Source organism: Nitrosomonas sp. (genome assembly GCF_019635155.1).
GTDB lineage: Bacteria > Pseudomonadota > Gammaproteobacteria > Burkholderiales > Nitrosomonadaceae > Nitrosomonas.
Window position 1 is genome coordinate 115,344 of record NZ_JAHBZY010000003.1, and the last position, 57,671, is coordinate 173,014.

At 44.2% G+C, this 57,671-nt stretch carries 56 protein-coding genes and 1 riboswitch (1 of these 57 only partly in view); of the genes, 36 read left to right on the forward strand and 20 right to left on the reverse strand.

Going from position 1 to position 57,671, the window contains the following annotated elements; all coding sequences use genetic code 11:
* The first annotated feature begins 13 nt into the window (after positions 1-13).
* Positions 14-2,623: a bifunctional diguanylate cyclase/phosphodiesterase gene (locus KF839_RS03425; protein ID WP_292916427.1), complete on the forward strand. Its 2,610-nt coding sequence runs from the start codon at positions 14-16 to the stop codon at positions 2,621-2,623.
* 287 nt (positions 2,624-2,910) lie between these two features.
* On the opposite strand, the gene KF839_RS03430 is transcribed toward KF839_RS03425, so the two are convergent.
* Positions 2,911-3,105: a hypothetical protein gene (locus KF839_RS03430; RefSeq protein WP_292916428.1), complete on the reverse strand. Its 195-nt coding sequence runs from the start codon at positions 3,103-3,105 to the stop codon at positions 2,911-2,913.
* 305 nt (positions 3,106-3,410) lie between these two features.
* Between KF839_RS03430 and KF839_RS03435 the strand changes: the two genes are divergently transcribed.
* Both KF839_RS03435 and KF839_RS03440 read left to right on the forward strand, forming a co-directional pair.
* Positions 3,411-4,501 (forward strand): IS3 family transposase gene (locus KF839_RS03435; RefSeq protein ID WP_292916429.1). Its coding sequence is split into 2 segments (ribosomal slippage): positions 3,411-3,672 and positions 3,672-4,501, totalling 1,092 coding nucleotides; the frame shifts between segments, so codons are not numbered across the junction.
* A 184-nt stretch (positions 4,502-4,685) separates the two neighbouring features.
* On the forward strand, positions 4,686-5,312 hold the full coding sequence (locus KF839_RS03440; RefSeq protein ID WP_292916430.1) for a hypothetical protein: 627 nt from the start codon (positions 4,686-4,688) through the stop codon (positions 5,310-5,312).
* A 64-nt stretch (positions 5,313-5,376) separates the two neighbouring features.
* Here KF839_RS03440 and KF839_RS03445 read toward each other — a convergent pair whose 3' ends face one another.
* The gene (locus tag KF839_RS03445) at positions 5,377-6,903 is read right to left on the reverse strand and encodes a YifB family Mg chelatase-like AAA ATPase (RefSeq protein ID WP_292916431.1); all 1,527 of its coding nucleotides are present in this window, start codon (positions 6,901-6,903) and stop codon (positions 5,377-5,379) included.
* A gap of 109 nt (positions 6,904-7,012) precedes the next feature.
* Positions 7,013-7,279 (reverse strand): accessory factor UbiK family protein, encoded by a 267-nt coding sequence (locus KF839_RS03450; protein WP_292916432.1) that lies wholly within the window; start codon positions 7,277-7,279, stop codon positions 7,013-7,015.
* A gap of 224 nt (positions 7,280-7,503) precedes the next feature.
* On the opposite strand from KF839_RS03450, the gene KF839_RS03455 reads away from it, so the two are divergent.
* Genes KF839_RS03455 through KF839_RS03470 form a run of 4 tightly spaced genes read left to right on the forward strand, consistent with a single transcriptional unit; the run spans position 7,504 to position 10,924 of the window.
* The gene (locus KF839_RS03455; protein WP_292916433.1) at positions 7,504-8,508 is read left to right on the forward strand and encodes an aminoglycoside phosphotransferase family protein; all 1,005 of its coding nucleotides are present in this window, start codon (positions 7,504-7,506) and stop codon (positions 8,506-8,508) included.
* Positions 8,509-8,527: 19 nt separating this feature from the next.
* On the forward strand, positions 8,528-9,220 hold the full coding sequence (murU, locus tag KF839_RS03460; RefSeq protein ID WP_292916508.1) for an N-acetylmuramate alpha-1-phosphate uridylyltransferase MurU: 693 nt from the start codon (positions 8,528-8,530) through the stop codon (positions 9,218-9,220).
* A 28-nt stretch (positions 9,221-9,248) separates the two neighbouring features.
* Positions 9,249-10,556: a Xaa-Pro aminopeptidase gene (pepP, locus tag KF839_RS03465; RefSeq protein WP_292916434.1), complete on the forward strand. Its 1,308-nt coding sequence runs from the start codon at positions 9,249-9,251 to the stop codon at positions 10,554-10,556.
* Complete coding sequence (locus KF839_RS03470; protein WP_292916435.1) at positions 10,553-10,924, forward strand: hypothetical protein; 372 nt, start codon at positions 10,553-10,555, stop codon at positions 10,922-10,924. The genes pepP and KF839_RS03470 overlap by 4 nt, the downstream gene beginning before the upstream one ends.
* Before the next feature lie 16 nt (positions 10,925-10,940).
* On the opposite strand, the gene lgt is transcribed toward KF839_RS03470, so the two are convergent.
* The gene (gene lgt / locus KF839_RS03475) at positions 10,941-11,771 is read right to left on the reverse strand and encodes a prolipoprotein diacylglyceryl transferase (protein ID WP_292916436.1); all 831 of its coding nucleotides are present in this window, start codon (positions 11,769-11,771) and stop codon (positions 10,941-10,943) included.
* 94 nt (positions 11,772-11,865) lie between these two features.
* Here lgt and ilvD point away from each other — a divergent pair, with 94 nt between their 5' ends.
* The 3 genes from ilvD to KF839_RS03490 all read left to right on the forward strand — a co-directional run bounded on the left by ilvD (position 11,866) and on the right by KF839_RS03490 (position 14,602).
* Positions 11,866-13,539 (forward strand): dihydroxy-acid dehydratase, encoded by a 1,674-nt coding sequence (gene ilvD / locus KF839_RS03480; RefSeq protein ID WP_292916437.1) that lies wholly within the window; start codon positions 11,866-11,868, stop codon positions 13,537-13,539.
* Positions 13,540-13,769: 230 nt separating this feature from the next.
* The gene (locus tag KF839_RS03485; protein WP_292916438.1) at positions 13,770-14,081 is read left to right on the forward strand and encodes a c-type cytochrome; all 312 of its coding nucleotides are present in this window, start codon (positions 13,770-13,772) and stop codon (positions 14,079-14,081) included.
* A gap of 104 nt (positions 14,082-14,185) precedes the next feature.
* Positions 14,186-14,602, forward strand: coding sequence for an OsmC family protein (locus KF839_RS03490; RefSeq protein ID WP_292916439.1), 417 nt, complete (start codon positions 14,186-14,188; stop codon positions 14,600-14,602).
* Between the two features lie 109 nt (positions 14,603-14,711).
* On the opposite strand, the gene KF839_RS03495 is transcribed toward KF839_RS03490, so the two are convergent.
* The 8 genes from KF839_RS03495 to KF839_RS03530 form a co-directional block, all read right to left on the reverse strand.
* Positions 14,712-15,074, reverse strand: a complete 363-nt coding sequence (locus tag KF839_RS03495) for a hypothetical protein (RefSeq protein WP_292916440.1) — start codon at positions 15,072-15,074, stop codon at positions 14,712-14,714.
* Positions 15,075-15,260: 186 nt separating this feature from the next.
* On the reverse strand, positions 15,261-16,208 hold the full coding sequence (lipA, locus tag KF839_RS03500; protein ID WP_292916441.1) for a lipoyl synthase: 948 nt from the start codon (positions 16,206-16,208) through the stop codon (positions 15,261-15,263).
* Complete coding sequence (lipB, locus tag KF839_RS03505) at positions 16,205-16,813, reverse strand: lipoyl(octanoyl) transferase LipB (RefSeq protein WP_416362345.1); 609 nt, start codon at positions 16,811-16,813, stop codon at positions 16,205-16,207. The genes lipA and lipB overlap by 4 nt, the downstream gene beginning before the upstream one ends.
* Before the next feature lie 62 nt (positions 16,814-16,875).
* On the reverse strand, positions 16,876-17,142 hold the full coding sequence (locus KF839_RS03510) for an HP0495 family protein (protein ID WP_292916443.1): 267 nt from the start codon (positions 17,140-17,142) through the stop codon (positions 16,876-16,878).
* 31 nt (positions 17,143-17,173) lie between these two features.
* Positions 17,174-18,031: a D-amino acid aminotransferase gene (locus KF839_RS03515; protein WP_292916444.1), complete on the reverse strand. Its 858-nt coding sequence runs from the start codon at positions 18,029-18,031 to the stop codon at positions 17,174-17,176.
* A 36-nt stretch (positions 18,032-18,067) separates the two neighbouring features.
* Positions 18,068-19,192 (reverse strand): D-alanyl-D-alanine carboxypeptidase family protein, encoded by a 1,125-nt coding sequence (locus tag KF839_RS03520; protein ID WP_292916445.1) that lies wholly within the window; start codon positions 19,190-19,192, stop codon positions 18,068-18,070.
* A 92-nt stretch (positions 19,193-19,284) separates the two neighbouring features.
* Positions 19,285-19,830: an NUDIX hydrolase gene (locus KF839_RS03525; protein WP_292916446.1), complete on the reverse strand. Its 546-nt coding sequence runs from the start codon at positions 19,828-19,830 to the stop codon at positions 19,285-19,287.
* Between the two features lie 35 nt (positions 19,831-19,865).
* On the reverse strand, positions 19,866-20,684 hold the full coding sequence (locus KF839_RS03530) for a DUF2914 domain-containing protein (protein WP_292916447.1): 819 nt from the start codon (positions 20,682-20,684) through the stop codon (positions 19,866-19,868).
* A 120-nt stretch (positions 20,685-20,804) separates the two neighbouring features.
* Here KF839_RS03530 and ligA point away from each other — a divergent pair, with 120 nt between their 5' ends.
* Complete coding sequence (gene ligA, locus KF839_RS03535) at positions 20,805-22,874, forward strand: NAD-dependent DNA ligase LigA (protein WP_292916448.1); 2,070 nt, start codon at positions 20,805-20,807, stop codon at positions 22,872-22,874.
* Positions 22,875-22,882: 8 nt separating this feature from the next.
* Here the strand turns inward: ligA and KF839_RS03540 are convergent, their stop codons facing one another.
* The gene (locus KF839_RS03540; RefSeq protein ID WP_292916449.1) at positions 22,883-23,440 is read right to left on the reverse strand and encodes a hypothetical protein; all 558 of its coding nucleotides are present in this window, start codon (positions 23,438-23,440) and stop codon (positions 22,883-22,885) included.
* 141 nt (positions 23,441-23,581) lie between these two features.
* On the opposite strand from KF839_RS03540, the gene KF839_RS03545 reads away from it, so the two are divergent.
* The 9 genes from KF839_RS03545 to KF839_RS03585 all read left to right on the forward strand — a co-directional run bounded on the left by KF839_RS03545 (position 23,582) and on the right by KF839_RS03585 (position 31,733).
* Positions 23,582-24,151, forward strand: coding sequence for a hypoxanthine-guanine phosphoribosyltransferase (locus KF839_RS03545; protein WP_292916450.1), 570 nt, complete (start codon positions 23,582-23,584; stop codon positions 24,149-24,151).
* Positions 24,145-24,891, forward strand: a complete 747-nt coding sequence (locus tag KF839_RS03550) for an S-methyl-5'-thioinosine phosphorylase (RefSeq protein ID WP_292916451.1) — start codon at positions 24,145-24,147, stop codon at positions 24,889-24,891. Before KF839_RS03545 ends, KF839_RS03550 begins: the two co-directional genes overlap by 7 nt.
* On the forward strand, positions 24,881-25,414 hold the full coding sequence (gene def / locus KF839_RS03555; RefSeq protein WP_292916452.1) for a peptide deformylase: 534 nt from the start codon (positions 24,881-24,883) through the stop codon (positions 25,412-25,414). Before KF839_RS03550 ends, def begins: the two co-directional genes overlap by 11 nt.
* Positions 25,415-25,672: 258 nt before the next feature.
* Positions 25,673-25,772: riboswitch (glycine riboswitch) on the forward strand.
* 56 nt (positions 25,773-25,828) lie between these two features.
* A complete protein-coding gene (gene gcvT / locus KF839_RS03560) occupies positions 25,829-26,920 on the forward strand; it encodes a glycine cleavage system aminomethyltransferase GcvT (RefSeq protein ID WP_292916453.1) in 1,092 nt (363 codons plus the stop codon).
* A gap of 33 nt (positions 26,921-26,953) precedes the next feature.
* The gene (gene gcvH, locus KF839_RS03565; RefSeq protein WP_292916454.1) at positions 26,954-27,343 is read left to right on the forward strand and encodes a glycine cleavage system protein GcvH; all 390 of its coding nucleotides are present in this window, start codon (positions 26,954-26,956) and stop codon (positions 27,341-27,343) included.
* Between the two features lie 48 nt (positions 27,344-27,391).
* The gene (gene gcvPA / locus KF839_RS03570) at positions 27,392-28,744 is read left to right on the forward strand and encodes an aminomethyl-transferring glycine dehydrogenase subunit GcvPA (RefSeq protein WP_292916455.1); all 1,353 of its coding nucleotides are present in this window, start codon (positions 27,392-27,394) and stop codon (positions 28,742-28,744) included.
* A gap of 36 nt (positions 28,745-28,780) precedes the next feature.
* Complete coding sequence (gene tpx, locus KF839_RS03575) at positions 28,781-29,278, forward strand: thiol peroxidase (RefSeq protein WP_292916456.1); 498 nt, start codon at positions 28,781-28,783, stop codon at positions 29,276-29,278.
* A gap of 20 nt (positions 29,279-29,298) precedes the next feature.
* Positions 29,299-30,750 (forward strand): aminomethyl-transferring glycine dehydrogenase subunit GcvPB, encoded by a 1,452-nt coding sequence (gene gcvPB / locus KF839_RS03580; RefSeq protein ID WP_292916457.1) that lies wholly within the window; start codon positions 29,299-29,301, stop codon positions 30,748-30,750.
* 47 nt (positions 30,751-30,797) lie between these two features.
* A complete protein-coding gene (locus KF839_RS03585; protein WP_292916458.1) occupies positions 30,798-31,733 on the forward strand; it encodes a carbohydrate kinase family protein in 936 nt (311 codons plus the stop codon).
* A gap of 68 nt (positions 31,734-31,801) precedes the next feature.
* On the opposite strand, the gene KF839_RS03590 is transcribed toward KF839_RS03585, so the two are convergent.
* Positions 31,802-32,665: an endonuclease/exonuclease/phosphatase family protein gene (locus tag KF839_RS03590; RefSeq protein ID WP_292916459.1), complete on the reverse strand. Its 864-nt coding sequence runs from the start codon at positions 32,663-32,665 to the stop codon at positions 31,802-31,804.
* A gap of 358 nt (positions 32,666-33,023) precedes the next feature.
* On the opposite strand from KF839_RS03590, the gene KF839_RS03595 reads away from it, so the two are divergent.
* On the forward strand, positions 33,024-33,569 hold the full coding sequence (locus KF839_RS03595) for a YMGG-like glycine zipper-containing protein (RefSeq protein ID WP_292916460.1): 546 nt from the start codon (positions 33,024-33,026) through the stop codon (positions 33,567-33,569).
* Positions 33,570-33,640: 71 nt separating this feature from the next.
* Here the strand turns inward: KF839_RS03595 and KF839_RS03600 are convergent, their stop codons facing one another.
* From KF839_RS03600 to KF839_RS03610, 3 genes are all read right to left on the reverse strand, one after another.
* On the reverse strand, positions 33,641-34,228 hold the full coding sequence (locus KF839_RS03600) for a hypothetical protein (RefSeq protein WP_292916461.1): 588 nt from the start codon (positions 34,226-34,228) through the stop codon (positions 33,641-33,643).
* A 401-nt stretch (positions 34,229-34,629) separates the two neighbouring features.
* Positions 34,630-34,830 (reverse strand): YjfB family protein, encoded by a 201-nt coding sequence (locus KF839_RS03605; RefSeq protein ID WP_292916462.1) that lies wholly within the window; start codon positions 34,828-34,830, stop codon positions 34,630-34,632.
* A 118-nt stretch (positions 34,831-34,948) separates the two neighbouring features.
* Entirely contained in the window at positions 34,949-35,551 is a 603-nt protein-coding gene (locus tag KF839_RS03610; RefSeq protein WP_292916463.1) for a hypothetical protein, read from the reverse strand.
* 248 nt (positions 35,552-35,799) lie between these two features.
* Here KF839_RS03610 and KF839_RS03615 point away from each other — a divergent pair, with 248 nt between their 5' ends.
* From KF839_RS03615 to xth, 3 genes are all read left to right on the forward strand, one after another.
* On the forward strand, positions 35,800-37,725 hold the full coding sequence (locus KF839_RS03615) for a DNA repair helicase YoaA (protein ID WP_292916464.1): 1,926 nt from the start codon (positions 35,800-35,802) through the stop codon (positions 37,723-37,725).
* A 45-nt stretch (positions 37,726-37,770) separates the two neighbouring features.
* Positions 37,771-39,474, forward strand: a complete 1,704-nt coding sequence (locus tag KF839_RS03620; RefSeq protein ID WP_292916465.1) for a hypothetical protein — start codon at positions 37,771-37,773, stop codon at positions 39,472-39,474.
* A gap of 66 nt (positions 39,475-39,540) precedes the next feature.
* Entirely contained in the window at positions 39,541-40,308 is a 768-nt protein-coding gene (gene xth / locus KF839_RS03625) for an exodeoxyribonuclease III (protein WP_292916466.1), read from the forward strand.
* 12 nt (positions 40,309-40,320) lie between these two features.
* Here xth and KF839_RS03630 read toward each other — a convergent pair whose 3' ends face one another.
* The 3 genes from KF839_RS03630 to glnA form a co-directional block, all read right to left on the reverse strand.
* The gene (locus tag KF839_RS03630) at positions 40,321-40,776 is read right to left on the reverse strand and encodes a DUF4124 domain-containing protein (protein ID WP_292916467.1); all 456 of its coding nucleotides are present in this window, start codon (positions 40,774-40,776) and stop codon (positions 40,321-40,323) included.
* Positions 40,777-40,812: 36 nt separating this feature from the next.
* Positions 40,813-41,256 (reverse strand): DUF4124 domain-containing protein, encoded by a 444-nt coding sequence (locus KF839_RS03635; RefSeq protein ID WP_292916468.1) that lies wholly within the window; start codon positions 41,254-41,256, stop codon positions 40,813-40,815.
* Between the two features lie 183 nt (positions 41,257-41,439).
* Positions 41,440-42,849 (reverse strand): type I glutamate--ammonia ligase, encoded by a 1,410-nt coding sequence (gene glnA, locus KF839_RS03640; protein ID WP_292916469.1) that lies wholly within the window; start codon positions 42,847-42,849, stop codon positions 41,440-41,442.
* A gap of 310 nt (positions 42,850-43,159) precedes the next feature.
* Here glnA and recQ point away from each other — a divergent pair, with 310 nt between their 5' ends.
* The 12 genes from recQ to KF839_RS03700 form a co-directional block, all read left to right on the forward strand.
* Positions 43,160-44,974, forward strand: coding sequence for a DNA helicase RecQ (gene recQ / locus KF839_RS03645; protein ID WP_292916470.1), 1,815 nt, complete (start codon positions 43,160-43,162; stop codon positions 44,972-44,974).
* Between the two features lie 107 nt (positions 44,975-45,081).
* Positions 45,082-45,264, forward strand: a complete 183-nt coding sequence (locus tag KF839_RS03650) for a hypothetical protein (RefSeq protein WP_292916471.1) — start codon at positions 45,082-45,084, stop codon at positions 45,262-45,264.
* A 706-nt stretch (positions 45,265-45,970) separates the two neighbouring features.
* On the forward strand, positions 45,971-46,936 hold the full coding sequence (locus tag KF839_RS03655; RefSeq protein ID WP_292916472.1) for an EpsD family peptidyl-prolyl cis-trans isomerase: 966 nt from the start codon (positions 45,971-45,973) through the stop codon (positions 46,934-46,936).
* Between the two features lie 57 nt (positions 46,937-46,993).
* The gene (epsE, locus tag KF839_RS03660; RefSeq protein WP_292916473.1) at positions 46,994-47,809 is read left to right on the forward strand and encodes a polysaccharide export protein EpsE; all 816 of its coding nucleotides are present in this window, start codon (positions 46,994-46,996) and stop codon (positions 47,807-47,809) included.
* A 110-nt stretch (positions 47,810-47,919) separates the two neighbouring features.
* Positions 47,920-49,284, forward strand: a complete 1,365-nt coding sequence (gene epsF / locus KF839_RS03665) for a chain length determinant protein EpsF (RefSeq protein WP_292916474.1) — start codon at positions 47,920-47,922, stop codon at positions 49,282-49,284.
* Positions 49,285-49,315: 31 nt separating this feature from the next.
* Positions 49,316-50,218, forward strand: coding sequence for a chain length determinant protein tyrosine kinase EpsG (gene epsG, locus KF839_RS03670; protein WP_292916475.1), 903 nt, complete (start codon positions 49,316-49,318; stop codon positions 50,216-50,218).
* Between the two features lie 23 nt (positions 50,219-50,241).
* Positions 50,242-51,138 carry an exosortase B gene (gene xrtB, locus KF839_RS03675; protein WP_292916476.1) on the forward strand — a complete coding sequence of 299 codons (897 nt, stop codon included), beginning with the start codon at positions 50,242-50,244 and terminating at the stop codon, positions 51,136-51,138.
* A 43-nt stretch (positions 51,139-51,181) separates the two neighbouring features.
* Positions 51,182-51,868: an exosortase-associated protein EpsI, B-type gene (gene epsI / locus KF839_RS03680; protein ID WP_292916477.1), complete on the forward strand. Its 687-nt coding sequence runs from the start codon at positions 51,182-51,184 to the stop codon at positions 51,866-51,868.
* On the forward strand, positions 51,861-53,360 hold the full coding sequence (locus tag KF839_RS03685; RefSeq protein WP_292916478.1) for a hypothetical protein: 1,500 nt from the start codon (positions 51,861-51,863) through the stop codon (positions 53,358-53,360). The genes epsI and KF839_RS03685 overlap by 8 nt, the downstream gene beginning before the upstream one ends.
* A gap of 310 nt (positions 53,361-53,670) precedes the next feature.
* Positions 53,671-55,011 carry a Coenzyme F420 hydrogenase/dehydrogenase, beta subunit C-terminal domain gene (locus KF839_RS03690; protein WP_292916479.1) on the forward strand — a complete coding sequence of 447 codons (1,341 nt, stop codon included), beginning with the start codon at positions 53,671-53,673 and terminating at the stop codon, positions 55,009-55,011.
* Between the two features lie 141 nt (positions 55,012-55,152).
* Positions 55,153-56,403: a polysaccharide pyruvyl transferase family protein gene (locus KF839_RS03695; RefSeq protein ID WP_292916480.1), complete on the forward strand. Its 1,251-nt coding sequence runs from the start codon at positions 55,153-55,155 to the stop codon at positions 56,401-56,403.
* Between the two features lie 128 nt (positions 56,404-56,531).
* On the forward strand, positions 56,532-57,671 hold the 5' portion of the coding sequence (locus KF839_RS03700; RefSeq protein ID WP_292916481.1) for a signal recognition particle 14 kDa protein. Its footprint extends 87 nt past the window's final position; the window shows 1,140 of its 1,227 coding nt (coding positions 1-1,140); it begins with the start codon at positions 56,532-56,534; its stop codon lies off the right edge, out of view.

Sequence of the window (57,671 nt, forward strand, 5' to 3'; positions counted from 1 at the left end):
AATTAATTTTGCCTTGAGAAAACTTCTGATAAATGAATGGATGAGTATTGGCTTTATGCTGTTGCTAGCACTCATATATGCTTTATTAGCAAAGATAATAATAGAGAATTTCGCTGTTCATGGGATTTTTTCTCCAATCTGGCCACCAAGTGGATTGGCTGTGGCAGCTCTGCTCGTGGGGGGATATAGACTTTGGCCTGGTATCGCGCTAGGAGTTTTTTTAGCGAACTACTTAGCAGGTAAATCTATAGAATCAAATCTGGTCTTTGTTATTGGTAATACTCTTGAGCCTCTTATCGCTATTGGGTTTCTTAAATACAAGAATATCGATTATCAAAGTATCATTGATCTTAAAAATCCTAGCGATTATTTCTGGCTTGCCTTATCGGCTATCTTGTCAGTCTCAATCGGCACTATGATATGTATCATCGGGCTGTCATTCATTAACGAATTAAGCCCTCGAGTATTAACTTTTAGCTTGCTGCTCTGGTGGATAGCGAACTTACTCGGAATCGCCATATTTACTCCCTTTTTCTTAATTTGGAAGAAATTTCCTGAAGGATGGTTTGAAGGTTATCGTGTGATTGAAACCATTGCTTTTATCGGTTTAACCATTCTGACGGGACAAATTGTATTTCTCGAGTGGTTTCATCATGAATTGGGTGTTATTGCCCGAAGCTACTGGGTAGTGGTTTTTGTAACATGGGGAGCCATCCGGTTTGGTCGCCATGGGATTACATTGGTTATTGCCATTACATTTATACAAGCCATGATAGGGGCTGCGCAGGGAATCGGTTTCTTTGGGAGAGATTTGCAAGACTCTGGATTACTAAACATGCAGCTTTCCTTTCTCGTTGTATCAGTGCTTGGCTTACTATTGACACTGACAATTTATGAATTAAGAAAATCTCAAACTGAAATGAAATTGGCTTCACTTGTCTATCACAAAAGCAGTGAAGCAATGATAGTGACCGATGCGAATAAATGTATTATCAGCGTTAATCCGGCTTTTACAGAAGTAACTGGCTATCAAGCGATTGAGGTTATTGGGAAAACTCCAAAAATTCTGAGTGCGGGTATTCATAATAAAGAGTTTTACCAAACCATGTGGCAATCGATCAATGTGACTGGTAAGTGGCAGGGTGAGATACAAAATCGTCGAAAGAATGGTGAATTATTTACGGAAATATTGAGTATCAATACTCTCTATAACTCGGACGGCACTATCCAGGGGTGGGTCGGGTTATTTAGCGATATTTCCGATAGGAAGAAAAAAGAGGAATTAATTTGGAGGCAAGCTAACTACGATCAATTGACAGGATTGCCCAATCGCCGAATGGTTTATGAGCGATTAAATGAAGAAATAAAGAAATGTCAGCTTGAGAAAAAGCAACTCGCATTAATTCTTATCAACCTTGATCGCTTTCGAGAGATAAACGATACCCTCGGCCATCAATATGGTGATCAGTTGCTTAAAGAAGTTTCTAGAAGATTGACAGCGTTTTCACATGAAAAAGGTATGCTTGGACGGCTGGGCAGCGATGAATTTGCTTTCATACTTAGTGGTCTGAATGAAACTAGTCCAGTAGGTTATAGCGTTAATTCAATTTTAGAGCAATTGGCGATCCCTTATCACTTGGAGAATGAAATTACCTATCTGACAGCCAGCATAGGGATTGCACTTTCTCCAGTGGATGCGGGTGATGTAACCACTTTACTTAAGTGTGCCAATCATGCGATGCAAACAGCTAAACGTGAAGGAAGAAATTGCTTTTGTCACTTTACGCACAGCATGCAGGAAATTGCCAATGCACGGTTGCGGCTCGCAAATGATTTGCGATATGCCGTGAAGAACGAAGAATTAATAGTTCATTATCAACCAATCGTAGATTTATCGACAGGCAATATTCGAAAAGCAGAAGCCCTTGCACGTTGGCAGCATCCGAAAAAGGGGATTATTAGTCCTGATAAATTTATACCTATTGCCGAAGAAACAGGTCTGATCGTAGAGATTGGGGATTGGGTATTTCGGCAAGCGGCTGCTCAAGTACAGCATTGTCGTGCAAATTACAATTTGAGCTTCCAGATTAGTGTTAATAAATCTCCTTTTCAGTTTAAAGTTGACTCCAATAAATATCGCCCTTGGTTTGAACATCTTAAGAAACTTGGCTTACCGGGCGAGAGTATAGTCATTGAAATTACTGAGAACTCTATGATGGAAGCAAATAATAATATATATAACTATTTGTTGATGCTTCGTGATAATGGCATGCAAGTTGCGCTTGATGATTTTGGAACGGGATATTCATCTCTAGCGTATCTCAAAAAATTTGATATTGATTACATCAAAATAGACAAATCTTTTGTGCAGAACCTTAGCTCTGATTCGGATGACTTAACATTATGTGAAGCAATGATTGTAATGGCTCATAAGCTTAATTTAAAAGTTATTGCAGAAGGGATAGAAACATGGAATCAATTACAGTTATTAAAAGACATAGGGTGTGATTTTGGACAAGGTTATTTATTTTCAAAACCAATTCCTGCCACTGAGCTTAATAAATTATTTGAGGAAAAAATCACTTTCCTTTCTAAAGAGAAAAATTATTCTGGTAATTTGTAACCGGAATATCGTTTACATTGCACGATCTATGACGTATCTTCTTATGTATTGCCTGAACAGCTTTATACGCTTAAACGATTGGTAAAGTACAAAATATCGAATGATGTAACGGCTGGTTGTATCGTCAGGATGTAGAATATTTAAGAAAACCAGGAAGGGGATGTATCTGCGCGATTACTGCAGCATCTTCGTGTAAACAAAATACGAGTTGAAAAAGGACTTGTCTATTAACCTTTCAATAAAAAGGCCAACACTAAATTAGTGTTGGCCTTAGAATTTACTGTAACTTAGCCTAAAGCTCTGCGTGGAAAATATCTTTTATCTTTATAAGTGCTGCTAATTGCAGCAACTACTAGATAGCCTGCAAAAAATAATATTCCTACGTGCATTTCTTCAAACACAACCAAGCCGATTGAAGCTAGAACACTTAGTAAAACAAAACTGAATAAAATTGCTGAATTGCTAACATGTTTCTTACTCATTTTTATACTCCAGAAAAAATTATTAATAAAAACATCTGAACTAATTGGAATTCAAACTTGATGAGAAGTTTACACTATATTCACAAATATTTCACATTTTATTCACAAATAATTTATACATTAATCGTCAATTGACTCTTTTATACAACAATCTTAAGAGGAATTAATGTTTTTTTAGGAGTAATAGTCAAATCTGGTGTATGCGTAAACTCCCCCTTTAAGTCGACAAAGGTGGTAATCCCCCCAGAAAATAACAGGAGTCAAAAGTAGAATTTTCTAGTACTTTATGGAGAGGAGATTCTGCGATGAAGCAATCGAAATTCAGTGACAGCCAGATCATGGCGATACTCAAACAGGCAGAGGCAGGGGTGCCGGTACCTGAGCTGTGTCGTGAACATGGCATGAGCAATGCGACATTTTACAAATGGCGCAGTAAATATGGTGGTATGGATGCATCGATGATAGCCCGGCTCAAAGAGCTAGAAGAGGAGAATCGGCGGTTGAAAAAGATGTATGCCGAAGAGCGGCTAAAATCCGAGCTACGCAAGGAGGCGCTCGAAAAAAAGTGGTAGCGCCCAGGCAGCGGCGCGTCATGGCTAAACAGCTTGTTAAGCAGGGAAAAGCCAGTATCCGTCTGGCGTGCGATACCTATGGTATCAGCGAGACGTGTTACCGTTATCAAACCAGGCTCGATGCTGATAACCGTATCATTGCCGATTGGCTGCTGCGGTTGACACACAACCAGCGGAACTGGGGGTTTGGTTTATGCTTTCTGTATCTGCGTAATGTGCAGGATTATTCCTGGAACCACAAACGTGTTTATCGTATTTACCGGGAGTTGGAACTGAACATGCGGATCAAGCCGAAAAAGCGGCTCAAACGTGACAAACCGGAAGTGCTGGCGGTACCGTTAGCAATCAATGAAACCTGGTCAATGGACTTTATGCATGACCAACTGGAAGATGGCCGCAGCTTTCGGTTACTCAATATACTGGACGACTGCAATCGTGAAGGATTGGGAATAGAGGTGGATTTCTCCTTACCTGCAGGGCGCGTCATACGCACGCTGGATCGCCTGATTGAATGGCGCGGCAAGCCAAAGCGGATTCGCTGTGACAACGGTCCTGAGTACATCAGCGGTTTACTCTCTGCCTGGGCGGCAAAGAACGGCATACAGCTGGAATTCATACAGCCCGGCAAACCTCAGCAAAACGCCTATATTGAACGTTACAACAGAACCGTACGTTATGACTGGTTAAACCAGCACTGCTTTGAATCAATCGCCGAAGTTCAGGACTATGCAACAAAATGGCTATGGACCTATAATCATGAACGGCCTAACACGGCCATTGGAGGAATAACACCAAAACAAAAGCTCGCTCAGTTAGCGCATTAACCTCTACTTTTAACTTCGGTTAATAATGGGGGGATTACCTCCCAATATTACGAGTTTGTTTTTTTCTATGAAATACTTATCTCAAAACGTCAACAGACCCTAGATAAACCTATTCAAGTTTTTTGTTAGTCGGCCCTTCGATCAAATAAAAAAATCGATTCATAAAAAAATGGAGAAACATTATATGACTCAAAAAATACTCAAGATGCTCTTCTCGTGCATAGCGATAGCTACATTTCTTTCAGCGTGTACAACAACACAGAAAATAACACAATCGGCCAGATCTGCAACTGAGCAATTGTTAATAACCGAATCTGTATTACGTAGCTTACCGAAAGATCGTGATCTTTCTTTTCCAATGCCACGTGCATCAAAAGTCAAATTGGACGTAACCGGTGTTAGTGCAGATAAAGATATTGTTAAAGGCATTGTAGCAGGGTGGTTAGGTATGCATGGCTATATGCCGGTAGAGGAAGGTGCAAGCTATCGTATTAATATTATAGTCAATTCCTTAGGAACCGAGCTTGCAACCACATTTTTTGGAATTCCGCCGATTTCGTCCACCTTTTTTCCACTTTCATTGCCTGAGTTAGCAATCTATAAATCAGAAAGTCAATTAGGTTATTCGAAGTTCCATTTTGATATTTTTGAAACGGCTTCTGGACAATTCTTGGCATCTTCTTCACCGTTTCTAGCCGGGGCTTTTTACAACAAATACACTCTGTTCTTTATGTTTACGTTTGATAAATCAAATTTAGCTTCGCCGCCTGAGATCAAGACAATTACACAAGAACTTGCGAAAGAGCTGTAGTCTGGAATTTAATGAGAAAAAAACTTCTTGAATTCGCTGCATTGAACAGTAATTTTCTTTCAACCTAGCCAGATAGATGCGAGTGTTTGTCCAGTCTACGATACTGAATCGCTTCCGCAATATGCTGGTTAGTGATTTTCTCAGCACTCGCTAAGTCCGCGATAGTGCGCGCGACTTTCAGAATACGGTGATACGCACGCGCGGATAAATTCAAGCGGCTGATCGCTTGTTTCAGCAGATTCTCACTGGCGTTATCAAGTGCGCAGAATCGATCAATTTCCTTAACACTCAAGCGGTTGTTTGTCTTGCCTTGCCGATCAAGCTGAAATTGGTGGGCTTTTTCAACCCGCTGGCGGATGGCGCCGCTTTTCTCACCGGTCGCTTGTTGTTTCATCAATTCCTGCTGTGGCACGGCAGGAACTTCGATTTGCATGTCGATGCGGTCGAGTAACGGGCCGGAGATCCGTCCGCGGTAGCGGGCGATTTGGTCGGGGGTGCAGTGGCATTTGCCGGAGGGGTGGCCCAGGTAGCCGCAAGGGCAGGGATTCATCGCAGCGATCAGTTGGAAACGTGCGGGAAATTCGGCTTGACGGGCGGCGCGGGAGATGGTGATTTTGCCGGATTCCAGTGGCTCGCGCAGCACCTCCAGGACTTTGCGATCGAATTCGGCGAGTTCATCCAAAAACAGCACACCGTGCATGGCGAGTGAAATTTCACCAGGTCGCGGGTGGCTGCCGCCGCCGACGAGCGCGACGCCGGATGCGGTATGGTGCGGGGCGCGGAAAGGACGTTTTTTCCAGTTGCTGATATCGAAGCTGCCGAAAGCGAGCGATTGGATCGCGGCGGATTCCAAAGCTTCGGCTTCGGTCATCGGAGGCAGAATGCCGGGAAAGCGCGTTGCCAGCATCGACTTGCCGGTACCCGGCGGACCGATCATCAGCAGGCTGTGGCCGCCGGCGGCGGCAATTTCCAATGCGCGTTTGGCGTGCGCCTGGCCTTTGACTTCGTCCAGATCGGGGTAACAGGCATCATGCAGGTGTGTGTTATTTTCCGCGATATTTTGGTAGACGGGCAGCGGGTTTCGTCCGCTCAGATGGGCGCAGATTTGCAGTAGTGATTGAGCGGCGTAGATCGTGGCGTTATTAACCAGCGCCGCTTCCGCGGCATTTTGCTGCGGTAGCACGAAGCTGCGTCCGGATTGCGACGCGTTATAGGTCATTGCCAGTGCGCCGTGAATCGGGCGCAGTTCTCCGGTTAGCGCCAGTTCTCCAGCCCACTCGTATTGATCGAGTTTGTCACTGGGGATTTGTCCGGTGGCCGCCAGTATTCCAAGCGCAATCGGCAAATCGAAACGGCCGCTTTCCTTGGGCAGATCGGCGGGTGCCAGATTGACGGTAATGCGTTGCGCGGGGATCTTGAATTGCGCATTCTGCAGCGCCGAGCGAACACGGTCTTTGCTTTCTTTTACTTCGGTATCGGGTAGACCGACAATCGTGAAACTCGGCAGCCCATTGGCGATGTGCGTTTCTACTGTTACCAGCGGTGCGTGAATGCCCGATAGCGCCCGGCTATAAAGAACGGCCAGCGACATGGACGTAACAATTAACCCGGACAGGTGGCAAATTGGGAATCATCGAAGCGCAATTCATCGCAGGCTATACTGTTGAACCCTTCGATGAATCTTTGAACAGGGCCCCGGATTAATCGGTGGATTCGAAGTCGGTTGCGGGCGGATTCAACCGTGCTTCGAGTTCGGCTACTTTCGCTTCGAGAATAATTAATTTTTCCCGCGTGCGTTGCAACACTTCTTGTTGGATATCAAATTCATCGCGAGTCACCAAATCCATTTTTGAAAATGCGCCTGATAACAGCATCTTGACGTTTTTTTCGATGTCCTTGGCAGGGCTGTTCTGCATGATTTCGCTGACTTTGGCATTGATTTCGTCGATGACATTTTTATTTAGCATAATGATTCTCCTTATGGATGGATTGACCAGGCGATCAGCAAGTATTGACGACGTGATAAAATTTGCAGTGCCCCGTCTTTATAAGACTTAATTATCCACTGTTATTGAACAAGGTTCCAGTAGTAGGGCGCGATTGTTATTTTTCATACTCGTTGCAATCGCGGAAAAGATGCATGCCCTTCGCTGCGAACCTTTTAATGATGGTTTATCGCCCGGATACATAAATGGAACGTTTACATTTGCTTGAAAGTTGGATCACGGAACAATTTCCAACGAAGTCTTTTACGCTGCAGCCGGCATCCGCAGATGCCAGTTTCCGCCGGTATTTTCGTGTTTTCTTCGGTGATCGGACATTGATCGTGATGGATGCGCCGCCGCAACACGAGAATTGCGAGCCGTTTTTGCGGGTGGCGAAGATTCTTGCAGACAGTGGTGTGCATGTGCCGGCGATCGTGGCGCGGAATCTGGATCTGGGGTTTTTATTGCTATCGGATCTTGGCAATACGACCTTTTTGCAGGCACTGGCTAATCAGTCGGAGAATGCCGATCAATTATACAATGCAGCCACCGATGCATTGGTCAAAATGCAATTGTCGCAGCACGCTGAAAGCTTGCCGCCATACGATGAAGCTTTATTGCAAAAGGAGCTCGATTTATTTCCGGATTGGTATATCGCCAGGCATTTGCAATTAGAATTGACCGATAGTCAGCAAGTGGCATTGAAGGCCGTTTTTGCCAAAATTCTGCAAAACAATCTCGCGCAACCGAGGGTGCTGGTTCATCGCGATTATCATTCCCGCAATCTCATGGTAACAACGCCGAATCCGGGCATCATTGATTTCCAGGATGCAGTATTCGGTCCGATTACGTATGATTTGGCCTCATTGCTGAAAGATGCGTATATCTGCTGGGATGAGGAGCGGCTATTGGATTGGGCGATTCGCTATTGGGAAAAAGCGCGCCGGGCAGGCTTGCCGGTCAGTACCGATTTTGCCGCATTTTATCGGGACTTTGAATGGATGGGCGTGCAGCGCCATCTGAAAGTACTGGGGATTTTTGCCCGCTTGAATTATCGTGATGGAAAAGCCATGTACTTGAATGACATGCCGCTGGTGATGGAATATTTGCGTAAAACCAGCGAGCGCTATATCGAATTGCATCCATTGCTGAATTTGCTGGATGAAATACATCCGGCCGCGCCGGACCGGAAAATTGGCTACACCTTCTGAGCGGGTTTCGTATAAAGCGATGATCCTCGCCGCTGGGCGCGGGGAGCGCATGCGCCCGTTGACCGACGATGTGCCGAAACCGCTATTAAAGGCGGGCGGCAAAGCATTGATCGAGTATCAACTGATCAATCTGGCGCGCGCGGGGTTTGTTGATATCGTCATTAATCATGCTTATCTCGGCGAAAAGATCGAGCAAACCTTGGGATCTGGCGAGCGGTATGGTGTTAATATCCAATATTCAGCGGAAGCGGTAGTTCTGGAAACCGCCGGCGGAATTGCCAACGCATTGCCTTTACTGGCAGGGCAGGCGGATAGCATGCCGTTTTTGGTTGTCAATGCGGATATCTACTGCGAAATCGATTACACCTTGTTAATACCGATTTTGCATGCGATGCGCCATCAACCCGATCAGCGATTAGCGCACTTGGTGCTGATTGATAATCCGGCGCATCATCGCGAAGGTGATTTTGCATTGCGAGGTGGTTGGGTAACGCTGGCAGAGGCGGCGCGATTGACGTTCAGCGGTATCGGCGTTTATCAGCCGCAATTATTCCGGGGTATCGAACCGGGGCAAGCTGTAAAACTGGCGCCGCTGCTGCGGCGTGCTATTGCGGATGGGAACGTCAGCGGGCAGCATTTTCCCGGGCAATGGATCGATGTGGGCACCCCGGAAAGACTGGAATTTCTTGATAAACAACTGAGTATTCAATAATAAGCTCGATTAAATCTGATAAGTGACTATGATGCACATGCAATCGTTTATCGCGCATCGCAAGCTTTTTGCTGAAAAAATGCAAAACGGTGTTGCGATCATTCCTACGGCTCCGGAACGGGTGCGTAATCGTGATGCGCATTATCCGTATCGATTCGATAGCTATTTTTATTATTTGACCGGTTTTCGTGAACCCGAAGCGGTATTGGTGATTGTCGCGGCAACCGGCCAGGCGCCGGCCAGGCATATTTTGTTTTGCCGTGAGAAGAATGTGGAACGGGAAATTTGGGATGGTCATCGGTTCGGGCCGGAAGCGGCCAAAGAGATTTTTGGTTTTGACGAAGCGCATCCGCTTGCCAAGCTCGACGAATTGCTTCCGGGTTTGTTGTCCGATCAGTCCGCGGTTTACACTGCGCTGGGGCAGGATCAGAACTGGGATCAGCGCGTTGTCGGCTGGTTGAACCGCGTGCGTGATTTAGCGCGAACCGGCGTGGTTGCACCACGGGGGATTTATGATTACCGGCCGATACTGGATGAAATGCGATTGATAAAAAGCACCGGCGAGTTGCAAATCATGCAACATGCCGCGGATATTTCAGCGCAAGCTCATCAGCGCGCGATGCAAGCGGCGTGTCCGGGAATGCGGGAGTACGAGGTAGAAGCTGAGTTGCTGCATACCTTTTATCGGCATGGCGCGCGCGCGCCTGCTTATACGTCGATTGTCGCCGGTGGTGCCAATGCGTGTGTTTTGCATTATGTCCAGAACGATGCCGAGCTCAAGTCGGGTGATTTGTTATTGATCGACGCAGGTTGCGAACTCGATGGTTATGCTTCCGACATTACCCGGACATTTCCGGTCAATGGCAAGTTTACTACGGTACAGCGGGATATTTACCAATTGGTTTTGGCGGCTCAAGCGGCTGCGATTGCCGAAGTGAAACCGGGTAACCGCTGGAATGATCCGCATCAAGCGGCGCTGCGAGTGTTGGCGCAAGGGTTTATTGATCTGGGATTGTGCTTGGGTAGCGTCGACGGAGTGCTGGAATCGGAGGACTACAAAAAGTTTTATATGCACCGAACCGGACATTGGCTAGGTATGGACGTGCACGACGTAGGCGAGTATAAACAACAGGGAGAATGGCGCGCGTTGCAGCCGGGCATGGTGCTGACGGTGGAACCCGGCTGTTATATCCGTCCAGCGGATAATGTTTCCGAGGATTTCTGGAATATTGGTATCCGTATCGAGGACGATGTGGTGGTGACGCCGGACGGGCACGAGCTATTGACTGAGGCGGCACCAAAGACCATAGTTGCCATAGAGGAGCTTATGAGATGAAAGACGAAGAGCGAAAGATAATTATCCATCATATTTCCAACTATCAACAGGATGAATCCGGAGAGTATCGCCGGATACCGGTTTCCCCTTTGAATCGATGGGTTACTTATGCCATCATGATTCCGGTAATTGCTTTAATGGCGGTACTTGGTTTTTTCTTTTTTGCCGCATTCCTTGCGTTGCTGGCCGTCGCAGTAGTGGTTGTAGGCATCCGCTTTTGGTGGTGGCGCAGGAAATTTGAAAATGCAAAGCAATTCCATGCCGAAGAAATGAACCGGCAAAGCGATACCGGGCCAACAGAAACTATCGAAGACGCGCAGATCATCGAAGAAACCGAAGTCAAGCGCAGCGGGAAGAAACGATACTGACCGGATTGCTGCAAAGCTACTTGCGCTGACGCTTCGGTGTTTGTTTTTTATGATTTTGCGGGATGACGGTCTGCCGTCCTGACCATAGCAAGACAGCGATGCCTGCAAGAATCATGGGAATCGACAACCACTGCCCCATTGTGACGCCTAAAGTCAGTACACCCATGAAACCATCTTCCGGTTCGCGGAAAAATTCCGCAATTGAGCGAAAAACACCATAACCAATCATAAACATGCCGGTGACGGCACCGGTCGGACGCGGCTTGGACGAATAGATCCAAATAATGATGAATAATAATAATCCTTCCAGCGCGAATTGATAGAGCTGCGAGGGATGGCGGGGTAGTTCGTCTACATACGGGAAGACCATGCCCCATGGCGCATCGGTAGTGCGCCCCCACAGCTCGCCATTGATGAAATTACCGATACGGCCTGCCGCTAATCCCGGAGGAATCAGCGGGATTACGAAATCGGTGACTGCGAGCCAGGATAAATTATATTTGCGGGCAAGCATCATCATGGCGACGAAGACGCCAAGAAACCCGCCATGGAATGACATGCCACCTTCCCAGATGGCGAATGTCTGTAATGGATGCTCCAAGTAATAACCGAACTGGTAAAACAATACATGCCCCAGACGTCCGCCCAGGACGACACCTAACATGCCGTAAAATAAGGCATCGTCCAGCATTTCATAAGTGAAGGTGACATGCGGATAGTGTTTGATGCGATATCGTCCCAATAAAATGAACAGCGCAAAACCCAGTAAATACATTAATCCATACCAATGAATGGAAAGCGGGCCCAGGGAAATGGCAACCGGATCAATTTGCGGATGAACGAGCATAGTTTCGGCCTTATTTACGGTAAAATATCGCCTATTATAGCAAGCGCAGTTGCATGCGCTTTTCTTATATTTTTCTTCTCATTCAGGAGTAAGCATGCCAGACAATAAACGTAGCCAAACTATCACCCAGGGTGTTCAACATGCCCCCAGCCGTGCGATGTTGCGCGCGGTTGGTTTTGGCGATGACGATTTTAATAAACCGATTGTCGGCGTGGCCAATGGTTATTCAACGATTACACCCTGTAATAAGGGATTGAACGATCTGTCGTTAAAAGCGGAATCGGCACTCAGAAAGGCGGGCGCCATGCCGCAGATGTTCGGTACCATCACGGTATCGGATGGCATTTCGATGGGTACCGAAGGCATGAAGTATTCGCTGGTTTCGCGCGAAGTGATCGCGGATTCGATTGAAACCTGTGTGCAAGGCGGAAGTATGGATGGTGTGATCGCCATCGGCGGTTGCGACAAAAATATGCCGGGTGCGATGATTGCGATTGCTCGCATGAATGTGCCGGCGATTTTTGTTTATGGCGGCACGATCAAGCCAGGGCACTACAAAAACCAGGATCTGACGGTGGTCAGTGTATTTGAAGCGGTAGGGCAGCACAGCGCGCACAAAATAGACGACGAGGAATTGCTGCAGATCGAGCGGCACGCTTGTCCGGGCGCCGGTTCGTGCGGCGGTATGTATACCGCCAATACCATGTCATCCGCGTTTGAAGCGATGGGCATGAGCTTGCCGTATTCTTCCACGATGTCCGCGGAAGACGGCGAGAAGCTGATCAGCGCGGGGCAATCCGCCGAAGCGCTGGTGCACGCGATCAAAAAGCAAATCCTGCCGCGCGACATCATCACGCGTCAATCGATTGAGAATGCCATTGCGGTAATCATGGCGGTGGGCGGTTCGACCAATGCGATTTTGCATTTTCTGGCGATTGCGCATGCTGCGGAAATCGAATGGAACATAGACGATTTTGAACGGATACGCGCCAAAGTGCCGGTATTGTGCGACCTGAAACCATCCGGACGTTACGTGGCCGCCGATTTGCATCAGGCAGGCGGTATTCCGCAAGTGATGAAGATGTTGTTGAATCATGGATTGCTTCACGGTGATTGCATCACCATCAGCGGCCAAACGATCGCGGAAGTTTTGAAAGACATCCCCGATACACCGCGCGCTGGTCAGCAGGTGATTCGCCAATGGGACAATCCGATGTATGCACAAGGTCATCTGGCTATTCTGAAAGGAAATTTATCGACGGAAGGTTGTGTCGCGAAAATTTCCGGCATCAAGAATCCGAAAATAACCGGCCCAGCGCGTGTTTTTGAATCCGAAGAGACCTGCATGGCAGCCATTTTGGCACGTAAAATTCAACCGGGTGATGTCGTGGTGATTCGCTATGAAGGCCCGAAAGGTGGTCCCGGCATGCGTGAAATGCTGTCGCCGACCGCCGCGCTGATCGGTGAGGGGCTGGGTGATTCCGTGGGCTTGATCACCGACGGGCGTTTTTCAGGCGGAACGTATGGCATGGTGGTAGGGCATGTCGCACCTGAGGCGTTTGTGGGAGGCACAATTGCACTAGTGCAGGAGGGTGACACTATAACGATCGATGCCGAACAACGCTTGTTGCAATTAAATGTACCGGATGATGTTTTGGCGCAACGTCGCGCTGCTTGGCAACCGCCGCAACCTCGCTATACGCGCGGGGTGCTGTCCAAGTATGCGAAACTCGTTTCGAGTGCCAGCGCAGGCGCTATAACCGGCTAACTCTACAGTGGATTAAGTTTATATTGCGTATTTGGAACTAAATTATTTTCGATAAAGTCTTAGGAACGCAGTATCATCGGAGTTAGCAGCTTGCTCGGTAAGGTCAGTAAGTGTATCGGTTGTAAACAACAAGTTTTATGTCGATAATTACAAACTTACAGGAATTGCTGCAAGTCTGTAAAGTTCGGGTTAGAATAACAACCCTTTTATAATTTTAACAAGGAAGAGAAATGAGAAAAATTTTAATTGGAACAGTTGCTGCATCTGTCTTCTTATTAGCTGGTGTTGCACAAGCTGATGCTGATCTGGCAAAAAACAATGGTTGTTTGAATTGCCACAATGTGGATACCAAATTGGTCGGCCCTAGCTTGAAAGATATTGCTGGTAAATACGCAGAGCAAGCTGATGCTTCTGCTTATTTGACAGATAAAATCCTTAAAGGAAGCAACGGTGTCTGGGGTCCAATTCCAATGCCGCCAAATGCTAACGTTAGCCCTGAAAACGCTAAAGCATTAGCTGATTTTATTCTGACACTGAAGTAAGCTTTTCAGAATTCAGAAAAGCCGACGCTTAAAACCGTCGGCTTTTTATTTGCACCGCGTTCTTAGTTTATTTCTGTAAATTTCTACAGAATCTTGAGGAAAAGATGAAAACTCAAATTAAATGGAATGGCAACGTTAGCTTTCTTGCCGAATCGGGAAGCGGTCATTCGATACTAATGGATGGCGCACCAGAGGCTGGCGGACAGAATCTTGGGCCGCGCCCGATGGAAATGATGCTGATGGGTTTGGGTGGATGTACGACTTTTGATGTAGTGCTGATCCTGAAAAAGAGCCGGCAAGACATTACTGATTGTGTCGTGGAAATTGAGGCCGAGCGTGCATCGGTTGACCCGAAAGTATTCACCCGTATTCATTTGCATTTCATTATCTCCGGGCACAATTTGAATCCGCAGACAATCGAACGCGCCATTAGCCTATCCTCCGAAAAGTATTGTTCCGCTTCCATCATGTTAAAGCAGACGGTAACAATCACTCATGATTTTGAGATTGTTGATGCTTAGTCTTTTAGTATTGTATTTGTGAGATTTTTACACTGATTCGCTTATGATCAACGAATCAGTGCGTATTCGACCAGGATCAAACAAGACTCAATGATCCAGGCGACTGGAGTTAACGGGTTGTTAACGGATGGCCGTCTTTCTTTTCCGCTTCGACAGCGGTATTGTCAGTTTCGCCGTCACTGGCTAATTTGCTGCCGACATAACTGCCAACAGCACCACCGACCAAGGCCGGCATAGCCGATTGCAGCAGCGAAGGTTTTTGCGCGGAAGCATTCGCGGCAGGTACCGCCGTATTTGCAGCCGGTGCGTGGGCTGGTGCTGATTTGGCAGCAGGAGCGGGCGTTTTGTTGGTTTGTGCTGGCGCCGATTTTGCGCTGAGACCACCTTTGCCAACGCCACCTTTAGCTTTTTTGGCGTATACGTTGGTGGAAAACATGAGCGAGATAATAATCAGTAAAAGTATTTTTTTCATAAATTAACCCTAAAATAATCAATTATTTTTAATTGGAGTGCTTGTTCTGGAATATTAACTTCAGTGGATGCCGAAAGCGAATAAGATCCGAAGCGTTATCATTCTGGAAATATTTTTAAATCCTGTCAATTTAATGCAGTCAGGATGGTGAAAGCCATAGTAAATGCTGGAGCCCTTGTGCCGGCGTTATTTTAATAAACCGGATTCATGCGCTTGTAAATCCGCGTGATAACTGGAACGAACCATCGGACCGCAGGCGGCATGACTGAATCCCATCTCGCTTGCAGCTTGTTCAAGTGTTTTGAATCCCTCCGGAGTGACATAACGCATAACCGGCAGATGGCCGATACTGGGTTGCAGATATTGACCGATCGTCAGCATTTCTACGTGATGCTCGCGCAGATCACGCAGTACCTGCAGAATTTCTTCGTCAGTTTCTCCCAAACCGAGCATTAACCCGGATTTGGTCGGGATGTGCGGAAATAACGCTTTAAAGTCTTTTAGAAGCTTTAGCGAGTGTTTATAATCCGCACCGGGACGGCATTGTTTATACAGCCGTGGTACCGTTTCGAGATTATGATTCAAGACATCGGGTGGATTCACGGTCAGTTTCTCCAACGCGATTTCCAAACGTCCGCGGAAGTCGGGTACCAGAATTTCTATCCGGGTCGATGGAGAATGCGTCCTGATGGCTTGAATGCATTCCGCAAAATGTTGAGCGCCGCCATCCCGCAAATCGTCACGATCGACGCTAGTGATCACCACATATTTCAATCGCATAGCGGCTATCGATTGCGCTAAATGCAGCGGCTCATTGGCATCCGGCGGCTTCGGGCGGCCATGTGCGACATCGCAAAACGGGCAGCGGCGCGTGCATAAATCACCCAGAATCATGAAAGTCGCGGTACCTTTGCCAAAACATTCTCCAATGTTGGGACAAGATGCTTCCTCGCAGACGGTGTGCAGTTTATGCTCACGGAGCAAGCGTTTGACTTCGTAATAATTCTCGCTGTTAGGCGAACGAACGCGAATCCACGAAGGCTTGCGTAATAGCGCATCTCGCGATTGCGGGGTAATTTTGATGGGATTGCGGGCTGTTTTATCAGCGCCTTTTTGACGAGTATCTGCGGTCATGGTGTACGGTCGCTTATTTTCTTGAGAAGGTGTTGTTGTAGATAGTTTGCTAACTTAGAGCCGAGCATTTCCAGTCCGTCGGTAATACCTAAATCTTTGGTTTGCGTTACTTGTAAGCCCTGATAACCACAGGGATTAATGTATGAAAACGGTGTCAGATCCATATCAACGTTGACAGCGATGCCGTGATAGCAATAATTTTTTCTTATCTTTAAGCCTAATGCAGCGATTTTTGCAGTACCGACATATACTCCCGGCGCTTCAATCCGTCCAGCCGCTTTGACTTGATAGTCCTGCAACAGGTCGATTACGGCGTTTTCCATGCTTCTGACCAATTCGCGTACACCGAGTTTCAATCGGCGTAAATCCAGCAGTAAATAGGCAATCAGTTGGCCCGGTCCATGGAATGTGATCTGGCCGCCTCGATCGGTTTGAATGACTGCAATTCCATGATCACGCAATAGGTGTTCCGGTTTTCCGGCAATTCCTTGCGTAAATACCGGCGGATGCTGTAATAACCAGATTTCATCGCATGTTTGCTCGTTTCGATGGGATGTGAAGTCCTTCATGGCTTGCCAGGTGACCCGGTAATCGGATAATCCCATGGTTCTGACGATAAATTGTTGAGGTTTATGCACGAAGGTTGCGGAGTTTGATGGAACAATGATCACAAGACGACCGCGATCAATGGGTGACTTGATAATGCTTGATAAAGCGCATCAAGTTGCGTACGCGAAGTGGCGCGAATAGTACAAGTGATGCTTAGGTAAGTGCCATTTTTGCTGGCTCGAACGGATATGGTTTCAGCATCAAAATCCGGGGCATGGTTGCGAACGATGGCCAATGTCGTTTGAGTAAACTCGGGTTGCGCTTTTCCCATAATTTTTATTGGAAAGTCGCAAGGGTACTCGATTAATGAAGGTTGCTCAGACATTACGAATTGCGAGTCATATTTTGTGAATCACTCAACCGCAAGAATGGCCACGCATGCGCGTGGCTTTATAAGCCTGGTAAAGCGTGTGTAATCGGAAAAAGAACGCGCCGGGTTTTCCATCGCCAACCGGTTGATTATCCAATGTGGTAATCGGCATGATTTCCTTGGTGGAGGATGTTAAAAGAATTTCATCCGCCATACGGACTTCGCTCTCGGAAATTTCCCTTACTTCATGTGGAATATGGTTTGCTGCCGCCAATTCCAAGACGACATCGTAGGTAATTCCCGGCAACATCAGATGGCTTTTGGGCGGTGCTAATAAGACATTATTCTTTACAATGAAAATATTGCTGGCGGCGCCTTCCGTTAAAAAACCATCCCGGATCAGAATAGTTTCAAGCGCATGCACATCGACTGCAAGCTGACGTAATAACACATTGGGTAACAACGAAATCGCTTTAACATCGCAACGCATCCAGCGATTGTCAATGGCGGTGATAGCCGATGCACCACTCGCAAGCAACTCCGCCGGTGGCGGAAGCAGCGGATTGCTCATGATAAAAATGGTCGGTGATACATTCACCGGAAAAGCATGATCCCGTTTTGCCACGCCGCGTGTGATGTGCAAGTAAATATATTGATCTTCACCGCTATTCTTGGCAATGAGCTGTTCCAGTAAATTGCCCCATTCGTCATTGCTTAGCGGATTTTTTAAGCGGATACCATCCAGGCTATGTTGCAGTCGGTCGAGATGTTCTTGGAGTCTGAATGGTTTTCTGGAGTAGGCCGGAATTACTTCATAGATGCCGTCACCGAAAATAAAACCACGATCGAGGACCGGAATATATGCTTCTTCGAGCGGCATGAACTTGCCATTAAGATATATCATGCGAGAGTCTTTATCGATTAGCTATGAGCGATGAAATTAATTAAGCAGCAATTTTACACTATCCCATGCGCGTCCAATGAAATTAGCGGTATCAACATTTTCCAATGAAACCAGGGGATAGGTTTCGACGACCTTGTCGTCGAGCGTAAATTTGACCGTTCCGACTTCCTGTCCCATGCGGATGGGGGCGATTAATGGCTGCTTATACTCCATGGTGGCTTTTAATTTATCGGCCTGCCCTTTGGGCAAGGTGAAGTAAACGTCGCGATCAAATCCGGCTTTCAGTTCATTTTGGGTGCCTTTCCATAAATGGATGGTGGCTAACGAATCGTTCTTTTTGTACAAATGCAAGGTATCGTAAAACTGAAAGCCATAGTTAAGTAAGCGTTGACTCTCGATGCTGCGGGCATTGGCCGAATTGGCGCCTATAATGACCGAGATCAATCGCCGCTTGTCACGTGTGGCGGAGGTGATCAAACAATAACCGGCTGTTTTGGTCCAGCCGGTTTTCATGCCGTCGACATGCGGATCCAGCCATAGTAAACGGTTCCGGTTCGGTTGCGTAATATTGTTATAGGTGTACTCTTTTTGCGAGTAGAGCGGGTAAAATTCCGGAAAATCACGAATGATGGCGGTTGCCAGTAAAGTTAAATCATAAGCGGTTGTGTAATGCTCCGGATCGGGTAGTCCGGTTGAGTTGGTAAAATGCGTATTCTTCATTCCTAGCTGTTGGGCTTCGGTATTCATCAGTTTGATAAAGTTTTCTTCCGACCCGACAACCGCTTCCGCGAGAGCAATACACGCGTCGTTTCCGGATTGTACAATCATGCCGCGTATGAGCTCGTCAACCGTTACAGGCTTATTAGGTTCGATAAACATGCGAGAGCCAATCATGCGCCAAGCGCTCTCCGATACCGGAACAATCTGCTCCAGCGAAATCTGATTCTGCTTTAGAGCCGAGAATACCACGTAAGCCGTCATCAGCTTGGTCAAGGAAGCCGGCTCTATCCGTTCATGTGCATTTTGGCCGGCCAATACCTGTCCTGTCTGAAAATCTGACAGAAGATAGGATCTGGCGGCTATTTTAAGATCTTGCTGTTGCGCGGATACTGATGACGGAATAATGAGGCATACAAGTATCAAAAGGAATAAATGCTTCATAAGAGTCTGAAGTCTACAAAAAGGAACATTATAGCTTGCCATCCGATAATCTAAAACCTTCGATTTTCTGATTGTTGATACAACAATATAACTCAAGAAGAGCTACGGGGTTTGTCAATAATTCCCATATGGAAGCCTACCCCTCCCTGCTTGCGCTCTTCGAAATATTGTTTCAGCGGATCATGGATAACGCGAAAAGCCAGTTCATCCCACGGCACTTCTTCTTCGCTGACGAGTTTAACTTCCAGACTTTCAATGCCTGGCTTGAAATCAAGATCCAAGAGCCGTGCGCGGAATAAAAAATACACCTGACTGATATGCGGTAAGCTGTAAACCGTGTACAGATTACCGATTTCCACTCGGGCATTGGCTTCTTCGAGTGTTTCGCGCGCGGCTGCCTGAGTCAATGTCTCGTTGTTTTCCATAAAACCGGCAGGAAGCGTCCACCAGCCACGACGTGGTTCGATTGCTCGCCGGCATATCAGGATTTTATCTTCCCATTCGGGAATGCATCCGACAACCATTTTTGGATTTTGATAATGAATTGTATTACACGCGGTGCAAACATAGCGTGGTAAGTTGTCACCTTCAGGAATCAATAGTTCGACGGAAGCGCTACAGTTGCTGCAATATTTCATGATAAACCCTCAAATACATTCATTCCATGCATGAATTAATGCGGTAAGACGTTAAACTCTCTGACTGCCAGCCGGTTTTCCCGATCGTCGATCAACTCGACACGCCATGAACCAAGCCGACTGTGATCCAGTTGTTTGCTGGCGTACGTGCGCCAGTTGTTATTCAGTACTTGCAGCTGTAGTTGTGAGTCCAGTTCATTATGGTAGTACCAGTCGATCCGGATTTTTTTCCCTTGCAGATTTTTTAAGTGCATGTAGAAATAAATCGGTTTGGTTTCACCGGTTCCTAAATGAACAACATCAATAGAATCAACAGGCTCTCGTGAGACTACGGCGTTGCTTAACTGAGCTCTGAGAACCGCTGACTGATCGGATGTCTGATGTGGCTTTGGTTGCGTTACGGTTTTTGGAATGGAACGAGTCGTCATGGATGCAGGCGTCGCAACGCGAATTCCCGGTTTTTTTCGTGGAATGACGACCGTCCGATCTGCGATACCGGCGGTTCCGGGATCGACCGGGATTGATTGAATCGTTTGCTCTGCGTTGCTTTCGCCGGACTCAATAATCGGTACTTCCGTTTGCGCATTAAATTCCAGCGGAGTATTTTCCGAGGAGGTAATATTTCCAGTTTCTGCGTTGACCGGGTCGCCTTGGAGCGATTCACCGGTTCCATTGCCGAAAATTAAATAGCCCAGCAAAGAAAGCACAACCGTAAGCAATGCGGCTGCAGCGGCAATTTTTTTCCAATCCAGTACTTGTTCATAAACAACCTCGGGTTCCGGATAAATTTCTTCGATGGCTTGCGGCGGTTGTTGTTGGATCTGAATGCGGATTTTTAAGTTATTGTTGCTCATATTGTGTTGTTCAAGACAAGCGGATGTCGCAGAGTTGGTTTTCGATGGAGTGCGCAGTATAAAGGATTTTGAGCTAAGAACTGAAACTGCATCACATGGGTATTCGCTATACTATTAAATATGAATGAAAATATTGAGGAAATAAAACAACGGTTACAGCAATTGCGTTCCGATATCGAACATCATAATTACCGTTATTATGTGCTCGATCAACCATCTATTCCCGATGCGGAATATGATAAGTTGTTTAGAGAGTTGCAGCAGCTCGAACAGGATTATCCGCAGTTGATTGCCGCCGATTCGCCGACACAGCGCGTTGGCGCCGCACCGCTCAAAACGTTTGCGCAGATTACGCACGTGATTCCGATGTTATCGCTAAGCAATGCATTTGAGGATGACGAAGTCGAAGCTTTCGACCGGCGCGTGCGTGCGGGCTTGGCGCTGGAAGCGGCAGGGGTTGCGTGGATAGATTCCGATCCTTTAACTGTTGAGTATAATGCCGAACCGAAATTTGATGGATTAGCGGTCAGTTTGCGCTATGAAAACGGTGTGTTCAAAACCGGTGCTACGCGCGGCGATGGCTACACAGGCGAAGACATTACGCTGAACCTGAAAACGATCCGGTCGATTCCCTTGAAACTGCCGGTGAATAATCCGCCCGCATTGCTGGAAGTGCGTGGTGAAGTGTTGATGCTGAAAAAGGATTTTCAGCGGTTGAATCAACAACAATCGGCCAAAGGTGAAAAGGAATTCGCCAATCCGCGCAATGCAGCCGCGGGCTCGTTGCGGCAACTCGATCCGAATATCACTGCGAGACGCCGCTTGGCCTTTTTCGCATACGGTATTGGCGATTCTCAAGACACGTGCCTGCCGAAGGCTACGCACAGTGATTTGATGGCTTATTTAAGCTCGCTGCATTTTCCGATTGCAAAAGAAAGCCAGGTGGTGATGGGATTAAAAGGGTTGCTTGAATATTACCAAGTCATTGCTGCAAAGAGAGAAAATCTTCCCTACGATATTGATGGTGTAGTCTACAAAGTTAATGCGATCGCGCAGCAGGAGCAATTGGGCTTCGTATCGCGCGCGCCACGCTTTGCCATCGCGCATAAATTTCCAGCGCAGGAAGCCATGACGAAACTGCTCGATATCGACGTGCAGGTCGGTCGCACCGGCGCATTGACGCCGGTGGCCCGTTTACAACCGGTATTTGTCGGCGGTGTGACGGTGACCAATGCGACTTTGCATAACGCTGACGAAGTTGAACGCAAGGATGTGCGTATCGGTGACACCGTGATCGTGCGCCGTGCCGGCGATGTGATTCCGGAAGTGGTATCGGTGGTGCCGGAAAAACGTTCGCCGGATGCCCTGGTATTTACCATGCCCTCGCATTGCCCGGTCTGTGGTGCAAAAGCGGTGCGTTTGCCGGGTGAAACGGTGTCGCGCTGCACCGGTGGCTTGTTTTGTCCGGCGCAGCGTAAACAAGCGATATTGCATTTTGCATCACGCCGCGCGATGGATATCGACGGTCTTGGAGAAAAACTGGTCGATCAATTGGTCGATCAGACGATCGTGCGGACACCCGCGGATTTGTACCGGTTGGGAATCGCCGCGTTGGCAAACTTAGAGCGCATGGCGGATAAATCGGCGAATAACATTGTAAAAGCGATTGAAAATAGCAAACAAACCACATTGGCGCGATTCATCTACGCGCTCGGTATCCGTAATGTGGGCGAAGCCACTGCCAAAGACCTGGCGGTGCATTTGGGAAGTATGGATCGATTGATGACAGCGGATAGCGAGCGATTGCAGCAAATTCCGGATGTCGGGCCGGTGGTGGCGCAAAGCATCGTGGATTTTTTTGCCGAGACGCATAACTGTGAAGTCGTCGAGCAGTTACGCGCTTGTGGCGTGAATTGGAACGAACATGATGGCAAACCGGTTGCAGCCGCAAATACTGCGCCACTACAGGGTAAAACTTTTGTGCTGACAGGCACGTTGCCGCACATGAGTCGCGAGGAAGTTAAAGAGAAAATCGAGGCGCAAGGTGGCAAAGTCAGCGGCAGCGTTTCTAGTAAAACAGATTATGTCGTTGTGGGCACCGATCCCGGCAGCAAGTACGATAAAGCGGTTAGCCTGGGTGTCGCAATTCTAGACGAGGATGGACTGCTGACACTCCTAGGCGGGTCGTGATTCAGAGCTTACAGTTTATTTTCGACGGATAAACTAAAAGAGCCATCATATTTGCCATTTACTTGATATTCGTAATGGCCGGCGGCTAATCCGTAGACTTCCAGCGGAATAATTTTTTCAAAAAGAACCAACACTGCCGGGCACGCAGCAAGAGTTTCCAGCAGTATTGAGTGTATCGCTATTTCAAAATGGCTATCTACCAAACGCTGATTGATTTGTCCGATCGAATAACAAGAGCTTGGAAGATTGCCGGTGACTTTGGCAAATACTTGAACTGGATATGTATCGGTAACGATAGTTTCCACTTTATCGATATAGATGCCTTTATCTGGCGAAATGATGCTCTCCTGATAATTAAGTAAAACCCAGGTATTATTCGCTGCAATGAATTGTAGTTCCACATTTTGAAAGCGTCCGGCTTGTTCAGCGGTATCGACGCGCGGGATGGTCAATTTGTCATCCTGAAATAGCGGATACTGGGTCGTGGCTGTGCTGTCAGCAACTGCTGAATTAACCAGTAATAAGTATAGAACAGATACTTTCAGAAAAATATTAGACCGAGTCATGTGATGTTCCTTTGGATAAGGATACTTAAGGTAATATATACGGTAAACTACTGATTATATAATATTTATTATGTTTATGCTGCCGATTGAAGTCATGATAGTATTACACGCCTTAATTAGAAGGCAATTGTAAAATCGCCCATGTTAACCTATCAACAAGCTCAACAAATTTTTCAATCGGCTGAACTCATTCGTTCCGAGCAGGTGGTGATGCAAACTTTGCAACGTCTGGCAGCGGATATTACCGCTGAATTATCACAGCGACAACCTTTAGTCTTATGCTTGATGGGCGGCGCAGTGGTTTTTACCGGACAGTTGTTGCCGTGCCTCAAGTTTCCGCTGGATTTTGATTATGTCCATTTGACGCGCTACGGCAATACGTTGCAAGGCGGGGAGATCCAGTGGCGGGTCGCGCCGCGAGAAAGCATGAAGGACCGGGTCGTGTTGGCTGTGGACGATATTCTGGATGAGGGGGTGACGTTGGCGGCTCTGCGCGATTTTGTAATGGAAAATGGCGCCAAAGCGTTTTATAGTGCGGTGCTGGTGGAAAAGGAAATAGGAAAGTCGAAGCCGATCGCGGCCGATTTTGTCGGAATGATGATCCCAAACCGGTATGTGTTCGGTTTTGGCATGGATATTCATGGTGCCTGGCGTAATTTGCCGGCCATTTATGCTTTGAAGGATGACATTGGAAATAGTGAAAAATGTTAGCAATTATCGGCGGTAGCGGCCTTACGCAGTTATCCTGCTTGGAAATTTCGCACCGGCAAATCATCCGTACACCCTATGGCGAGCCTTCCGGCCCCTTGACCTTTGGTAAATTGAATAGCGAAGAAATCGTATTTTTGGCGCGGCACGGACATGGACATACAATTCCGCCGCATGCGATCAACTATCGTGCCAATTTATGGGCTTTGCATTCGCTGAAGCCCGAACATGTCATCGCCGTAGCCTCTGTCGGCGGTATCCGTGCGGATCTGACACCCGGAGAACTGGTGGTGCCCGATCAAATTATCGATTATACCCACGGGCGTAATTTTACTTTTTTCGATGCCAAGGATCAGCCGGTAACGCACGTCGATTTTACTTGGCCGTATTGCCAGCAAACCCGGGAGTTAGTGCTGCAAGCGGCGAAGAATGCCGGTCAAACCGTTGTCAATGGCGGTGTATACGCGGCCATGCAAGGCCCGCGATTGGAAACTGCGGCGGAGATTAACCGGCTGGAGCGCGACGGCGCCGATATCGTCGGTATGACCGGTATGCCGGAGACGGTTCTGGCGCGGGAGATCGGTTTAAATTACGCGACATTGGCAGTGGTTGCTAACTACGCCGCCGGACGCGGAACCAATAAAAATGCGATTCCGCTCAAGGAAATTTATATGGTGCTGGAGCAAGCAATGATTAAAGTCAGAAACATTCTGGAACATTTGGTGAGGTGTCATGGCCATTAAACCGGTACTGAAGATGGGCGAACCGCTGCTGCTGCAAGTCGCCAAACCGATCGAACGATTCGATACGGAGGAATTGCGTGCCTTAATCCATGATATGGAAGATACGATGGAATCATTGAATGGCGCAGGTTTGGCGGCGCCGCAAATCGGTGTAAGCTTGCAAGTCGTCATTTTCGGCTTTAACCATAATCCCCGTTATCCGCGTGCCGAGGAAGTGCCTTTCACCGTGTTGATCAACCCGCAATTAACGCCGCTATCGGACGACAAGGAAGATGACTGGGAAGGTTGTCTTAGCGTTCCCGGCCTGCGTGGCATGGTGCCACGTTACAAGCAATTGCGTTATCAAGGTTTCGATCAGTATGGCAATATTATCGATCGTACCGTCAACGGTTTTCATGCCCGTGTCGTGCAGCACGAATGCGATCATTTGCTAGGCATTTTGTATCCGATGCGAATCAAGGATTTCCGGTTGTTTGGGTTTACCGATGTGTTGTTTCCGGGGCAGGAGGTAGTGGATGATTGAATGAAGTTTTCCTTTAAAATACGATGCTTTAATTCATCAATGACGCTCGTTTACTGCAAGTTGGAGAAGATCTCTTCGGCGGTCAGCAAAATTTATCGCAACACCTTGTGTAAACCCTTGTTCCTCAGGTATAGTTCGCACTTTGCCAAATCAATCCAAGCAGAAGAGCGCGCTATTAAATAGCGCCGCCGAAGGCGTAACCTCCCCGGAATCGCTCAGGCAGGGTCAAGTTCCGCTTGTTCCTTGAGAACTGCTTGCGACAGGCAATCTGGAGAGTGCCGGACAGGTTCCGGCCACCGAAGGGGCACACGGATTCTATTCTGTCAATCTCTCAGGTAAAAAGGACAGAGGGGCGCGAAGTCGTTTACGTTTCCATTACGTTTAAATGACTCTTTATTCTTTGGGAGAAAAACCGTGCTGAAAATGACACCCCTGAATCAAGCTCACCGTGATATGAATGCCAAAATGGTCGATTTCGGCGGTTGGGATATGCCGCTGCATTACGGCTCACAATTAGACGAACATCACAAAGTCCGCCAGGATGCCGGTATGTTTGACGTGTCACACATGCTGCCGGTGGATGTCAAAGGCGATAATGTGCGTGGTTTTTTACGCCAACTGGTTGCCAACAATGTCGATAAACTAACCGTATCCGGCAAAGCATTGTATTCCTGTATGCTGACTCCGCAAGGTGGCATCATCGATGATCTGATCATTTATTTTTTATCGGAAGACTGGTTCCGAATCGTTGTTAACGCCGGTACTGCGGATAAAGATCTTGCCTGGATGCTGAAACAACGCGATGCCTTGGCGCCGAAACTTGAAATTACACCACGGCGCGATCTGGCGATGGTGGCTGTGCAAGGCCCGAATGCCCGCGCCAAAGTTTGGCAGGTAATCCCTGGTTCGCAAGCGGCGACAGAGGAATTAAAACCGTTTCAATCGGCGATCGTTGGGCATTATTTCATCGCCCGCACTGGATACACCGGTGAGGATGGTTTTGAAATCATGCTGCCGGCGGATGAAGCCGCTTCATTTTGGAAAGCGTTGCATGCCGCCGGTGTTGCTCCCGCAGGACTGGGTGCTCGTGATACTTTACGCTTGGAAGCCGGGATGAATTTGTACGGCCAGGACATGGATGAAACCAAAAATCCACTGGAATCAGGTTTAGCCTGGACGGTCGATTTAAAGAGTGAACGCGATTTTATCGGCAAGCAGGCATTATTAGACACCAAGGTTGCGCAGCAACTGATCGGATTGGTATTGGTTGATCGCGGTGTGTTGCGCGGACATCAGGAAGTGATCGGCGAAAAAGCCGGTGTTGAATATAAAGGCGAGATTACCAGCGGTGGTTTTTCGCCGACAATGAATCAATCGATCGCTTTAGCGCGGATTCCGGTACAAATCGAGATCGGTGACGAAGTTAATGTGGTGGTGCGTGATAAGAAGTTGCGCGCCAAAGTGGTAAAATATCCCTTCGTGCGTAACGGCAAAGTTTTAGTATAAACAACCTATATAACTTTAATCTGGAGTGAACTTATGAGTATTCCAAGCAATTTGAAATATAGTAAATCCCATGAATGGGTGAAATCGGAAGCCGATGGAACGGTTACTGTCGGGATTACCCATCACGCGCAGGAATTGCTCGGTGATATGGTGTTTATCGAATTGCCGGATGTCGGCCGTCAATTGAAACAGAAAGAAGAGTGTGCTGTCGCTGAATCCGTGAAGGCAGCGGCTGATGTTTATTCACCAATTTCCGGTGAAGTGACCGCGGTTAATTCGCCGTTAGTTGATGAACCCGGAAAAATTAACGAAGATGCTTATTCCGCCTGGTTATTCAAACTGAAACCCAGCAATCCTGCGGAAATAGACGGTTTGTTGGATGCGGCGGCTTATAACGAGCTGGTCGAAAGCGAAGATCACTGATTCAAGTTGCCCTGGTAAATTATATTTTTAAGTTCATCGAGTTAAATCATGCCGTTTATTCCCCATACCGAAGAAGATATCGCTGAGATGCTAGCCAGCATCGGCGCCAAATCAATCGAAGAGCTGTTCGACGAAATTCCCAAGGAACTCGTCAGCGGCGAATTAACCGGCGTTCCGCCCGGCCTTAGCGAAATGGAAATTTCCCGCTTGATGATGGAACGCGCCAACAAAGACGGTTTCTATCAGAATTTCATCGGCGCCGGTGCGTATGAACACCATATTCCTGCCGCTGTCTGGCAAATCACGACGCGCGGCGAATTTTATTCTTCCTATACACCTTATCAAGCCGAAGCCAGCCAAGGAACGCTGCAGCTGTTGTACGAATACCAGACGATGATGGCGTCTTTGACCGGCATGGATGTTTCCAATGCCAGTATGTACGACGGTGCCACCGCATTGGCGGAAGCGGCTTTGATGGCGGTGCGTTCGCACAAAACTTCACGCAAGATTTTGATTCCGAAAACCGTACATCCGGTTTATCGCCAAGTGGTGCGAGCGATTGTCAGTAATCAGAAAATTGAAGTCGTCGAGCTGCCGTTTGATACCAAAACCGGTCAAGTCGATCCGGCATCGCTTGCTAAATCGGATTATGGCGATTTTGCCGCACTGGTGATTCCGCAACCGAATATCTTCGGTGTATTGGAACAAGTCGATGCATTAACCGACTGGGCACATAGCAAAAATGCATTTGCAATCGGTGTTGTCAATCCGACCGCATTGGCATTGCTGACACCCCCGGGCGAATGGGGTGCTAAAGGAGCTGATATCGCTGTCGGCGAAGGGCAGCCCTTAGGAATTCCGTTATCCAGCGGCGGTCCATACTTCGGTTTTATGGCTTGTAAGAATGATCTGGTCCGTCAAATGCCGGGGCGTATCATTGGCCGAACCACCGATTTGGATAACAAAGAAGGTTTTGTGTTGACATTGCAAGCGCGCGAACAACATATTCGTCGTTCAAAAGCGACTTCCAATATTTGTACCAACCAAGGTTTAATGGTTACTGCGGCGACCATCTATATGTCGCTGATAGGGCCGGAAGGGCTTCGCCGGGTTGCCGCGCAATCGCATGCCAATACTTTGGAATTGGTCGAGCAAATGGAAAAAATAAGCGGCGTGAAAAGGACTTTCAGCGGCGCAACCTTCCATGAAACTGCATTGACGTTGCCAAAACCCACTGCCGAAGTGTTAGCTGGATTGAGACAGAAAGGTATTTTGGGCGGATTTGATCTGCAAACGCATTATCCGGAATTAGGCAATGCACTGCTGGTTTGTGCGACTGAAACGAAAACCGCGGGCGATTTGCAAAACTATGCAAATGCTATGAAACAGGTACTTGGGTAAATTCAGCATACTTACTATCAACAAAAAGGAAAAAACATGGTCACTCTGAAAGGAAAACCTATCAAAATCGAAGGCACTTTTCCCAAAGTCGGGCAACAAGCGCCAGCTTTTTCTCTGGTCAATCGGGATCTGCAAGACGTTACATTGGCAAATTTTTCTGGCAAGAAAAAAGTATTGAATATCGTGCCCAGTTTGGATACCCCGGTATGTGCGCTGTCAACACGTAAATTCAATCAGCAAGCCAGCAATATGGGAAATACCGCGGTGTTGATCATTGCTGCGGACTTGCCGTTTGCAATGACGCGTTTCTGCGATTCCGAAGGACTCGATAAAGTGATTACATTATCAACCATGCGAGGCGCTAACTTCATGAAGGATTATGGTGTTTTTATCGCCGATAGCGCATTTGGCGGAATTACGGCGCGTGCGGTCATTGTTCTGGATGAGAACGATAAAGTGATACATGCCGAACTGGTTCCCGAAATCGCCGACGAACCCAATTATGACGCAGCTATGGCTGCATTAAAGCAATAATTTTCTTTGAACCGTACATCATGCTGATATTCGAACACTCGCGCAAAGGACGTCTCAACTATTCTCAATCGCCGGCAAAAGCGGCAAGCAAATCGGCAATTCCGCAAAACTTATTGCGCAAATCACCGGTATTGCTGCCGGAAGTTTCCGAGATGGATACCGTGCGTCATTACACGCGGTTATCACAAAAGAATTTTTCGATCGATACCGAGTTTTACCCGTTGGGTTCATGCACAATGAAATACAATCCGCGCGCGTGTAACTCGCTGGCAATGCTGCCACAATTTTTGTCACGGCATCCGCTGGCGCCTGAAGAGACCGGTCAGGGTTTTCTGGCGTGCATGTATGAGTTGCAAGAAATTCTGAAATCCGTTACCGGTATGGCAGGTGTCAGTTTGACGCCGATGGCTGGTGCGCAAGGTGAATTGATCGGTGTGATGATGATACGCGCCTATCACGAATCACGCGGTGATTTTGCCCGTACCGAAATTATCGTGCCGGATGCGGCGCACGGCACCAACCCTGCGACAGCGGTGATGTGTGGTTTCAAAGTGGTCGAGATCGCAACCGATAAAGACGGCAATGTCGATCTGGATGCATTGAAAGCAGCCGTTGGCCCGCAGACAGCCGGATTGATGTTGACCAACCCATCGACGCTTGGCGTATTTGAAAAAAATGTCGCGGAAATGAGTCGTGTCGTGCATGCGGCTGGTGGTTTGTTGTATTACGATGGCGCCAATTTGAATGCGGTGTTGGGTAAGGTCAAGCCAGGCGACATGGGCTTTGACGTGATTCATATCAATCTGCATAAAACCTTTTCGACGCCGCATGGCGGCGGTGGTCCCGGCTCCGCACCAGTCGGTGTGGCCGAGCGCTTGTTACCGTTTATGCCGATTCCGTTCGTGGCGAAAGACGGAGATCGTTACCGTTGGGTGACGGAAAAAGACAAGCCGCAAACGATCGGACGCTTATCTGCACATATGGGGAATGCGGGCGTGTTACTGCGTGCTTATATCTATGTCCGATTACTTGGGGTTGATGGTATGCATCGTATTTCTGAATTCGCAACCCTGAATGCGAATTACCTGATGGCGGAATTACGCAAGGCAGGTTTTGAAATCGCCTATCCAAACCGTCGCGCCAGTCATGAATTTATTGTCACTATGAAAGATATCAAGGACAAAACGGGTGTTACCGCGATGAATTTGGCGAAGCGCTTATTGGATAAGGGCTATCATGCGCCAACCACCTATTTTCCTTTGCTGGTACCTGAGTGCTTGCTGATCGAACCGGCAGAAACGGAATCCAAAGAAACATTGGATGCATTTGTGGCGTCAATGAAGGAAATTTTGCAAGAGATCGAATCGCAACCGGATATGGTCAAAGGCGCTCCGCATACCATGTCGGTGCGTAAGCTGGATGATGTCAAAGCAGCGCGGGAACTCGATCTGGCTTGGAGACCCCGTGCGTGATTAGTAAGTAAATAACCGTCAACCATCTTAACTTTGGCATATAAACCATGCGTACCCTGATTTGTGGTTCCATCGCTTACGACAATATTATGGTCTTTCCGGATCATTTTAAGAATCATATATTGCCGGAAAAAATTCACGTCTTGAATGTCGCATTCCTAGTACCTGAAATGCGCCGCGAATTCGGCGGATGCGCTGGAAATATTGCTTACAATTTAAAAATGCTGGGCGGTGAACCGGTTATGATGGCGACGGTTGGTGATGATTATGCGCCTTATAAAGCACGTTTCGATCAATTAAACCTGATCCAGGAACATGTGCAGCATGTTCCTGAGACATTTACCGCACAAGCTTTTATTACCACGGATCTGGCGGATAATCAGATTACTGCGTTTCATCCTGGTGCGATGAATTTTTCGCACCTTAATTCCGTGAAAGATACGCGGAACATCCGTTTAGGCATCATCGCGCCGGATGGCCGTGACGGTATGATGCAACATGCGCGTGAATTTCATGAAGCCGGGATTCCGTTTATTTTCGATCCAGGGCAAGGATTACCGATGTATAACGGTGAAGAGCTTCTCAATTTCATCGATAAAGCTGATTATATTGCAGTGAACGACTATGAGGGCCAAATGCTGCAAGATCGAACCGGGCGTAATCTGGAAAACCTTGCGAGTCAGGCCAAAGCACTGATTATAACTTTGGGCGCGCAAGGTTCGATCATCCATGCCGATGGCAAGCAATATGAAATTCCTTGTGTCAAACCAAAGGCAATCGTTGACCCGACCGGGTGCGGCGATGCTTATCGAGCTGGCTTGTTATATGGTATTGTCAATAACTTCGATTGGCAAACTACCGGGCAACTGGGTTCGTTGATGGGGTCGCTAAAAATCGCTCAACGCGGTGGACAGAACCATCGATTTACCCGCGATGAAATCGATCAATGTTATTTTGAAAGCTTCGGTAATCGAATATTTTAATTCGAAGCCGGAAGCAAGCTGCTGAGACGGATTAATTCATTGCGCCAGCGATTTGTTCGTGAAGCAAATTAATCGGCGTTTCCCTGACTCAATTCCACCCAAACCGGCTGATGATCGGAAGCGGTTGTTTCCGCATTGATGCCATGTTTTTTCAGACGTTTCACTAAGCCATCGGTTATCAAGACAAAATCGAAACATTCCGGCTGATCAACAAAATCAACCGGATGAATGCCGACAGTTGGCGCATGAGTTACCCAAGGATTTAACACAGACCAGGCATCATGAAAACCCGGCGTGCCATCACTGAAGGGTGCAAGAATTTGCGCATGCTCGGGCGCTGTTGCTGAGAAGTTGAAATCGCCGCATAAAATCGCTTCTTTGGGCCTGGGGAATACTTCGAAAGTGCCACCTTGTTCCTCATGCAGTAATTTGCGTTGCGACATCATGCAGGCTTCCTGATGTAAATACCGGATCGCATCGATCTGCATTTCACGCTGCCGCTGCGAGTAATATTCCAAATGCGTAGTTAAGATACGAAGCGAACCGATATCTGTTGTAATTACAGCTTCAACCAATACGCGCTGCATGCTGGGTGTGGATAATTCCGCTTGCCAGGGCAGAAGGTGCCGCCATACTTGACCGACAGGGCAACGGCTGAAAATGACATTGCCGAATTGATTGCGGCCACCTTGTATGTTGGGAACATCGGTTCCAATACCGTAGATTGCTTTATAATCAGGCAGTAATGCTGATAGCATAGCTACTTGATCTTCGTTATGGCTTCCTGGCAGATCGGGGAAACTGACTGCGACTTCCTGCAAGCAGATGATATCAAAGTCATCTAATTGGCGAATTGTTTGGACGATGCGTTTGAGATCGACATTCTCATCCATTCCCCGTCCCCATTGGATATTCCAACTGAGTAATTTCATTATTTTTCCCGATGCGCTGTTCTTAAAATAACTGATAGCATTATTTTGCGGGAATTTTCGGATACTGCAAGATTAATATGGCCACTCAAGTGTTTTTTTGCGATGCTGGAATAACCAATGCAGTTCGAAATGCTTATCTATTGATTTGATAATCCTTACGATTATAGATAACACAACTTGAGTTAAGTTTTCCGAAGTTACCGCATGCAATAGATCTGCTCGTATAACTCTTTGTATTCAGGATTTGTTCAGTTCGAAATCACTAAAATCACTCCTGCGGCCCGGATTCCACGTACTGGCTATGAATCTGGATACGACTCAAAAAAGGTTTTGTAAGTGAGTAAGAGACAAGGGGATTATGAAAACTCAAAGAAACTTAATTGTGATGCTGTTTGTTGGCATGCTGGTTGGCTGTGTTCATTTGCCTTCAGGGCCCAGCGTGATGGCATTACCGGGTAGCGGTAAAAATTTTGATCAATTTCGTTCGGATGAAATGGCATGCAAGCAGTATGCTTATGAGCAAATCGAAGGTTATACGCCACGACAGGCTTCACGTTACAGTGGATTGCAAAGCGCAGTACTTGGTAGTGGCTTAGGCGCCGCAGCGGGTGCGGCTATCGGAGGAGGTCACGGTGCGGCGGTAGGAGCCGGAATTGGCCTGTTATTCGGTAGTTTGCTTGGTTCAAATGCAGCGGAGGCATCAGGCTATGAGAGCCAGGAACGGTACGATAACAACTATATTCAATGCATGTATGCAAAAGGACACAAGATTCCGGTTAACGGCAGGATCATTACTGATTCGTCCTTCAGAAGCTCTGTGAACAAAGGGCCCGCTATGATTTCAGAGAAATTTGCTCCACCACCACCGCCTGCTGGTAATCCACCTCCGCCACCACCAGAATAACGGTAATTCGGTGACTGGATCACATGTAACGTGATTAAGCCACCGATGCCTCTTTTTTTTCAATTTATCTGTTAATGGCGCAATTGCCTACGTTTTAGTAGCTTATCGGTGATGAAAGCGATTAATAAGAAAGTAATAATGTAGGGAGCTATCCTAATGAATGATTCTGTGTAGTTGGTCATTTGTATCCGCAAGGGATACTCGTAGTGAAGTGGAGGAATGCCTTCGCCAGTTACAAACAATGTATATTGTCCTTCGCTCAGATTAAAATGGCCTTTAATGACACCATCGGAATGATTCGTGGAATAAATGCTTGCCACTGTCTCGCTTAAAGCCTTACCGCTGCCTCTGACAATTTTGATACCAATCGGCATATCACGCAGGGCTTGATCGACAAGATCCAGAACCCACAATGTTTCGCCTTCTTGAGGGATTTCAGTGCAATATTCAGCTTCTGGGTCATGTTGTGGTTGATAGGTGCTTAGGTGTATCATACTGCCAGATATATTTCGTATGCAGCTATCTGTTTCTAAAGAAACTTTTCCATGAGCGCCAGCAAACCCAGAGTAAAGCGCTGCGGAAAGAATGATTACTGAAGTCCATGTTTTTATGTGTTGTTCCATTCTGGAATCTCCTGTATTTGTTCGGTTCTTACTCATGATTGTTACTTCCTGAATCCCATAAATTTGCTTGGGGCAGATTATGGGAATCGATACTACCGACAAGTTAGATTAAGGATCTATGCGATTGTTCAGAATTTCTCTGCTATGAACGTGGATATTTTATAAGGGGTAGTATTATCAAATCTTTATGAGGTTTTGCGGTGTTGTGGAAATTAATAAACGGATAAGCTGGATACAGTGATCGGCGCTGTTTCTAAAACAAATTGGATTATGTCACCTGTTCATGAGGGTTCGAATGACCCGCATGGTTCCGCCGTTGGTTAGTGCTGTTACGCGAAGTGAATTTCAGGGGTCTGGTGCGTTCTAGCACGGCAAAAATCATGGCCGACTGATTCTAAAATCTAAAGTATTCCACAACTGCGTAAGTGTGAATTCGTTTATGCGGTGGTATTAATATTTTGTCCCAAATGTGCGGGAAGATTGGAAGTCGGTTTACTGTCAGGAAGAGCCTGAATCAAGGCAAGTGCGCCAGCGGCATTAAGATTGATAGCTTTTTTGAGCACTGCAATTCCTACTGCTTGATTACTGCTTAAATCGGACATTGCTGTCGCTAAACTGGTGATGCCTGTTACGTCCATACTATATCTCCTTTTTCATAATTTATTTAACGGCAGGTAAGGGTTTGTTTTTAGGAATGACTCGAGATATTTCTACCGGATAAAAGATAATCGATGTAGCGCTGCATTTGTAAATTCTCTATTCTTTTCTTAGAAATGTTGAAAAAAGCTTTCTGAAGTAGTCTTTCCAGTCCAAACCAACTTTAAGCGGAACTTTCAAATGGATCGTTGAGTTTTGATCGTCGCTGCCATCCAGATATAGCATATATTGCCCTGGTTCGCTTAACTTAAACGCTTGTGTGATGACGCCGGATGAGTGACGTTGCGCGGGTATCAACAAAATTTCAATTTCTTTTTCCTTTTCGTTTTCCAGAATTTCAACTTTGACTAAGCGTTGACCTAAAATAAAATCACGAGCTGATTCCGGATACAATAAATCAATCGAAATATTCACCGTTGCAGGTTCCGGTACCTTGCCGCATTGGATAGGTACATACGCGGATCGAATGGTATCTTTAGGCGCTTCATTGCCCATAGGAAGGTAGTATCCGGAGTAACCGATGGTTAACGCTTCGGTTTCTATGGTGCAGGCACCGCCACGAAATCCTTTTGGATAGGTCTCAGACATATCGCCTTGGGAACTTGTTTGATAAAAAGCGCTAAATGCGATAAAAATTGCAAAGAATCCAAGCAGAGCTGCGAACTGAGACTTGCGGGACCACAATTGTGACCTGGTTGGCATAAAGAATCCTCTAGAAAAGCTATTAGAAATTTTATCGATCAAAATCAAATTTTTTATGCTTTCACTGAAATTGATCTGATACTATCACAGTCAATTATTGAAGACTTTGAGCTTGTTTACAATGATTGTTACTGCGGAAATTATAAGTTGTTATTTGCCTTATCTGTATTTTAAAGAAGAAAAACTCCTTTGATTGCCTCTCGGCAATTTTCTGCTCCCGTGAACTCAAGGCATTCGGTGCTTTTTACATGCTAGATATTGATTCAATTTTCTCTGCAAATGGTGCGCTAGCCAGTCAAATTTCGGGATTCCGCATGCGTCCCCAGCAGTTGGAAATGGCTCAAGTTATTGCTGAAACAATTGATAATCACCAAGTTCTGGTTGCGGAAGCAGGTACTGGTACCGGAAAGACATTTGCATATTTGGTTCCCGCTTTTCTTGCCGGTGGAAAAGTGATCATCTCAACTGGAACAAAAACATTACAGGATCAGCTATTTAATCGAGATATTCCAATCGTTCGGGCAGCATTGAAAGTGCCGGTGGCTATTGCCTTATTAAAGGGGCGTGCGAATTACATTTGCCTTTATCACCTGGAAAGAAGTTTGCAGGATACTCAGCTCAGTTTCATTAATCGTGATGAAATTCGATATCTGCAGCTGATCGAACGCTATGCAAAAAACAGCAAGTCTGGTGATAAAAGTGAGCTCAGTGAAGTTCCGGAGAATGCGGCGATCTGGCAACAAGTTACCTCTACTCGTGATAGTTGCTTGGGTTCCGAGTGTCCTGATTACAAGAAATGTTTTGTGATGGAGGCGCGGAAGCAAGCACTGGCTGCAGATATCGTAGTGGTTAATCATCACTTGTTTTTTGCGGATGTTATGTTGCGCGATGAAGGGCTGTCCGAGTTGTTACCGGCCTGCAACACAGTGATTTTTGACGAGGCGCACCAGTTGCCGGAAACGGCCAGTTTATTTTTTGGTGAATCCATCAGTACCGGACAATTATTGGATCTTGCGCGTGATGCAAAAGCAGAGACGATTAAAGCCGCGGTGGATTTTGTGCCATTGACGGATGCGATCGCTGAGATGGAGAAAGCTGTTCGTGATTTACGGTTAACAATAACGGCGGATAATACGCGGTTATCGTTTGCGATGGTGATGCAATATGCTGATTTCGATGTGGCATTGAGTCGTTTGTTAGAGAAATTGACCCTATTGACAAGATTGCTTGAGGATCAAGCGGAACGATCGGAAGGATTGGAAAATTGCCGGCAACGTGTTGCCAGTCATCTGTATCTGATTCAACGCTGGCGGGATGAAATTGACATGCAAGGGTATGTGCGCTGGATTGAAGTTTACCATCAGGCTATGCAGTTACACGCAACGCCGCTTTCAATTGCGGAAATTTTTCAGAAACAAATGCTGAGCTCTTTACGTACTTGGGTTTTTACTTCCGCAACTCTGTCGGTGAAGAAGGATTTTGCGCATTTTAATCACGAAATGGGCTTGAATGATGTGCAAACCGCTTATTGGGAGAGTCCTTTTAATTTTGCGGAACAGGCATTGCTGTACGTACCGCCTGGGTTACCGGAGCCGCATCACAAATCCTATACCGAGCAAGTTGTGCAAGCGGCATTGCCGGTATTACGAGCAAGCCGGGGACGCGCCTTTTTTTTGTGTACAAGCTTGCGTGCAATGCAGCGGGCCTATGAATTGCTGCAAGCGAGCGATGATTTTGATTTCCCGATACTGCTGCAAGGACAAGATTCTCGTTCTTATATGTTAGAGCGTTTTCGTGAGTTGAAAAATGCGGTGCTTATTGGCAGCCAATCTTTTTGGGAAGGTGTGGATGTGCGGGGCGAGGCATTGTCGCTGGTTATAATCGACAAGCTGCCTTTTGCTCCACCGGACGACCCGGTATTATCAGCTCGCATTGAGAAAATTAATCGCGAAGGCCGCAATGCTTTTTTGGAATATCAACTGCCACGTGCAGTCATTAATCTTAAGCAAGGAGCCGGCCGGTTGATTAGAGATGAAACTGATCGTGGAGTACTGATGATCTGTGATCCTCGCCTCACGACCAAAGCTTATGGAAAACATATTTGGCAAAGCTTGCCGCCGATGAAAAGAACTCGTGAGTTAAAAGATGTCGAGCGATTCTTTACGGGTGAATAATAAATGAGTCATAAAGATATTGAATTATTAATAGGTTACTAAAAGATGATGCAAAGTTTTATGCAGAAAAAAGTATTCTTTTTGCTAATGGTTTCCACTCTTGCAGGAATGATGGCTTTTATTGCCAATACGTATGCAAAGGATGATATTTCATTGATAGCCAATGACCGAGAATTGCAAAAAGAACTCGCTATCGTCAAATTGAACGACATTATTCGAGACATTAAACAGCAGAGGAAAGAGGTGGACGCCAACTTGCAGTTATTGATGAAGGCAAAAACCGAACAGGAAAAAAATAGAATTCAGAATGAATTAAATGAATTAAACAATGCGATTGTTGAGCAGGAATCCTCTTTTGAAATGATATTGACGGCTGGTTTGGAATTAGAAAAAGACGATACGGAAGAACAGAAGAATTTTAATTGGCAGAAGGATTTACTGGAAATTGTACAGCCGATTTTGAGCGAGTTGCGACAATTAACTGAGAATAAACGTAAACTGGACAATCTCAACAAAAAAATTGTTTTTTATACTTCACAGATTGCGAATATCGAGGAAGCTCTCAAGCATATTTCAAAAATCAATACACAAAGCTTCGAGAAAGAGGCTTTAATTGAATTTGAGCGTATTGACCGTAAATGGCGGGATCGATTAGCTAAGAACAGACATTTACTGGAGATTGTGCAATTGCAGTACGACGAAATGATTAAGTCACAATCTGCGAAGGAGGTTTCTGTTGGTGAACATATTGAGCAATTTGCCACGGGGCGGGGCACGACCCTGTTGATGGCACTCATCGCCTTTATTGCCGTGTATTTCTCAATGATATCGCTATTAAAGCTATTGCATTGGTTGAGTAACAGAAAAAAAGAACAGAGAAGAACCTATTACCAACGTGTGAGTGCATTGTTTTATCATTTTCTTATGGCAGCCTTGGCTGTTGCGGCAGCTTTTTATGTGCTGAGTGTCCGGAATGATCAAGTATTAATTGGTATTACGGTATTACTGCTGCTGAGTATTATTTTGTTATTAAAGAGCTCGATTCCCAGTTATGTAAACGAGTTAAGAATATTGCTCAATACCGGTTCCGTCAGAGAAGGGGAATGTATTATTTATAATGGCATTCCGATGCAGGTTGAGAGTTTGAATTATTACACTAAATTGGTGAATCCTTTGCTGCCTGGTTTGGAATTACGTTTAACACTGGCGGAGCTGGCCAATTATGTTTCCCGTCCGTATTTAACGGATGAACCTTGGTTTCCTTGTCAAGTCGGTGATTATGTGATGCTGTCTGATGGGTCGTATGGAATGGTTAAATGCATCACGCTCGAGAATATTTTATTGTCACTATCCGATGGCACGATGCCTAGGACTTATACTATTCCGGGTTTTCTCGCCGCGAGCCCTAAGAATTTTTCGCAAGGATTTATCGTTGTGAGTGATTTTGGCGTTGATTATAAGCATCAAATGATATGTACCACGGAGATTCCGGATAAAATGGCGATAGGGATCCGCGAGGGGTTAATGCAGGAAGCTTACGGTGGCGCTCTGCAGGGTTTGTCAGTATATTTCTCAGAAGCCAATACATCATCGTTGGATTATAAAATAGTCGCCACATTTGAGGGTATGGCTGCAAAAGAATACTTTGCTATTCGGCGAGCGTTACAACGTTATGCGGTTGAAGTTTGTAATCATCAGCAATGGATCATACCATTCACCCAAGTCGTTGTTCATAATGAGGTAAATTGATTCCTTGCTGATGGTGACATCAATAAGCTGCTGGTTTATTTAGGTTTCTGTGCTCAATAAATACGTATGAAATTAGCTACCTGGAATGTTAATTCGTTAAAAGTGCGATTGCCGCAAGTGATTGATTGGTTAAAGGCAAATCAACCGGACATGTTATGTTTACAGGAAACAAAAGTGACCGATGAGAATTTCCCGCTCAAGGAAATCGCGGAGATTGGCTATGAGTCTCTTTTTGCCGGGCAAAAAACCTATAATGGCGTAGCGATTCTAAGTAAGCGGAAAGGAGTTGAAGTTGTAACAGCTTTTCCCGATTTTGTTGACGAGCAGAAGAGAATCATCGCCGCCACTTTTGGTGATTTGCGGGTTGTGTCTGTGTATGTTCCGAATGGCGACAGTGTCGGCTCCGAAAAATATGATTATAAAATGAGATGGCTTCCTTCCTTGACTAGGTGGTTGCAGCAAGAGCTCAACGGCTACAGCAAGCTAGCATTACTTGGAGATTTTAATATCGCACCCGAGGATCGCGATGTTCACGATCCTAATTTGTGGGAAGGGAAGGTTTTGTGTAGCCAGCCGGAACGAGCGGCTTTTGGTGATTTGCTGAACTTGGGGCTGCTGGATAGTTTCCGTCTTTTTGATCAACCGGAAAAATCGTTTACCTGGTGGGATTATCGGATGATGGCTTTCCGGTTAAATCGTGGATTACGTATTGATCATATTTTATTAAGTACTGATCTTGCTCGTGAATGTGCAGCTTGCATCATTGATAAGTCAATGCGTAAACTGGAGCGCCCTTCCGATCATGTGCCAGTCATGGTCGAGTTATCTTTGTAAAATTTTTACAAATCAACGAGCGCTGCTTTTCTTTGGAAGATCATTCAGTTCTTTTTTTAGAATATCCAGACTACTTTCTCGTCTGTCTATTTCAGTGCGTAACCGTTCCACCCGATCCAGATATCTTTGATAATTCCGTTCGCTCCCTAATCGATCCGGGTTGCCGTCTTTATATTCGTTTTTAATCTCGCTAAGACGTTTTTCTTCTTCGGAAATTTTGCTTTGTAGCTTTTCTTTCTGCTCTTCCAGCTTCATTGATTCCCTGCGCTTTGCGATTCTATCTTCTACTTCACCGGAATCGACAGGGGGAACAACGACAATGGGAGGTAAATTGAGTTGCTTGGCATTGTTGGATGGGATATTTGAATAAGTGACATTGCCTTGATCATCGACATGCTTATAAATCCCGGCGCTGGTTGCGCATGAAAAAAAAATGAGTGTAATTAAGGATAATAATTTTCTTTTCATAGATTCACCGGGTTGAACGCGGAGGATGCTCAGAATCTATAATCTGCCAAGTTCTTTTTTTAGAGCACTGATATTTCTCTGATGAAGAAACAATTTATTTTTTAACTGAACAACTTTCTCTGCATAGTTGCCGGTATCAGTTCCAACGGGGATTTGGTCCAGAGAATTTTGTGTATCGGCAAAAAGCTTTTCTTCTGTAACAAGTTCTTTCTCCAGAATTTTGCGACGCATAGTATCCCGCTCATTCTGCGTAGAGTCTTTAATTCTAGGTAAGCTTGGGGTGGACTGCGATTTTGATTGACTATCACCATTTCTGGAGTAAGAGGCGATCGAAATTCTTTCTGCATTGGGGATGGGACGATTGGTAAATGTAATATTACCGTCTTTATCAACATGTTTATAGATGGTTGATCCGGCAATTACGCTGGGTACAAGAATAAATTGCAGAAGAATCAATAAAATAAATGTGCTGGTTTTCATATTGTGCTAGATGTAAGTTAGTAGCAATTGCAACCATATGATCAGTTTATCAATGATTTCTTAAAGGGAAAGTTAAAAAAGAACTATTTATTCCTCCTTATTACAGTCAATGTTTCACGCAAAGTATGCACCGATTCTGAAATAAGTCTAATGATTATTTAACTATTCAGGCTTTTTGCCGAGTTAAAGGCTATAGTACAGATCAAATTCAATCGGATGCGTTGTTGTTCGCAACAAAATGACTTCATCCATCTTCAACTGAATATAGGCATCAATCATATCATTAGAAAATACACCACCGCGGATCAGGAAATCACGATCTTTGTCCAAATATTCCAGTGCTTCATCCAATGAAGCACAGGCATTAGGAACTTTTGCGGCTTCTTCGGGTGGCAAGTCATACAGATTTTTATCCATTGGGTCACCCGGATGTATTTTATTTTGGATACCGTCCAATCCTGCCATCATTAGAGCAGTAAACGCTAAATAAGGATTAGCGGTCGGATCGGGAAATCTAACTTCAATCCGGCGTCCCTTGGGACTGCTGGTGTGTGGAATCCGAATCGCTGCTGAACGATTGCTGGCCGAATACGCCAGATTAACAGGAGCCTCAAACCCTGCCACCAAACGTTTGTATGAATTGGTGCTGGGATTGCAAATGGCATTCAGTGCTTTGGCGTGTTTCAAGATGCCACCAATGTAATAGAGTGCGATTTCGGATAAACCCGCATAACCATTGCCGGAAAATAAGTTTTTTCCATCTTTCCAGATAGATTGGTGCACGTGCATACCGGAACCATTATCGCCCACGATCGGTTTTGGCATGAAGGTGGCTGTTTTACCATAGGAATGCGCAACATTGTGTACTACATATTTCAAGATTTGGTTCCAATCCGCGCGTTTGACTAGGCTGTTATAGCGTGTTCCAATTTCACATTGACCGGCGGTGGCGACTTCATGGTGATGCACTTCAACACCTACACCCATTTCTTCCAGTGTCAAGCACATTGCAGAACGGATATCTTGGAATGAATCGACTGGAGGGACCGGAAAATAACCGCCTTTAATTGCAGGGCGATGTCCGATATTGCCACTTTCATATTTGAGCGCGGAACTCCATGCGGCTTCTTCGGATTCGATTTTAACAGAACATCCGGACATGTCGGTGTGCCAACGTATCGAATCGAAAATGAAAAATTCAGGTTCCGGACCAAAGTATGCCACATCACCAATACCGGTCGATTTGAGATAAATTTCAGCACGTTTTGCAAGCGAACGGGGATCCCGGTTATAACCTTTGCCATCAGCAGGCTCCACGACATCGCAAGTAAGCAGTAATGTCGGCTCATCCATAAACGGATCCAGGTTGGCAGTATCGGGATCAGGGATTAACAACATATCGGATGCTTGGATGCTTTTCCAGCCGCCGATTGATGAGCCGTCAAAAGGGTGGCCGTCTTCAAATTTGTCGGCATCAAAGGTATGTGCGGGAATGGTGACGTGATGTTCTTTACCATTGGTATCGGTAAATCGTAAATCAACAAATTTAACTTCATTGTCTTGAATCATTTTCAAAACATCAGATACCACCATATTATTTTCTCCAGACTTCTGTTGCAGAATTATTATTAACTTAAGTTACATTTGGATAGAATTATACCAGTACACTCTTATGAGCAATTTAGAACGTTGCTGGTATTTGTCTGTAAATCGGCTGATCGGAATCAATTTCACATATGCCGGGATGTGCATTCTACTGTACTATTGCCCGTTAAGTCTCTACGTTTAATATAATTTTTATCGCAAATTATTTATACGTGACGATTTCCACATTTTTTATCGAGTAGAAAGAAACTTGATGTTTACTATAGAAGAGATTCACGTATTCGTCACAATAACTTAAATGTCTCAAGCGCTTAATTTACTTAGAGAGGTTTTTGGTTATCCAGCTTTCCGAGGACAACAAGCCGAAATCATTTCGCATCTTGCCGAAGGTGGCGATTGCTTGGTTTTGATGCCGACTGGCGGTGGTAAATCGTTGTGTTATCAGATTCCTGCGCTAATGCGCGATGGAGTTGCTATTGTCATATCTCCATTAATCGCCTTGATGCAGAATCAAGTTGCAACGTTGAATGAAATTGGAGTGAGAGCAGCTGTATTGAATTCTTCATTATCTCAGCAGGAAGCTGTATCTGTTGAATACAAGCTCATGACAGGGGCTTATGATTTGCTTTATGTGGCGCCGGAACGTTTGTTAACAGCGCGATTCATAAATTTGATTTCCAACATTCGTATTGCTCTATTTGCAATCGATGAAGCGCATTGTGTTTCACAATGGGGGCATGATTTTCGCCCCGAGTATATGCGGTTGTCGATGTTGCACGAGCGTTTTCCGAAGGTTCCACGTATTGCTTTGACAGCTACAGCGGATAAGGATACTCGCAAAGACATCATTGAGCGATTAGGATTGGGCGCGAGCAGAGTATTTATTTCTAGCTTTGATCGTTCCAATATTCGGTATCAAATTTTGGATAAAACCAATCGCTATTCTCAACTGTTGACTTTTATTCAGACAGAACATCCAGGTGATGCCGGGATTGTGTATTGTCTGTCACGCAAAAAAGTTGAGGAAACTGCGGCTTGGCTGACAAAGCAAGGTTTACCCGCAGTTGCATATCATGCCGGAATGAGCATGTTGGAACGAAATAGGAATCAAAAACAATTTTTGCGTGATGAAGGTATTATCATGGTTGCGACGATCGCTTTTGGAATGGGTATAGATAAACCGAATGTACGTTTTGTAGCGCATCTTGATTTACCTAAAAACATTGAGAGTTATTATCAGGAGACTGGTCGTGCAGGGCGAGATGGGTTGGTTGCGGATGCTTGGATGATATACGGATTGAGTGATGTTATTCAGCAGCAGCGGCTGATTGAAGAATCGGAGGCAAATGCCCTATACAAACAAGTAGCGCTACGGAAGCTGGAAGCTATGCTATCACTGTGTGAGACATCGACATGCCGTCGTGTACAAATGCTAAGTTATTTTGGTGAGACTGAAAATACAGCTGCATGTGGAAATTGTGATATCTGTTTAAATCCACCCAAAATTTGGGACGCAACTGTGGAAGTGCAAAAGGCATTGTCATGTGTCTATCGTGTAAGGCAAAATTTTGGCGCTAAACATTTGATTGATATATTACGTGGCAATTTGACGAATCGTGTCAAGGAATGGCATCACGATAAGCTTAGTACATTTGGGATCGGTAAAAGCCTATCGGTGAAAGTATGGCATTCTGTTTTTCGCCAGATTATTGCGCTGGGTTTTTTAGAAACGGCCAGCGCTGAATATGGCGCTTTACGATTAACTGAGCTAAGCCGAGAGATACTGAAAGGGCAACAAACGGTTTTTCTGCACCAACGGATTGAATCAAATCAATTGCTTGGAAATCCTCCAAGCGATGACTTGGATGATCTGGATACAAACAAACGTGACTTATGGAATCAATTGCGAATTTGGCGTGCAGCAACTGCTAAGGAAAATGGTGTACCCGCGTACGTGATTTTTCATGATGTTACACTCATGGAGTTAGTACGCTTGTGTCCGCAAAATATCAGTGAATTAAGTCGAGTAACAGGTATTGGTGCACGGAAGCTTGAAAAATATGGCGATCATTTGATGACATTTTTTTTAGCTAATTCACAAGCAAATAGATAAGAAATTAGATTTTGTTTTGTTACCCGGTACTTGGAATTCTTCGTTGTTCTGTTGTATACTCTAGGTCCATGAAATAACTATGATAGATTTAGTAAAAGGAAAAGATAATGAAAGTATCGTTTTTTGCTGTGATTTTATTAGTTTTCTTAGCAGCTTGTTCAAATGCTGATATGGGGGATCCCAATCAGGTTGGTGCTGATTGTCCACACGGGGTTGATGGTAATGGCAACTGTGTAAAAGAAGGGCAAGATCCTCGGCCTTATGGCGGTAAAAGTAAACCTGGCCACTAATATCAAGAAGTTCTTATAATTCCTAATAATCTGATAGAACATTAGACCGTCCTTAGTGGCGGTTTTTTTATCCCCAGAAGTTGTCTATTAGTTATTGATCTTTGCAAAATCGATCTGTAGATCTTTTATGCAAATTTAAGCTTTCAGTCAGCTTGTCGATTTTTAAGTTTTCCTCGTAGTCGTTGTATTCTGAAGTCATTCATGGAGAATGAAAGCCGTACGGTGGTTATATGTTTTACACTATATATGTTAAATAGGGTGTAAATCAATGAGTGTTTCATTATTTGTTGTCATAAATTAATTTTATGATACGAACCTAAGTATTGACGGTGATCATTAGGAGAATATCAATAATTTTTAAGTTAATGTTATTTAAATAGAAAATGACATCATAAATTATTTTAAGTAAAATCGTGACAAATTATTTAGAGGGTTTTTTCTTTTAGATTAATGGTAATTTTTAATTCGATTAATTTTTGTAATCTATTTGTGTTTTTCTTTAAGAAGTCATTAATACGTATTTGATTTGTAAAAAACATTACTGTATTTTATCGGATAATAACTCTATCATTAAAGTTTCTTCTTTTATATGTCGTAGCTAACTTGAAATGTGCGGTGTATCTGATTGATATTGCTATATATCTATATATAGTATTATGGGTTTGGTTGATTTGAATAATATTGTTATCAGAAAGGGAAAAGGACTATGGTATTAGCATATTTGCGGATGTTTTTGTTTTTCAGCGTGGCGATTACGGTTACCGTAGTTCTTACTGCTTGTGATAAAGAACCGGCTGAGAAAAAATCCGGTCAAGCGCTTGCTAGTGTAAATGGAAAAGAGATTACAATGTTACAACTTAACGATGAAATTAGGCGAGCCAACGTTCGCCCTGATCAATATGATGCCGCAAGTAAGCAATTATTGGAGTCACTAATTTCTCGGCAGCTAATTGTTGATGAAGCGGTTCGAAATAAACTTGACCGTACGCCGGAAGTTATGCAGGCTAGAGAACGTGTTAATGCTCAAGTAATAACCCAAGCATATTTGCAAGGAGTTATGAGTAAGGTTGCGAAACCTTCAAAAGCTGAGATTGATGAATATTTCCAAAAACACCCGGAGTTTTTTACTCAACGTAAGCAATTTGATTTGGCGGTAGTGCGAATTGCAACAAAGGATTTAAGTGAAGAATTAAGAAAAATACTTGATACGGCAAAAACACTCGATGAAGTTGTTTTGTGGCTTGAAAAAAATAAAATACAGTATATCCGCAATGTGGCATCCCGTAGTACAGCTGATTTACCACCCCAGATGGCGACTGTATTACAGGAAAAAAGCAAAGACACCATCTTTATTGTCAATGAACAAGAAACCAGTTCACTGATTTATGTTAATGCGATTAAAGAAAGCCCGATTACTTTAGCTGCTGCCGCGCCGCAGATTGAAAAGTTTCTAATGAATCAAAAACTTAAAGCAGCAACCGATGCTGAAATTGCTCGCCTTCGAACTGCTGCACAAATCGAGTACCTCAATCTTAAAGATCAGAAACCAAATACGGGAGAACCAGCTACTCAACCACCTGTAGAACTGATGACGGATAGTTTGAATGGGTTGGATACTTCTGCGCCGATTCCAGAAAGAGCAATTGAACGTGGAATTACTGGATTCAAGTGATATTCATATGTTTTAGGATTTGAAGTTGATTGGCTTATGAATTAAGGATTGCAAGAAATGATGAAATATTTAAGTAGATTCAATTTGTTGGTTTTGACTTTCATTTTTCTTTGGATTGCTTGTATAAACTTTGCGGTAGCAAACGACTCAAGAGAGAGTGTGTTGGGACCCGGAGATTTATTAAAGATATTTGTCTACGGTCATCCCGATATGACAACCGAAACGAAAATAAGTGAAACCGGGAATATTACTTTTCCTTTACTTGGCGAGATTCTCATTGATGGATTAACGCCTTCCGCAGCAGAGAAGAAGATCGCAAATTTGCTTGAAAGTAGAGATATTTTACGTAAACCACAAGTAAATATTTTTACCCCATCATTGCAAAGCCAGATGGTTTCTGTTCTAGGTTTTGTTCGAAATCAAGGGCGTTACCCAATTGAGGGAAAACGCAGTTTGACAGAAATTCTTGCGATGGCGGGTGGAATAATTCCAGACGGCGGCGATCTGATTACAGTGATCCGTTCCGATGGAAAACAATTCGTTAAAGAAGTTATTGATGTATCAGAGATGGTGCGTTCTGGAGATTTATCACGTGATACGCACGTGAGGAGTGACGACCTTGTATATGTTGAAAGAGCAAATCGATTTTATATTTATGGTGAGGTTCAACGTGCTGGAACATATAGGCTGGAGCGTAATATGACAGTCATTCAAGCTTTATCGGTTGCTGGTGGGCTTAATCCACGAGGTACTGAGCGTGGTTTGCGAATTCAAAGGCGTGATTCTGAAGGAAATTTGCAAGTTCTATCTGTGAAATCCAGCGATCTAGTTGAACCTGATGATGTAATTTATATCAAAGAAAGCTTGTTTTGATAGTTACTCAATGTTGTTTCGAGTATTTAATCTGACATTACAAACTAAGCATGTTACTCATGTCTGTATTCTTTATTAACGATTCACTGATTGGGGTCAAAATTTAATTTATGGATTTTTCTCGATTCTTTTTTATCGTATTAGCAAGGTATAAACTTATTTTGCTTACTCTTGTTGTTACAATTTCGACAACATTGACCGTGAGTTTATTATTACCCAAAAGTTACAAGTCTTCGGCAACCTTGTTACTTACTTATAAAGGAGTCGACCCGGTTACTGGTGCAGTTATTCCTGCGCATCTAAATGCGGGTTTTATGGCTACCCAGATAGATGTTATCAAGAGCTCCAGCACAGCATTAATGGTGATAGATCAGCTCAGACTGGATCGAAGTGAGGTTGTAAAGAAACAACATGAAGATAGCAATAGTGATTTAAGTTTACGCGATTGGTTGACCAATTTTCTCCTTAAAAACGTTGATGTTGAAACTTCGCGAGATAGCAGCGTTATTGGCATCGGTTATAAGGGGCCGGATCCGATGTTTGCTGCTGCGATGGCTAATGCTTTTGCCAATGCTTATCAAGAAATCAGTATTCGTCTTACAGTTGAGCCTTCACAGAAAGCTGCGACTTACTTCACAGATCAGTTGAATGTATTGCGTGAAAGATTGGAGACAGAGCAAAAAAGACTAACAGAATATCAACAAGAAATGGGGATAATAGATGTAGATTATCGTCTTGATGCCGAAACGAAACGACTTGATGAACTTTCCCGTCAACTTGTTTTTGCTCAAGCGGATTTGATGGGTACAGCATCAGAGAGTGAAAGCTATAGTACTTCAGGAGAAAGCACTAGCATCGCAAGAAATGCAATGATCAACAATTTGAAGCTTAGCTTAGTTCAAGCTGAGGCTAAATTCTCAGAAATTTCTCAAAGGATGGGAAGTAATCATCCCACGTATGCAGCTACAAAAGCTGATGTGGATAAATTGAGAGCAGAGCTCAGTAGACACATGCGTGCGACGAAGAATACAGCTATTAATCAAGAAAGTGAGATCCGTGCAGCACTTGAAGAGCAGAAAGCGAAAGTTTTATCTCTTAATCGTTCAAGAAATGAACTCTTGCTTATAGCCAGAGAGGTTGAAGGCGCACAACAAGCTTATAATACTGCAATGCAAAGATTGAATCAAACTAGCTTGGAAGGTCAAGCAAATCTTTCGACTGTGTCGTTACTTGATACGGCAAAAATCCCAGATCAACCTGATAGTCCGAAGATATTTCTTAATATGGCTTTATCTGTCATTTTGGGAGCTCTTCTTGGTTTGGGAGTGGGGTTACTTGCAGAGATGATTGATCGACGTGTACGTTCAACAGAAGACTTAATTGACATACTCCAAGTGCCTGTTCTCGGAGTGATTAAGAAAGGAATTCCTAAAACAAAACGATTACAGATAGCTTGGCCGCGTTTATCAAGGTAGTGTGCAGTTTGAGCTTAAAATAGGATTAAATATGAGCATTCCTGATTCTTCAGAAACAGAGAAGTATAATAGTATCAACTCCATTGATTCGACTATGACTTCCCTTCGCAAATATAGTATAGGGCATATCTTGCTTGATATGGGTAAGATAACTCCGGCGGAAGCGGAGCGTGTTCTACGTTTGCAGAAGGAAAGTGGTTTGCGTTTTGGTGATGCGGCACTTAAATTAGGATTAATCACAGAAGAAGATATCCAACTGGTACTTGCTCAGCAATTTGATTACCCTTACTTGTTACCGGGACAGGGGAATCATCCTCCGGAGTTGGTAGTTGCATACCAGCCATTTGGAGCGCAGGTAGAAGTTTTCCGCGCTGTGCGAAGCCAATTGATGTTGCGTTGGTTTACTACAGGACATAAGGCGTTAGCAATAGTTAGTTATAATCCTGGTGATGGTGTGAGCCTCTTCACAGCCAATCTGGCAATAGTATTTTCCCAGCTTGGGGAGCGTACATTGTTGATTGATTCCAATTTGCGCTATCCTCAGCAACATGAAATTTTCAATATAAAAAATAAACAAGGATTATCCGACGTATTAGCGGGACGCGCTGGAATATCAGAAGTGATTGCCAGAATTGATTCATTTATTGATCTCTCAGTATTGCCTGCAGGGACACCGCCGCCTAATCCATTGGAGTTATTAAACCGTTCATCATTTGACAATATTAATGATCAATTGGCTAGTCAGTTCGATATTATCCTATACGACACAGTTGCTTTTTTAAATGGTACAGATGCGCTTGCGATTGCGGCTCGAACTGATGGTGTTTTGCTTGTGGCGAGTAAAAATAATACTCGTTTGAATGATATTAATATTATGAATGAACAGCTTAAAAGAATTGGAACTGAAATAATTGGCTCTGTTTTAATTGACTGATTTCTACAATAACTATTTAGAAAATGCTTACTATTCCATTCAAATCACATACCATCAAACCCATTCTAATTGACTGGGGGCCTGTTCTGTTGGGGTTATTAACTTTATATCTGCCAACGGTATTTGATCTTTTTAATGGACTATGGACGAGTGAAGAACAAGCGCATGGTCCAATAATCCTATTCTTATCACTTTGGCTTATTTATCGTAAGTGGCCAGAAATGATGATGAAAAGTAAAGGGAAAGCACCTTCAATTTTCTGGGGAGGGATGATTTTTCTTTTTACATTACTTTTATATATTATTGGTCGATCTCAGCAAATATTAATTTTTGAGATGGGATCATTCATTACCGCGCTTTCTGCTATCTTTCTTATTAAACGAGGAACTAGTGCTCTTAAAGTAATGTGGTTTCCTATTTTCTTCTTATTATTCATGATTCCATTACCCGGTACGATTGTAAGCTTGCTTACTATGCCGATGAAAATGGCAGTTTCATACGTTGCAGAGAATATTCTGTTTTGGGCTAATTATCCGATAGCGCGTAACGGTGTGATATTACAAATTGGTCAATATCAGTTACTTGTGGCAGATGCTTGTGCGGGGTTGCAAACATTATTAACGCTAGAGGCACTTGGGTTATTTTATTTGAATCTGGTACAGCACAGCTCTTTTTTCAGAAATGTAGCATTGGCAATTCTGATCATACCAATTTCTTTTACAGCGAATGTGATACGTGTAATTGTGCTTACTTTGATCACATATCACTATGGAGATGCTGCGGGGCAAGGCTTCCTGCATGGTTTTGCTGGAATGGTATTGTTTATGAGTGCGCTAATACTAATATTGGGAGTGGATTCACTGCTTCAATATTTCGTTAGAACACAGCCTACGAATACTTTGCAAGCAGCAAGCAAGTGATTTATGAAATAAATACTTATATGAATGTGGAAAGGAGGCACTAATGAGAAAATCTGTAATTACTAGTTTGATACTAGGAATACTAATGATAGTTTCTGCTGCATTAACGATGGCGTTGACTCCCACGAAAAAGGTTGCTGATCAGCAAGAAAAATTTGATTTAGAAACTATGATACCCGCAAAATTTGGTGGCTGGAAGATTGATGAATCAATCATACCTTTAAAAGTCGATGCGGAGACTCAAGCGAAGCTTGACAAAATTTATAATCAGACATTGTCGAGGACTTATGTCAATTCATATGGCGAGCGGATAATGCTATCTATTGCATATGGAGGTGATCAGAGCGACAATCTTGCGGTACATAAACCGGAAGTATGTTATTACGCGCAAGGCTTCGAAGTAATGAAAATTTATGCCGATGAATTACTTACTCAATATGGAAAATTTCCTATTAAGCGTTTAATGGCGGTTAAAGGTAGTCGCAATGAGCCAATCACTTATTGGGTGACTATTGGTAACAAAGCGGTTTTGCCTGGAGTTGAAGAAAAATTACAACAGCTTCGTTATGGATTGACGGGTAATGTGCCTGATGGAATGTTGGTTCGAGTCTCGACCATAGATACTGACAAAGAGAAAGCATATCAACTTCAAAATATTTTTATTCAAGACTTATTGTCAACAATTGCAGATGGGGAACGCACCAGATTGATAGGAAGTTTTGGTGTATAAGCAAGACTTTCTAAATAAAGCAAACACATCCGAAAATTTTGGAGAAAAAAAGGTATTTTATGTTATTGCATTAGCTAGTGTGCTAATAGCAATGATGTTCGGATTGTTTGCGGTTACAGCAAATCCGATTATCATCAGTCTTGCAGTAGCTCTTGTGGGCGGCTTCTTTCTCGTGACAAAACCGATCTGGATGGTATGGTTGCTTTTGACATCTGGTTTACTAGTGGTAGGGATGCTGCCGCTTTATTTGGATTTTCTTGCATCTAAAGCTGCATGGGGAGTTTCAATACTCGGTTTTATTCTTTTATTCCTGGCATTTTTTAGGATTGCCATCTTTCCCGAGGCTGGTAAGGTTACTCCTGCTTTTGTTTGGTTTGCTCTTTTTTTTCTGATCTATGCAATCTTTAATTCGCTGCTTCAATGGCATACAGCGTTTGAATTCCTTGGTGGAATAAAGCGCTATTTTCAGATGTATGGGCTTCTTTTTATGTTGTGCTGGTATGATTTTGATGAGCGTGATATTGATCGGTGGAAAATATTCTTACTAATAGTTGCTATATTGCAGTTACCCACAGCAGTATACGAACTCCTGGTTTTTGCTCCTTTATTAGCTAGCACATGGGGGGTAGCGGCTGTTGATTTGGTTGCGGGAACTTTCGGATCACAAAAAGATGGTGGAGGCGCTAACGCAGAGATGTGTCTTTTTCTGATCATTATGATGGCATTTCTGCTCGCGAGGCATAAGGAGAAGATTCTATCTTTTAACCGGCTTGCAGTATTTTTATCAATTCTGATATTACCCCTGTTTCTTGGTGAAACTAAAGCCGTAATTGTAATGTTGCCATTAATGTTCTTAGTGCTGTATCGGCATGAAATTTTTACCCGTTTTCATTATTGGTTGATTGGATTCATTTCGGCAATTTTGCTTGTTGCTGCGATCGGATATTATTATTTGAGTTTGAGTCCAAAGCCTGTTGAGCAGCAGATAACCGAAGTTATTGAGTATAATTTTCAAAATAAAGGTTATGGCGGACAGCATTTGAATCGCACTACTGTTCTTACCTTCTGGGCGGAAAAACAAGGTGCTCATGATCCGGTTTCTTTTATGTTCGGAAATGGTATTGGTAGCTCTCATACTGCTACCCGTGGACATATTGCTAAACATTATCCTCGATATGGTATTGGATTAACGGCAGCTTCAACGTTGCTTTGGGATCTTGGCATTGTGGGGTTGGGTTTATTCATTGCAATTTTAATTTTCGCCTGGAGTTGTACACGGAAATTATGGAAAGAATCTAACCTTCCTTCAGTGAGAGCAGATGCTGTTGCGATTCAAGCTGCTTTAGTCTTGTTTGTGTTTCATATTTTTTATCGTGATTCATTGCTTGATTTACCATCGATACAAATCGTTTTCACTGGGCTACTCGGTTATTTGGCGTGGGTACATCGTAGGCATTTTTATTCCGTTCACGAGAAAAGAAAACCGATATAAACATCTTTCCACTTATTAACAGCTGCTTAAATTTGAAATAAAGCTTATCGGAGGATGTTTGTGTCAATAATTGCTGTTTTAGTGCTTGGATTTAAAATTCTAATTTTGCTTGTTACATCAATGATTCATTATCGTGTTATATAGACCGAATTTCGATTGGAATCATAATAGAGATCAATGATGGGTCTGATGCAATAAATTCGAAGAAGAGTCAAACAATATCTAATTTGTTTTGCAATCCTAGATTTTTTTAGGGCACTTTAATCAGAATGTCGATAAAAAATAATCAAGTGAAATATGGAGTATCGCATTGGATATCAAAGAAGTTATTAAACAAGGATATTGCATTGGTTGTGGTGTTTGTCGAGCGGTTGATCAAAACATTAATATAAATCTGAATAGCTTTGGTGAATATGTTGCTGAACTCAATGATTCTAGTTTGGATAAAATTGTTGAAGCTTCTGAAGTTTGTCCTTTTGCTGCTAATCACAATGAAACTGTGCTGGCAGAAGAAATTTTCTCCGGGCAATCGCAACATGAATCGGTCGGACGTTACTTGGGGTTATTCGCTGGATATTCAATTAATGACAGGAATTCAGGTTCTTCTGGGGGAATAATAACATATATAATCAATGAATTATTTGAGAATAATGAAATTGACTATGCGATTCTTGTGCGTCCCCTTGTAGCTAATAATATTAGAAATATCGATTTTTCTTTTGATGTGATTTCATCAAAACTTGATGTCAGTTCGGGTTCCACCTCTTTTTATTATCCTGTTACGTATTCAAAAGTCTTGGAGTTCATTGCAAAAAATCCGGGCAATTATGCGATAACTGGCATTCCATGTTTTCACAAAGCGATTCGTTTACTCAAACGACAGAATCCACTTTATCGTGATCGTATTAAATACCAATTGGGTTTGGTTTGTGGTCAATTAAAAAGTGCACTGTATTTTGAATATTTACTTCGTCGAGCTGAAGTACCAATCGGAAAAGTTGAATCGGCGTGTTTTCGAAGAAAAGATACAAATAATCGTGCGGATGAATATCTATTCGAGGCTGTTACTCGAGACTCAAATGAAAGGCAGCACATTTATCGAATTAGTAACAGAAAAATTAGCTTAAATTGGGGGATGGGGTTATTTAAACCTAAAGCGTGTGATTTTTGCGATGATGTTTTTGCTGAAACGGCGGATATTGCTGTCATGGATGGTTGGTTACCGCAATATATTAATGATGGAAAAGGCACTAGTTTGATGGTGATTCGTGATAAGTATCTATACGATACGATGCTTAATGGAAAGGTAAGTGGTAAGTTACATCTTCATGAAATTGCAATTGAGGAGATAGTTAAATCTCAGCAAGGTGGATTGAATCATCGAAGAAAGGGCTTGGCTTACCGGCTATATTTATCTGAAGGGAGAATGGTGCCTTCCAAGCGCATAAAACCATCTTCAAACTTCCCGTTCTTGTTTAAAGCAGAGCAGATCCTCAGGCTTATCTTACGTAAAACCAGTAGACAAGCGATGGCTTTACAAACCAGGGTAGGATCGGGTTTATTAGTTTTTAATCTAATAATGATTCCGTTTCTTTTTATTTATCGCGTCTTACAGAAATTTCAGCGATTATTAAAGGCAACATCTTTTTGAGTGTTAAGAATGTTAACTATATGTCTAAAAATCAGAGTATTGAAATTATTTCCATGAAAGGCCGATATTGTGATAACACATTTTCTCATCTAATTTCCATTAGATAATTAAAACATTTTCAACTTAAGAATTCAAATTGGAATGACACATAGATACTATTTTCTTGGGCACGAGACTTTATCAAATCGTGGATGTGAGGCATTGGTACGCGGAATTTCAAGTATTATCCATGAGCGGCTGCCAAATGCGGAATTTCTTGTGCCAAGTTTTGATATTGAAAGAGATAGCAAGCAATGGAAAATCGATGAAAAGAATCGAATAAATTTTATTTCGGCATATAAGATGCCTTTGTACGCAAGAGTTTGGGGGAGGTTGGATAGAATGGCTCCTCAAATGAGTCGGCTTCGTTTTCCTTCTCCTGCAATTCCGAAAGATATTCAGCAGCAGCTGAGAGATACAACGGCTGGTATTTTAACAGGTGGTGATGTTCTTTCTTTGGAATATGGAATTCCGTCACTTCTTAAATTTCTGGGGCAAGCGGAAAGCTATATGAATAAAGATCGCCCATTGTTTCTATGGGCTGCTTCGGTTGGGCCGTTTAATTCCCAGCCGGATGTAGAGAAGTATGTTGTGAATAAATTAGCAGCGTATGCTGGAATCTCGGTTCGTGAAACATCAAGCTATGCTTATTTAAAGCAACTGGGACTTGATAATGTAAAACTGGTTGTTGATCCAGCTTTCGTGATGAAACCGGATTCTTGGGATACTTCAGTTATTTTGCCAAAAGATCCGGGCGAAGGATGGTTAGGGTTTAACATTAGCCCACTTATAAAAAGTTTTCGTAGCGGGGAATCCCATATCCTGGAAATGGAAAAAGCAGTGGTTGAATTTTTACACGACGTGCTTGAGCGTACCAACCTCTCGGTTGTATTAATACCACATGTAGATAGTGTTGATGGTAGTGATTGGAATAGCGATTACTGCTATATGCTGCGCTTAAAAGAACAAATGAATTTGTCACAGGATGTGATCGCAACTCGAATGAGTCTTGCTCCACGTACGATGAATGCAGTACAGACTAAATTCCTAATTTCGCAATGTAGATTTTTTATTGGTGCTCGGACTCATGCCACAATTGCAGCATGGTCCACACATGTGCCTACCGTTTCAATTTCCTATAGCATCAAGGCGCTTGGTTTGAATACTGATTTGTTCGGAGATCTGCGTTATGTTTTGGAAACACCTCGAATTTCCAGGAGTACGCTGTGGGAATCATTGGAAAAATTGCGTACCGATGAAGAATCTATAAAAAATCTACTCCAGCAGAAAATCCCACAGTGGCAGCAACGAGCTCGCGAAGCCGCTGACCAAGTACTATCGACAGTTGATTGATATATTCCAACACCAGCGACTGGATGATAATTAAACAGGATCCAAAGCTAGCAACTTGCTTAGCCCGCTGTTATGAGTAATTTATGATTGTTTTCTGGTGCTTCTAGCTGCGAAGTAACTTTTCTCATATGAAAATCTATAACCTAAATACGTCGAATGACGGAAATAAGATTAAGCTTTCGACAATTGTGGACAGTGAAAAACTGGGGAGCAAGGAGCTTTGGTTTTCTGTTCCTGAGAAATATGCCCATGGTTTATGCAAAAGTAGAATGGATGGGTTTTTAGTTGGTATGGTATTTCCTGCGATGCAGTATGGAGAGAATATCCATGTGGAAGGTTGTATATCTTCTCAATTGCTATTTAACTTAAATCAATACGTAATTCCAATGCTGATGGCATTTTTGCCCGCATGTAAGTGGATTAATATAACTGCGGCTGAATCCAATGCCGAGCATTTTGATTGCTCGGGAGTCGGTACCGGTTTTTCAGGTGGAGTTGATTCATTCTGTACATTTTTTGATCATTACGAATTGGAAAAGAATACTGAGAATCGGATCAACAGTTTGGTTTTCCTTAACGTGGGTTCCAATGGCCCAGGACGTACAGACGAAGAGTTGATGGCCGCACACAAAAAATTTTGTAGTCGCTATGAATATCTAAGTAAATTTCCGGAAGAGTTTAGTTTGGATTTTATTTCTTTGGATTCGAATCTACATTCTTTTCATCCATGGGGACACCAATTAACACATTCATTGACAACAATTTCCGCTGTGTTGGTTATGCAAAATATGTATCGAAAATATTTTTATGCTTCGGGAGGGTTGTCATATTTGGAATTATACAAATATCATGAGCTCTTATTAAAAAGAGATACTGCATTGATTGATCCAATGTTACTTCCTTTGCTATCGACAGAGTCACTAAATTTTATTTCTGATGGAGCTCAATATACTCGTGTAGAAAAAACTCTTCGCATAGTTGATTATGAACCAGTGAAACGTTATTTAAATGTATGCGTTCATGATAGAGAATCTCATGAGAATTGCTCGGTGTGCGGTAAATGCTGCCGAACACTGATGACGCTTAATTCAATTGGTAAGCTTGAAGAGTTCTCTAAACTATTTGATATTGGGAAATATAAGAAACATGCTGAATTTTTGTATCTTTGCCAGCAAGTTGTACTTCAAAATAAAGATCCTTTTGCGCGAAATAGTATTGAGCTGGCAAAAAGAAACGGGATTAAGCTGCCGTCGTTTTTGGTCAGTTAT

Bases quoted from the DNA above. Each gene is read 5' to 3' on its own strand.
- KF839_RS03430 (WP_292916428.1), bottom strand. From the start codon at position 3,105: ATGAGTAAGAAACATGTTAGCAATTCAGCAATTTTATTCAGTTTTGTT.
- KF839_RS03440 (WP_292916430.1), top strand. From the start codon at position 4,686: ATGACTCAAAAAATACTCAAGATGCTCTTCTCGTGCATAGCGATAGCT.
- KF839_RS03445 (WP_292916431.1), bottom strand. From the start codon at position 6,903: ATGTCGCTGGCCGTTCTTTATAGCCGGGCGCTATCGGGCATTCACGCA.
- KF839_RS03450 (WP_292916432.1), bottom strand. From the start codon at position 7,279: ATGCTAAATAAAAATGTCATCGACGAAATCAATGCCAAAGTCAGCGAA.
- KF839_RS03455 (WP_292916433.1), top strand. From the start codon at position 7,504: ATGGAACGTTTACATTTGCTTGAAAGTTGGATCACGGAACAATTTCCA.
- murU (WP_292916508.1), top strand. From the start codon at position 8,528: ATGATCCTCGCCGCTGGGCGCGGGGAGCGCATGCGCCCGTTGACCGAC.
- pepP (WP_292916434.1), top strand. From the start codon at position 9,249: ATGATGCACATGCAATCGTTTATCGCGCATCGCAAGCTTTTTGCTGAA.
- KF839_RS03470 (WP_292916435.1), top strand. From the start codon at position 10,553: ATGAAAGACGAAGAGCGAAAGATAATTATCCATCATATTTCCAACTAT.
- lgt (WP_292916436.1), bottom strand. From the start codon at position 11,771: ATGCTCGTTCATCCGCAAATTGATCCGGTTGCCATTTCCCTGGGCCCG.
- ilvD (WP_292916437.1), top strand. From the start codon at position 11,866: ATGCCAGACAATAAACGTAGCCAAACTATCACCCAGGGTGTTCAACAT.
- KF839_RS03485 (WP_292916438.1), top strand. From the start codon at position 13,770: ATGAGAAAAATTTTAATTGGAACAGTTGCTGCATCTGTCTTCTTATTA.
- KF839_RS03490 (WP_292916439.1), top strand. From the start codon at position 14,186: ATGAAAACTCAAATTAAATGGAATGGCAACGTTAGCTTTCTTGCCGAA.
- KF839_RS03495 (WP_292916440.1), bottom strand. From the start codon at position 15,074: ATGAAAAAAATACTTTTACTGATTATTATCTCGCTCATGTTTTCCACC.
- lipA (WP_292916441.1), bottom strand. From the start codon at position 16,208: ATGACCGCAGATACTCGTCAAAAAGGCGCTGATAAAACAGCCCGCAAT.
- lipB (WP_416362345.1), bottom strand. From the start codon at position 16,813: ATGGGATTATCCGATTACCGGGTCACCTGGCAAGCCATGAAGGACTTC.
- KF839_RS03510 (WP_292916443.1), bottom strand. From the start codon at position 17,142: ATGTCTGAGCAACCTTCATTAATCGAGTACCCTTGCGACTTTCCAATA.
- KF839_RS03515 (WP_292916444.1), bottom strand. From the start codon at position 18,031: ATGATATATCTTAATGGCAAGTTCATGCCGCTCGAAGAAGCATATATT.
- KF839_RS03520 (WP_292916445.1), bottom strand. From the start codon at position 19,192: ATGAAGCATTTATTCCTTTTGATACTTGTATGCCTCATTATTCCGTCA.
- KF839_RS03525 (WP_292916446.1), bottom strand. From the start codon at position 19,830: ATGAAATATTGCAGCAACTGTAGCGCTTCCGTCGAACTATTGATTCCT.
- KF839_RS03530 (WP_292916447.1), bottom strand. From the start codon at position 20,684: ATGAGCAACAATAACTTAAAAATCCGCATTCAGATCCAACAACAACCG.
- ligA (WP_292916448.1), top strand. From the start codon at position 20,805: ATGAATGAAAATATTGAGGAAATAAAACAACGGTTACAGCAATTGCGT.
- KF839_RS03540 (WP_292916449.1), bottom strand. From the start codon at position 23,440: ATGACTCGGTCTAATATTTTTCTGAAAGTATCTGTTCTATACTTATTA.
- KF839_RS03545 (WP_292916450.1), top strand. From the start codon at position 23,582: ATGTTAACCTATCAACAAGCTCAACAAATTTTTCAATCGGCTGAACTC.
- KF839_RS03550 (WP_292916451.1), top strand. From the start codon at position 24,145: ATGTTAGCAATTATCGGCGGTAGCGGCCTTACGCAGTTATCCTGCTTG.
- def (WP_292916452.1), top strand. From the start codon at position 24,881: ATGGCCATTAAACCGGTACTGAAGATGGGCGAACCGCTGCTGCTGCAA.
- gcvH (WP_292916454.1), top strand. From the start codon at position 26,954: ATGAGTATTCCAAGCAATTTGAAATATAGTAAATCCCATGAATGGGTG.
- gcvPA (WP_292916455.1), top strand. From the start codon at position 27,392: ATGCCGTTTATTCCCCATACCGAAGAAGATATCGCTGAGATGCTAGCC.
- tpx (WP_292916456.1), top strand. From the start codon at position 28,781: ATGGTCACTCTGAAAGGAAAACCTATCAAAATCGAAGGCACTTTTCCC.
- gcvPB (WP_292916457.1), top strand. From the start codon at position 29,299: ATGCTGATATTCGAACACTCGCGCAAAGGACGTCTCAACTATTCTCAA.
- KF839_RS03585 (WP_292916458.1), top strand. From the start codon at position 30,798: ATGCGTACCCTGATTTGTGGTTCCATCGCTTACGACAATATTATGGTC.
- KF839_RS03590 (WP_292916459.1), bottom strand. From the start codon at position 32,665: ATGAAATTACTCAGTTGGAATATCCAATGGGGACGGGGAATGGATGAG.
- KF839_RS03595 (WP_292916460.1), top strand. From the start codon at position 33,024: ATGAAAACTCAAAGAAACTTAATTGTGATGCTGTTTGTTGGCATGCTG.
- KF839_RS03600 (WP_292916461.1), bottom strand. From the start codon at position 34,228: ATGAGTAAGAACCGAACAAATACAGGAGATTCCAGAATGGAACAACAC.
- KF839_RS03605 (WP_292916462.1), bottom strand. From the start codon at position 34,830: ATGGACGTAACAGGCATCACCAGTTTAGCGACAGCAATGTCCGATTTA.
- KF839_RS03610 (WP_292916463.1), bottom strand. From the start codon at position 35,551: ATGCCAACCAGGTCACAATTGTGGTCCCGCAAGTCTCAGTTCGCAGCT.
- KF839_RS03615 (WP_292916464.1), top strand. From the start codon at position 35,800: ATGCTAGATATTGATTCAATTTTCTCTGCAAATGGTGCGCTAGCCAGT.
- KF839_RS03620 (WP_292916465.1), top strand. From the start codon at position 37,771: ATGATGCAAAGTTTTATGCAGAAAAAAGTATTCTTTTTGCTAATGGTT.
- xth (WP_292916466.1), top strand. From the start codon at position 39,541: ATGAAATTAGCTACCTGGAATGTTAATTCGTTAAAAGTGCGATTGCCG.
- KF839_RS03630 (WP_292916467.1), bottom strand. From the start codon at position 40,776: ATGAAAAGAAAATTATTATCCTTAATTACACTCATTTTTTTTTCATGC.
- KF839_RS03635 (WP_292916468.1), bottom strand. From the start codon at position 41,256: ATGAAAACCAGCACATTTATTTTATTGATTCTTCTGCAATTTATTCTT.
- glnA (WP_292916469.1), bottom strand. From the start codon at position 42,849: ATGGTGGTATCTGATGTTTTGAAAATGATTCAAGACAATGAAGTTAAA.
- recQ (WP_292916470.1), top strand. From the start codon at position 43,160: ATGTCTCAAGCGCTTAATTTACTTAGAGAGGTTTTTGGTTATCCAGCT.
- KF839_RS03650 (WP_292916471.1), top strand. From the start codon at position 45,082: ATGAAAGTATCGTTTTTTGCTGTGATTTTATTAGTTTTCTTAGCAGCT.
- KF839_RS03655 (WP_292916472.1), top strand. From the start codon at position 45,971: ATGGTATTAGCATATTTGCGGATGTTTTTGTTTTTCAGCGTGGCGATT.
- epsE (WP_292916473.1), top strand. From the start codon at position 46,994: ATGATGAAATATTTAAGTAGATTCAATTTGTTGGTTTTGACTTTCATT.
- epsF (WP_292916474.1), top strand. From the start codon at position 47,920: ATGGATTTTTCTCGATTCTTTTTTATCGTATTAGCAAGGTATAAACTT.
- epsG (WP_292916475.1), top strand. From the start codon at position 49,316: ATGAGCATTCCTGATTCTTCAGAAACAGAGAAGTATAATAGTATCAAC.
- xrtB (WP_292916476.1), top strand. From the start codon at position 50,242: ATGCTTACTATTCCATTCAAATCACATACCATCAAACCCATTCTAATT.
- epsI (WP_292916477.1), top strand. From the start codon at position 51,182: ATGAGAAAATCTGTAATTACTAGTTTGATACTAGGAATACTAATGATA.
- KF839_RS03695 (WP_292916480.1), top strand. From the start codon at position 55,153: ATGACACATAGATACTATTTTCTTGGGCACGAGACTTTATCAAATCGT.